Annotated in this window: 51 protein-coding genes and 1 pseudogene (1 of these 52 only partly in view); 32 read left to right on the top strand and 20 right to left on the bottom strand. The window is 75.0% G+C overall.

All coding sequences use genetic code 11. The annotated features are described in order from the left end of the window. The 3 genes in view from AB0G14_RS14135 to AB0G14_RS14125 are tightly spaced (each overlapping or abutting the next) and all read left to right on the top strand, a layout consistent with a single transcriptional unit that may run on beyond the window. A protein-coding gene (locus AB0G14_RS14135; RefSeq protein WP_357697223.1) for an SDR family NAD(P)-dependent oxidoreductase crosses the window boundary here: on the top strand, positions 1–1,953 show its final stretch. The gene continues 5,136 nt to the left of window position 1, outside the view; 1,953 of the gene's 7,089 nt are visible here — the last part of the coding sequence; its start codon lies beyond the left edge, outside the window; the stop codon is at positions 1,951–1,953. Next, complete coding sequence (locus AB0G14_RS14130; RefSeq protein ID WP_357697221.1) at positions 1,950–5,162, top strand: amino acid adenylation domain-containing protein; 3,213 nt, start codon at positions 1,950–1,952, stop codon at positions 5,160–5,162. The genes AB0G14_RS14135 and AB0G14_RS14130 overlap by 4 nt, the downstream gene beginning before the upstream one ends. Further along, a complete protein-coding gene (locus AB0G14_RS14125; protein WP_357697219.1) occupies positions 5,125–6,279 on the top strand; it encodes a hypothetical protein in 1,155 nt (384 codons plus the stop codon). Before AB0G14_RS14130 ends, AB0G14_RS14125 begins: the two co-directional genes overlap by 38 nt. 1 nt (position 6,280) lies before the next feature. Here the strand turns inward: AB0G14_RS14125 and AB0G14_RS14120 are convergent, their stop codons facing one another. Both AB0G14_RS14120 and AB0G14_RS14115 read right to left on the bottom strand, forming a co-directional pair. Further along, on the bottom strand, positions 6,281–7,006 hold the full coding sequence (locus AB0G14_RS14120; protein ID WP_357697216.1) for an ABC transporter permease: 726 nt from the start codon (positions 7,004–7,006) through the stop codon (positions 6,281–6,283). Then, positions 6,990–7,943, bottom strand: coding sequence for an ABC transporter ATP-binding protein (locus AB0G14_RS14115; RefSeq protein ID WP_357697214.1), 954 nt, complete (start codon positions 7,941–7,943; stop codon positions 6,990–6,992). The genes AB0G14_RS14120 and AB0G14_RS14115 overlap by 17 nt, the downstream gene beginning before the upstream one ends. A gap of 90 nt (positions 7,944–8,033) precedes the next feature. Between AB0G14_RS14115 and AB0G14_RS14110 the strand changes: the two genes are divergently transcribed. The 3 genes from AB0G14_RS14110 to AB0G14_RS14100 all read left to right on the top strand — a co-directional run bounded on the left by AB0G14_RS14110 (position 8,034) and on the right by AB0G14_RS14100 (position 9,883). After that, positions 8,034–8,657, top strand: a complete 624-nt coding sequence (locus AB0G14_RS14110; RefSeq protein ID WP_357697212.1) for a TetR/AcrR family transcriptional regulator — start codon at positions 8,034–8,036, stop codon at positions 8,655–8,657. Positions 8,658–8,819: 162 nt separating this feature from the next. Next, complete coding sequence (locus tag AB0G14_RS14105; protein WP_357697210.1) at positions 8,820–9,020, top strand: MbtH family NRPS accessory protein; 201 nt, start codon at positions 8,820–8,822, stop codon at positions 9,018–9,020. Positions 9,021–9,151: 131 nt separating this feature from the next. Beyond that, positions 9,152–9,883: a Clp protease N-terminal domain-containing protein gene (locus AB0G14_RS14100; RefSeq protein WP_357697208.1), complete on the top strand. Its 732-nt coding sequence runs from the start codon at positions 9,152–9,154 to the stop codon at positions 9,881–9,883. A gap of 118 nt (positions 9,884–10,001) precedes the next feature. On the opposite strand, the gene AB0G14_RS14095 is transcribed toward AB0G14_RS14100, so the two are convergent. After that, entirely contained in the window at positions 10,002–10,520 is a 519-nt protein-coding gene (locus tag AB0G14_RS14095) for a hypothetical protein (protein ID WP_357697205.1), read from the bottom strand. A gap of 121 nt (positions 10,521–10,641) precedes the next feature. After that, positions 10,642–10,839, bottom strand: coding sequence for a DNA repair protein (locus tag AB0G14_RS14090; protein ID WP_357697203.1), 198 nt, complete (start codon positions 10,837–10,839; stop codon positions 10,642–10,644). A 356-nt stretch (positions 10,840–11,195) separates the two neighbouring features. On the opposite strand from AB0G14_RS14090, the gene AB0G14_RS14085 reads away from it, so the two are divergent. Then, positions 11,196–11,858 (top strand): GNAT family N-acetyltransferase, encoded by a 663-nt coding sequence (locus AB0G14_RS14085; protein ID WP_357697201.1) that lies wholly within the window; start codon positions 11,196–11,198, stop codon positions 11,856–11,858. Between the two features lie 225 nt (positions 11,859–12,083). Here AB0G14_RS14085 and AB0G14_RS14080 read toward each other — a convergent pair whose 3' ends face one another. The 4 genes from AB0G14_RS14080 to AB0G14_RS14065 all read right to left on the bottom strand — a co-directional run bounded on the left by AB0G14_RS14080 (position 12,084) and on the right by AB0G14_RS14065 (position 15,450). Continuing rightward, positions 12,084–12,782 (bottom strand): TetR family transcriptional regulator, encoded by a 699-nt coding sequence (locus tag AB0G14_RS14080; protein ID WP_357697199.1) that lies wholly within the window; start codon positions 12,780–12,782, stop codon positions 12,084–12,086. Next, positions 12,745–13,239, bottom strand: coding sequence for a DCC1-like thiol-disulfide oxidoreductase family protein (locus AB0G14_RS14075; protein WP_357697196.1), 495 nt, complete (start codon positions 13,237–13,239; stop codon positions 12,745–12,747). Before AB0G14_RS14075 ends, AB0G14_RS14080 begins: the two co-directional genes overlap by 38 nt. Then, on the bottom strand, positions 13,236–13,829 hold the full coding sequence (locus AB0G14_RS14070; protein WP_357697194.1) for a hypothetical protein: 594 nt from the start codon (positions 13,827–13,829) through the stop codon (positions 13,236–13,238). Before AB0G14_RS14070 ends, AB0G14_RS14075 begins: the two co-directional genes overlap by 4 nt. Positions 13,830–13,998: 169 nt before the next feature. Further along, the gene (locus tag AB0G14_RS14065) at positions 13,999–15,450 is read right to left on the bottom strand and encodes a glycoside hydrolase family 3 N-terminal domain-containing protein (RefSeq protein ID WP_357697192.1); all 1,452 of its coding nucleotides are present in this window, start codon (positions 15,448–15,450) and stop codon (positions 13,999–14,001) included. Positions 15,451–15,617: 167 nt separating this feature from the next. Here AB0G14_RS14065 and AB0G14_RS14060 point away from each other — a divergent pair, with 167 nt between their 5' ends. After that, on the top strand, positions 15,618–16,793 hold the full coding sequence (locus AB0G14_RS14060) for an ROK family transcriptional regulator (protein ID WP_357697190.1): 1,176 nt from the start codon (positions 15,618–15,620) through the stop codon (positions 16,791–16,793). A gap of 192 nt (positions 16,794–16,985) precedes the next feature. On the opposite strand, the gene AB0G14_RS14055 is transcribed toward AB0G14_RS14060, so the two are convergent. Further along, complete coding sequence (locus AB0G14_RS14055; RefSeq protein WP_357697188.1) at positions 16,986–18,005, bottom strand: ABC transporter permease subunit; 1,020 nt, start codon at positions 18,003–18,005, stop codon at positions 16,986–16,988. Beyond that, positions 18,002–19,012: an ABC transporter ATP-binding protein gene (locus AB0G14_RS14050; RefSeq protein ID WP_357697186.1), complete on the bottom strand. Its 1,011-nt coding sequence runs from the start codon at positions 19,010–19,012 to the stop codon at positions 18,002–18,004. Before AB0G14_RS14050 ends, AB0G14_RS14055 begins: the two co-directional genes overlap by 4 nt. A 131-nt stretch (positions 19,013–19,143) precedes the next feature. On the opposite strand from AB0G14_RS14050, the gene AB0G14_RS14045 reads away from it, so the two are divergent. Next, positions 19,144–19,986, top strand: a complete 843-nt coding sequence (locus tag AB0G14_RS14045; protein WP_350704664.1) for an ABC transporter ATP-binding protein — start codon at positions 19,144–19,146, stop codon at positions 19,984–19,986. Between the two features lie 20 nt (positions 19,987–20,006). After that, entirely contained in the window at positions 20,007–20,903 is an 897-nt protein-coding gene (locus AB0G14_RS14040; protein WP_357697183.1) for a ribokinase, read from the top strand. An 85-nt stretch (positions 20,904–20,988) separates the two neighbouring features. Here the strand turns inward: AB0G14_RS14040 and AB0G14_RS14035 are convergent, their stop codons facing one another. Both AB0G14_RS14035 and AB0G14_RS14030 read right to left on the bottom strand, forming a co-directional pair. After that, complete coding sequence (locus AB0G14_RS14035) at positions 20,989–21,759, bottom strand: hypothetical protein (protein WP_357697181.1); 771 nt, start codon at positions 21,757–21,759, stop codon at positions 20,989–20,991. Between the two features lie 96 nt (positions 21,760–21,855). Further along, entirely contained in the window at positions 21,856–22,335 is a 480-nt protein-coding gene (locus tag AB0G14_RS14030; RefSeq protein ID WP_357697179.1) for a DUF6232 family protein, read from the bottom strand. A 282-nt stretch (positions 22,336–22,617) separates the two neighbouring features. On the opposite strand from AB0G14_RS14030, the gene AB0G14_RS14025 reads away from it, so the two are divergent. Further along, positions 22,618–22,989, top strand: a complete 372-nt coding sequence (locus AB0G14_RS14025) for a hypothetical protein (RefSeq protein ID WP_357697177.1) — start codon at positions 22,618–22,620, stop codon at positions 22,987–22,989. Here AB0G14_RS14025 and AB0G14_RS14020 read toward each other — a convergent pair. Continuing rightward, positions 22,929–23,405, bottom strand: a complete 477-nt coding sequence (locus AB0G14_RS14020; RefSeq protein ID WP_357697175.1) for a DUF6232 family protein — start codon at positions 23,403–23,405, stop codon at positions 22,929–22,931. The two genes, AB0G14_RS14025 and AB0G14_RS14020, sit on opposite strands and share 61 nt — an antisense overlap. A gap of 99 nt (positions 23,406–23,504) precedes the next feature. On the opposite strand from AB0G14_RS14020, the gene AB0G14_RS14015 reads away from it, so the two are divergent. From AB0G14_RS14015 to AB0G14_RS14000, 4 genes are all read left to right on the top strand, one after another. Beyond that, entirely contained in the window at positions 23,505–24,278 is a 774-nt protein-coding gene (locus tag AB0G14_RS14015; RefSeq protein WP_357697173.1) for an enoyl-CoA hydratase-related protein, read from the top strand. A gap of 163 nt (positions 24,279–24,441) precedes the next feature. Continuing rightward, on the top strand, positions 24,442–26,064 hold the full coding sequence (locus AB0G14_RS14010; protein WP_357697171.1) for an acetolactate synthase: 1,623 nt from the start codon (positions 24,442–24,444) through the stop codon (positions 26,062–26,064). Positions 26,065–26,234: 170 nt separating this feature from the next. Continuing rightward, complete coding sequence (locus AB0G14_RS14005; RefSeq protein WP_357697169.1) at positions 26,235–27,209, top strand: ATP-binding cassette domain-containing protein; 975 nt, start codon at positions 26,235–26,237, stop codon at positions 27,207–27,209. Beyond that, positions 27,206–28,015 carry an ABC transporter permease gene (locus AB0G14_RS14000; protein WP_350704681.1) on the top strand — a complete coding sequence of 270 codons (810 nt, stop codon included), beginning with the start codon at positions 27,206–27,208 and terminating at the stop codon, positions 28,013–28,015. The genes AB0G14_RS14005 and AB0G14_RS14000 overlap by 4 nt, the downstream gene beginning before the upstream one ends. Positions 28,016–28,034: 19 nt before the next feature. Here AB0G14_RS14000 and AB0G14_RS13995 read toward each other — a convergent pair whose 3' ends face one another. The 3 genes from AB0G14_RS13995 to AB0G14_RS13985 are packed head-to-tail and all read right to left on the bottom strand — an operon-like array spanning position 28,035 to position 29,218. Then, complete coding sequence (locus AB0G14_RS13995; protein WP_357453652.1) at positions 28,035–28,454, bottom strand: PLD nuclease N-terminal domain-containing protein; 420 nt, start codon at positions 28,452–28,454, stop codon at positions 28,035–28,037. 27 nt (positions 28,455–28,481) lie between these two features. Further along, complete coding sequence (locus tag AB0G14_RS13990) at positions 28,482–28,829, bottom strand: DUF202 domain-containing protein (RefSeq protein WP_357697166.1); 348 nt, start codon at positions 28,827–28,829, stop codon at positions 28,482–28,484. Then, the gene (locus AB0G14_RS13985; RefSeq protein ID WP_357697163.1) at positions 28,826–29,218 is read right to left on the bottom strand and encodes a DUF202 domain-containing protein; all 393 of its coding nucleotides are present in this window, start codon (positions 29,216–29,218) and stop codon (positions 28,826–28,828) included. Before AB0G14_RS13985 ends, AB0G14_RS13990 begins: the two co-directional genes overlap by 4 nt. A gap of 40 nt (positions 29,219–29,258) precedes the next feature. Between AB0G14_RS13985 and AB0G14_RS13980 the strand changes: the two genes are divergently transcribed. The 9 genes from AB0G14_RS13980 to AB0G14_RS13940 all read left to right on the top strand — a co-directional run bounded on the left by AB0G14_RS13980 (position 29,259) and on the right by AB0G14_RS13940 (position 38,086). After that, the gene (locus tag AB0G14_RS13980) at positions 29,259–30,056 is read left to right on the top strand and encodes a GNAT family N-acetyltransferase (protein ID WP_357697161.1); all 798 of its coding nucleotides are present in this window, start codon (positions 29,259–29,261) and stop codon (positions 30,054–30,056) included. Positions 30,057–30,058: 2 nt separating this feature from the next. Further along, on the top strand, positions 30,059–30,466 hold the full coding sequence (locus tag AB0G14_RS13975; RefSeq protein ID WP_357697159.1) for a hypothetical protein: 408 nt from the start codon (positions 30,059–30,061) through the stop codon (positions 30,464–30,466). Between the two features lie 391 nt (positions 30,467–30,857). Beyond that, complete coding sequence (locus AB0G14_RS13970) at positions 30,858–31,637, top strand: electron transfer flavoprotein subunit beta/FixA family protein (protein ID WP_357697157.1); 780 nt, start codon at positions 30,858–30,860, stop codon at positions 31,635–31,637. A gap of 11 nt (positions 31,638–31,648) precedes the next feature. Continuing rightward, positions 31,649–32,608, top strand: coding sequence for an electron transfer flavoprotein subunit alpha/FixB family protein (locus AB0G14_RS13965; RefSeq protein WP_357697154.1), 960 nt, complete (start codon positions 31,649–31,651; stop codon positions 32,606–32,608). A 463-nt stretch (positions 32,609–33,071) separates the two neighbouring features. Further along, positions 33,072–34,247: a cysteine desulfurase family protein gene (locus AB0G14_RS13960; RefSeq protein ID WP_357697151.1), complete on the top strand. Its 1,176-nt coding sequence runs from the start codon at positions 33,072–33,074 to the stop codon at positions 34,245–34,247. 243 nt (positions 34,248–34,490) lie between these two features. Beyond that, a complete protein-coding gene (gene mnmA / locus AB0G14_RS13955) occupies positions 34,491–35,564 on the top strand; it encodes a tRNA 2-thiouridine(34) synthase MnmA (protein ID WP_357697149.1) in 1,074 nt (357 codons plus the stop codon). 26 nt (positions 35,565–35,590) lie between these two features. After that, positions 35,591–36,595, top strand: coding sequence for a methionine synthase (locus AB0G14_RS13950; protein ID WP_357697147.1), 1,005 nt, complete (start codon positions 35,591–35,593; stop codon positions 36,593–36,595). Between the two features lie 36 nt (positions 36,596–36,631). After that, a complete protein-coding gene (locus tag AB0G14_RS13945) occupies positions 36,632–36,991 on the top strand; it encodes a VOC family protein (RefSeq protein ID WP_357697144.1) in 360 nt (119 codons plus the stop codon). 93 nt (positions 36,992–37,084) lie between these two features. After that, the gene (locus AB0G14_RS13940; protein ID WP_357697142.1) at positions 37,085–38,086 is read left to right on the top strand and encodes an ADP-ribosylglycohydrolase family protein; all 1,002 of its coding nucleotides are present in this window, start codon (positions 37,085–37,087) and stop codon (positions 38,084–38,086) included. Between the two features lie 113 nt (positions 38,087–38,199). Here the strand turns inward: AB0G14_RS13940 and AB0G14_RS13935 are convergent, their stop codons facing one another. Beyond that, on the bottom strand, positions 38,200–38,733 hold the full coding sequence (locus tag AB0G14_RS13935) for a type II toxin-antitoxin system PemK/MazF family toxin (RefSeq protein ID WP_357697140.1): 534 nt from the start codon (positions 38,731–38,733) through the stop codon (positions 38,200–38,202). A 188-nt stretch (positions 38,734–38,921) separates the two neighbouring features. On the opposite strand from AB0G14_RS13935, the gene ligA reads away from it, so the two are divergent. From ligA to AB0G14_RS13905, 6 genes are all read left to right on the top strand, one after another. Next, entirely contained in the window at positions 38,922–41,057 is a 2,136-nt protein-coding gene (gene ligA, locus AB0G14_RS13930) for an NAD-dependent DNA ligase LigA (RefSeq protein ID WP_357697137.1), read from the top strand. 256 nt (positions 41,058–41,313) lie between these two features. Then, positions 41,314–44,070, top strand: coding sequence for a bifunctional diguanylate cyclase/phosphodiesterase (locus tag AB0G14_RS13925; RefSeq protein ID WP_357697135.1), 2,757 nt, complete (start codon positions 41,314–41,316; stop codon positions 44,068–44,070). Positions 44,071–44,263: 193 nt separating this feature from the next. Continuing rightward, a complete protein-coding gene (gene gatC, locus AB0G14_RS13920) occupies positions 44,264–44,569 on the top strand; it encodes an Asp-tRNA(Asn)/Glu-tRNA(Gln) amidotransferase subunit GatC (RefSeq protein WP_350685712.1) in 306 nt (101 codons plus the stop codon). Between the two features lie 67 nt (positions 44,570–44,636). Next, on the top strand, positions 44,637–46,112 hold the full coding sequence (gatA, locus tag AB0G14_RS13915; RefSeq protein ID WP_357697132.1) for an Asp-tRNA(Asn)/Glu-tRNA(Gln) amidotransferase subunit GatA: 1,476 nt from the start codon (positions 44,637–44,639) through the stop codon (positions 46,110–46,112). 13 nt (positions 46,113–46,125) lie between these two features. After that, positions 46,126–47,619: an Asp-tRNA(Asn)/Glu-tRNA(Gln) amidotransferase subunit GatB gene (gatB, locus tag AB0G14_RS13910; protein ID WP_357697130.1), complete on the top strand. Its 1,494-nt coding sequence runs from the start codon at positions 46,126–46,128 to the stop codon at positions 47,617–47,619. A 205-nt stretch (positions 47,620–47,824) separates the two neighbouring features. Next, positions 47,825–50,182 (top strand): pyruvate dehydrogenase, encoded by a 2,358-nt coding sequence (locus tag AB0G14_RS13905; RefSeq protein ID WP_357697127.1) that lies wholly within the window; start codon positions 47,825–47,827, stop codon positions 50,180–50,182. 566 nt (positions 50,183–50,748) lie between these two features. Here AB0G14_RS13905 and AB0G14_RS13900 read toward each other — a convergent pair. Further along, on the bottom strand, positions 50,749–52,308 hold the full coding sequence (locus AB0G14_RS13900; RefSeq protein WP_357697125.1) for a metallophosphoesterase: 1,560 nt from the start codon (positions 52,306–52,308) through the stop codon (positions 50,749–50,751). 58 nt (positions 52,309–52,366) lie between these two features. Then, positions 52,367–53,542: a PQQ-dependent sugar dehydrogenase gene (locus AB0G14_RS13895; RefSeq protein WP_357697123.1), complete on the bottom strand. Its 1,176-nt coding sequence runs from the start codon at positions 53,540–53,542 to the stop codon at positions 52,367–52,369. Positions 53,543–53,654: 112 nt separating this feature from the next. Between AB0G14_RS13895 and AB0G14_RS13890 the strand changes: the two genes are divergently transcribed. After that, positions 53,655–54,581, top strand: coding sequence for a 2-hydroxyacid dehydrogenase (locus AB0G14_RS13890; RefSeq protein WP_357697121.1), 927 nt, complete (start codon positions 53,655–53,657; stop codon positions 54,579–54,581). A 19-nt stretch (positions 54,582–54,600) separates the two neighbouring features. On the opposite strand, the gene AB0G14_RS13885 is transcribed toward AB0G14_RS13890, so the two are convergent. Further along, positions 54,601–54,978, bottom strand: a complete 378-nt coding sequence (locus AB0G14_RS13885; protein WP_350704722.1) for a PH domain-containing protein — start codon at positions 54,976–54,978, stop codon at positions 54,601–54,603. Between the two features lie 205 nt (positions 54,979–55,183). On the opposite strand from AB0G14_RS13885, the pseudogene AB0G14_RS13880 reads away from it, so the two are divergent. Beyond that, a pseudogene (locus AB0G14_RS13880) lies at positions 55,184–56,262 on the top strand (GGDEF domain-containing protein); the annotation flags it as partial.

The following is a 56,262-nucleotide window of genomic DNA, read 5'->3' as shown; positions in this document are numbered from 1 at the left end:
CGCGGGGCCGAGAACGGCGACCGGCTGCGCCACCGGATCGACTGGCGTCCCGCCGACCCGGCCCCGGCACGCCCGACCGACACCACCGGCCGCTGGCTGCTCCTTGCCGACGGCGGGGGCGTCGCCGACCGGGTCGCGGCCGCCGTACGCGACGGCGGCGGGAGCTGCCGGTCGATCGGGCCGGCGACGGTCGCCGACCACCCCGGCGGGTTGCCCGCACTGCTGGCGGAGCCGGGACCGGAGCCGCTGCGCGGTGTCGCCCTGCTGTGGCCCCTCGACGACGGCCCCGGGGTGCCGGGCGGCGCCGGGTCGCTGGACGAGCGGCAGGCCCACGGCGCGCACGCCGCGCTGCACCTGCTGCACGCCCTGGCCGACCGGCACCCGACGGCCCGGCTGGTGCTCGTCACCTGCGGCTGCCAGCAGACCGACGACACCGGGCCGGTCGACCCCACCCACGCCGCCGTGTGGGGGCTGGGTCGGGTGGCGATGACCGAGCGGCCGGACGCCGACGTGGTCCTGGTCGACCTGGCGCCCGACGGCGACCCGGCCGCGGACGCCGCCGCCGTGCTCGCCGCGCTGACCGCCCCCGCCCCGCCGCCGCAGCAGGCCGTCCGTCCGACGGGGACGCTGGTGCCCCGACTCCTGCCGGCACCGGCGGACGGGCCGGAGACCCTGCCCGTGCACCCGGACGGCAGCTACCTCGTCACCGGCGGCACCGGTGGCCTCGGCCGCCGGGTCGCGGCCTGGCTGCTCGACCGGGGCGCGGGCCGGGTGTGGCTGCTGTCCCGGGGCGCCACGACCGTCGAGGGCGCGGAGCCCCTTCCGACCGGGGACGACCGGGTGCGGACCCTGGTCTGCGACGTCACCGACCCGGTCGCGCTGGACCTGGCGGTGGCCGAGGCGCGGCGCGCCGGCCCGCCGCTGCGGGGCGTGGTGCACGCCGCCGGCGGCCTCGACGACGCCCCGCTCGGCGTGCAGACGCCCGACCGCCTCGACGTCCCGCTCCGGCCGAAGCTGGCCGCCGCACACCTGCACCTCGCCACCCTCCACGACCAACTCGACTTCTTCGTGCTGTTCTCCTCGCTGGCCGGGGTGGTGGGCACCGCAGGCCAGGCCGGGTACGCCGCCGGCAACGCCTTCCTCGACGCCCTCGCCGGCCACCGGCGCGCCCTCGGCCTGCCGGCGGTCAGCATCGCCTGGGGCCCGTGGGCGGAGACCGGGATGGCGGCCCGGCTGGGCGCCCGCGAGCGGGACCGGCTGGCCGCGTTCGGCCTGCACCCCCTCGACCCGGCCGCCGGGCTGGACGTGCTGGCCCGGTCCGCGTCCGGGCCGCCGTGCCTGGTGGTCGCGGACGCCGACTGGTCCCGGCTCGCCGGGCACCTGCCGGAGCGGTGGCGGCCGGGCCTCTACGCCGAACTGGTCGACGCGGCCCCGACGACGACCCGGGCCGCCGGGCCGGGATCGGGCGGTCCCCACCGAATGCCGGAGAGCCCGCGCGAGCAGATCCTCGCCGAGATCTGGGCGGAGATCTTCCGGGTCGACCGGGTCGGTGTCACCGACAACTTCTTCGACCTCGGGGGCGACTCGATCCTCAGCCTCCGGCTGGTCGGGGCCGCCCGCCGCGCGGGCCTGCGCATCGCCGAGGCCGATGTCTTCGCCCACCCGACCGTCCGGGACCTCGCCGCCGTCGCCACCGACGACCGGGAAGCCGAGGAGCGGGAGGCCGGCGACCGGGGAGGCGGCGGGCGCGTGGACGCCGACGCCGCGCCGGGCGGGGAGCGGGCGCCGGCCGGGAAGGGCCGCCGCACCCCGGTCGACCTGGCCGCCTTCGCCGACGCCGAGCTGGACGCGAGCGACCTGACCGCGCTGGCCGCGCAACTGGCCGGGGCGAGCTCCGGCCGCCCGAACGGACGTCCCACCGCACCCGAGACGCTGAGGAAGGACAACCCGTGACCGTTCCCGGAGTCGACAACATCTACCGGTTGTCGTACATGCAGGAAGGGCTGCTGTCGCACAGCCTCGCCGACCCCCGGGCGGCCTTCTACGTGGACCAGGTCGAGTACCGGCTGCACGGGCCGGTCGACCCGGACCTGCTGCTCGCGGCGTGGCAGGCGCTCACCCAGCGGCACGCGGTGCTGCGCACGTCGTTCCACTGGGAGGACATCAAGCAGCCCGTCCAGGTGGTCCGGGACCACGTCGAGGTGCCCATGGAGACCCTCGACTGGCGGGACGTGCCGGCCGCGGACCTGCCGGCGCGGCTGGAGGAGCGGCTGCGCGCCGACCGGCTCCAGGGGTTCGACGTCCAGCAGCCGCCGCTGGTCCGGCTGACCCTGATCCGCACCGGCGAGGAGGACTACACGTTCGTCCTGCGCTACCACCACCTGCTGCTGGACGCGTGGTCGGCGCTGATGGTGCTCGACGAGGCGTTCGCCAACTACGACACCCTGGCCGGCGGGCGGCCCCTGGAGACCCGGCCGGCGACCTCCTTCCACGAGTACGTCGGCTGGGTGCGGGCCCAGGACCTCGACGCGGCCGGGCAGGCGTGGCGGGAGGCGCTGCGCGGCGTCACCGACTCGACCACCCCGGCGTGGATCCGCCCGCCGGACGGCAGCGCCCCGGAGCCGTCCGGTCGGGACAATCCGGAGCAGGTGCTGCACGTGCCGGCGGAGACCGTGGCGGCCCTGCGCGAGCTGGGCCGGCGCCGGGAGGTCACCCTCGGTTCGTTGCTGCAGACCTGCTGGGCGCTGGTCCTGCGGGCGCACAGCGGGCGCGACGACGTCGTGTTCGGGGGCACGCTGTCCAGCCGCCCGTCGGACGTGCCGGGGGTGGAGCAGACCGCCGGCCTGTTCATCAACACGCTGCCGGTGCGGGTCCGCTTCGACCCGGCCCGCTCCGTCCTCGCCACGGCCGTCGCCCTGCAACACGAACAGGCAACGTTGCGCCGGTACGACTTCAGCCCACTGGAGCAGGTGCAGCGGTGGAGCGAGGTGCCCCCGGGCCTGCCCCTGTTCGACACCATCATGACGGTGCTCAACCTGCCCGGGGTGGGCGTGCTGCACCGGCGCAGCGGCGCGGTCGAGATCCGCGACGGGCAGTACCGCTACCGGACCAACTATCCGCTGTCGGTGCTGGTGATCCCCGAGGGCGAGCGGCTGGCCGTCCGGGTCGGCTACGACCCCCGACGGGTCGGCCACGACGCCGTCGCGCGGCTGCTCGGTCACCTCGCGACGGTGGTCGACACCGTGGCGACGCGTCCGGACACGCCGGTCGGGGACGTCGACGTGCTGACCGACGCCGAACGCGCCACGGTGGCCGGCTGGAGCGGGGCGTCCGCGCCGTACCCGGACGGGACGACCGTGCACGGGCTCGTCGAGGAGCAGGCCGACCTGGGCGGCGAGCGGGTCGCGCTGCGCGCCGGCGGCGAGTCGGTCACCTACGGGGAACTGGACCGCCGGGCCAACCAGCTCGGCCAGCACCTGCGCGGCCTGGGCGTGCGCCCGGACACGCCGGTCGGGCTGTGCCTGGGGCGTACCCCGGAACTGGTCGTGGCGATGCTCGCCGTGCTCAAGGCGGGCGGCTACTTCGTCGCGCTGGACCCCGACCACCCGCCGGCCCGGCTGGCCGACATCCTCGCCGACGCCGGCGTCGCGGTGGTGGTCAGCGACCGGCACCACCGCGCCGGCCTGCCGCGCGCCGGGGTGGAGACCGTCCTGCTGGACGCGCACCGCAACCGGTACGCCGACCTGCCCGACGACCGGCTGCCCGCCTCGGCCGGTCCCGACGACCTGGCCTACTCCATCTACACCTCGGGGTCGACCGGCCGGCCCAAGGGCGTGCTCGTGCCGCACCGGGGGCTGTGCAACGTGATCGCGGCCCAGCGCGCGCTCTTCGGGCTGGGCCCGGACGACCGGGTGCTGCAGTGGGCGTCGCCGACGTTCGACGCGTCGGTCTTCGACGTGGCCATGGCCCTCGGCGCGGGCGCCACCCTGCACCTCGCCCCGGCCGAGCGGGTGGCGCCGGGGCCGGACCTGCGGGACCTGCTCGCCACCGAGCGGATCACCGCGCTGACCATCACCCCGTCGGCGCTGGCGGCCGTGCCGGTCGCGGCCCTGCCGGAGCTGCGCACCCTCGTCCTCGCCGGCGAGGCGCTGCCCGCGTCGCTGGTGCGGCAGTGGCGCACCCCGGGGCGCCGGGTCTTCAACGCGTACGGCCCGACGGAGGCGACGATCTGGGTCTCGGTGCACGAGTGCGGCCCCGAGGACGAGGCCCCGCCCATCGGCCGGCCGATCCCGAACGTCACGGTCCGGGTGCTGGACGCCTCGGGCCGCCCGGTCGGCGTCGGCATCCCCGGCGAGCTGCACGTGGGCGGCGCCGGACTGGCCCGGGGGTACGCCGGGCGCCCCGAGTTGACCACGCAGCGGTTCGTGCCGGACCCGTTCGGCCCGCCCGGTGCCCGCCTCTACCGCACCGGCGACCTGGTGCGTTGGACCGAGGACGGTGCGCTGCGCTTCCTCGGCCGCACCGACCAGCAGGTCAAGGTACGCGGCCTGCGGATCGAGACCGGCGAGGTGGAGGCGGTGCTGCGCCGGCACGACGACGTGGCCGAGTGCGCGGTGGTGGCCCGCGCCTCGGACGGCTCGGACGGCACGCCGGACACCCTGGTGGCGTACGTGGTGCCGGCCGGCGCGGCGCGGGTGGACGCGGAGAAGCTGCTCGCGCACTGCGCGCAGGTGCTCCCGGAGTACATGCTGCCCGGTGCCGTCGTGCCGCTCGACCGGCTGCCGCTGACCAGCAGCGGGAAGCTCGACGTGCGCGCCCTGCCGTCGCCGCGCGACCTGGCCGGGGAGCAGGGGGCACAGGCCGAGATGACGGTCACCGAGCAGGCCGTGGCGACGCTCTGGGGCCAGGTGCTCCAGGTGGAGGGCCTCGGCCCGGACGGTGACTTCTTCGCCCTCGGCGGGACCTCGATCAAGGCCACCCAGGTGGTGTCGCGGGCCCGCCGGGCGTGGCAGGTCGACCTGCCGATCCGCAGCGTGTTCGAGAACCGCACGGTGACGGCGTTCGCCGCCGCCGTGGAACAGGCACTGGCCGCCCAGATGGATGACGACGATCAGGAGGTGCAGGATGGCGACGACCAAGGCGTGGGTGCTGCATGCCACTGAGCCGGGGAGTGAGCTGACCCGGGGACAGCTGACGCTGGAGCAGATCCCGGTGCGCCGGCCCGAGGAGGGCGAGGTCCTCGTCGAGCCGCTGGTGGGCTGCTGGGAAGCCAACATGGAGCACGCGATCTCCCGGCACCCGGTGGACGTGGCGCGGCAGCGGGGCGACGACAAGATCGTCCTCGGCACCTGCGGCGTGGTCCGGGTGCTCGCGGCCGGGCCCGGCGTGCGGGGCCTGCGCGAGGGCCAGGAGTGCCTGTGGATCCCGTTCGGGGTGATCGACCGCAACGGCTACGCCGAGCGGATCTGCGCGTACGACGCCCCCGGCTCGCCGGGACTGCTGTGCGGGCGGTTCGTCACGGAGGCGCGGCTGCTGGTGCCCCTGCCGGAGCAGGGCCGCCACCCGATCGAGCGCTGGGCGCCGTTCGCCCGGTACTTCACCGCCTGGGACAACTGGCGGGTGGCCCGGCGCTGCTGGGAGGCGCAGGTCGACGACCACTGGGGCGAGCCGCCGCTGGTCCTCGGCTGGGGCGGCGGCGTGGTCTGGGCGCAGCTGGAGCTGGCCCGCCGGGACGGATTCCGCACGGCCATGGTGTCCGGCCGCGACACCCGGCTGGCCGCGATCGCCGCCTCCGGCGCCGCCCCGATCGACCGCCGCGAGTTCCCGGACCTGGACTACGACGTGGCGAAGGCCTCCGGCGACCCGGACGCGCTGGACCGGCACAAGGATTCCAAGCGGCGCTTCGTCGAGCGGGTGATGGAGCTCAGCGGCGGCCAGGGCGTCTCCATCTTCCTGGACAACATGGGCGGTGGGCTGCACCGGGTGACGTTGCAGTCGCTGGCCCGCGAGAGCGTGCTCGCCACCGTCGGTTGGAAGCACGGCATGCGGCTGTCGAACCTGCGGGCGGTGGAGTGCATCGGCCGGCACATCCATGTGCACACCCACGCCTGGCGGTTCCAGGACTGCGCGCGGATCCGGGACGTGCAGGAGAGCACCGGCTGGTTGCCCGAGATCAACGAGCCGGTGGCCTCCTTCGACGCCATCCCGCAGTTGGCCGACGCCTACTCCCGGGACGCCTTCGACAGCTACTTCCCGCTGTACGAGGTCGTCCCCCGGTGAGTCAGGGCCGCCGGACGATCAGCCGGTAGGTCACCACCAGCCCGACCAGGCACCACGCGCCCATCACGAGGTACGGGGTGCCGCTGATGCCGCCGACCAGCGCCTCGCGCACGCTCTGCGCCATGTACTGGAACGGGAGCACGACGTGCACGGCCTGCAACCAGCCCGGTAGCCGGTCGACGGGGAAGTTGACGGGGGAGAACATCAGCGTGACGAAGACGACGAGCTGGGTCACCAGGCCGACCGCGGCCGGCGGGAGGGCGTGGGCCAGTCCGTAGCCGAGCGTGGTGGCGGTCAGGGCGACGAGCAGGGCGGCGAGGATCACCAGCGGGCTCGGGTCCAGTCGCAGGTCGAAGCGGAACGCGGCGACCAGCAGCGACAGCACGAGCCCGGGCAGCGCGCCCAGGATCCACACGGTGACCCCGGCGGCGACCGAGGCCAGCGGTGGGACGGGCAGCGTCTGGTCGAACTCGAAGCTGCCCTGCAACTTGCTCTGCGCCACCATGTTCGGGGCCATCACCAGCCCGACGGTGATCAGCCCGATGGTGGGGCCGCCGGTGGCGAGGAACGCGGCGCTGGTCGCGTCGACGTCGGGCAGCAGGTACGCGAAGCCGACGATGATGCCGACGGAGAGCCCGGCGGAGACGATCGCGAAGAGGGGGAGCAGGAAGCGCAGCCGCAGCGCGTTCCAGCGCAGCAGCAGGGCGTAGCTACGGAGCCACGACATCGTCGACCTCCTCGTGGGTCGTCTGGTGCTCTTCGAGGGCGAGGTAGATGTCCTCGACCCGCATCGGGTACAGCGAGAAGTCCTCGATGGTGCCGGCGGCCTGCATGCGGGCCGCCCACTCGGTGGCGGCCACCGCGTCGGCGGTGTCCAGGGCGTACACGAGCCGCTGCCGGTCCCGGCGCGGGGGCTGCCCGGCGAACGGCGGGGGCGCGGGTTCGTCGCTGCCGGTCGACAGGCTCACGTCGAGCCGCAGCGCCGGGCCGGCGCCGGCCCGCAGGTCGGCGACGGTGCCCTCGGCGACCACGCGGCCGTGCGCCAGGACCGAGAGCCGGTCGAGGATCCGCTCGACCTCGGTGAGGTTGTGGGTGACCAGGAGGACGGCCGCCCCGTCGTCGGCCAGCGACCGGACCTGCTGCCACAGCAGCCGCCGGCGCACCGGGTCCACGTCGTTGCTGGGCTCGTCGAGCACGATCACCTGGCCCGGTCGCACGGCGGCCAGGCAGTACGCGGCGAGGCGGCGGACGCCGCCGGAGAGGCGCTCGGCCGGGGTGTCGGCCCACTCGGTGATGTCGAGGGCCTCGAGCAGCCGCTGGGTGGCGGCGGCCGCCTCGGCCCGGCCGGCCCCCCGGATCCGGGCCACCAGGGTGATGGCCTGGCGCGGCGTGACGCCCATCAGCGGCACCTGGGCCTGCGGCTGCACCGAGCAGACCCGGTGGGCGAACCCGGGGTCGGCGACCGGGTCGCCGTCGCCGATGCGGATCGTGCCGCTGGTCGGCTTGATCAGCCCGGCGACCTGGTTGACCAGTGTGGTCTTGCCGGCGCCGTTGTGGCCGAGCAGGCCGTACACCTGGCCGGCGTTCACCCGGATGCTGATGTCGTCGTTGGCCCGCACCCCTCCGCGATACTCCTTGCAGACATGGTCCACGCGCAGCACCATGACATCTCCGATACTGGTCGGTATTCAGATACCGCCGAGTATGCGGAATGCGGAGATTCTGGTCAAGCGGAACGACGGGAGAGTCGCCTGATGGAACGAATGGGGCGCCAGGAGCGGCAGCGGCACAACCGGAACCGCCTGCTCGACGCGGCGCAGCGGCTGCTCGCCGAGCGCGGGCCGGCCGCCTCCCTGGACGACATCGCCGCGGCGGCCGGGCTGACCAAGGGCGCGGTGTACTCCAGCTTCCGCAACAAGGAGGACATCATCCTCGCCCTGCTGGACCGGCAGCTGGACCTCATCGGCACCGACCTGACCCAGGTCGACGCCGGTGAGTCCGACATGGTGCAGGCGTTCGCCGCCCTCAGCTCGGCCAACTCGACCGGCGACCGGGCCGGGGAGAACGCCGACTTCGCGCTGCTGATGATGGAGTTCTGGATCGCCGCCATGCGTAATCCGCGGGTGCGTCCCCGCTACATCGAGGCGCTGCGCCGCACCCGCGCCGGGATCGCCGCCCACCTGGCCGCCCGGGCCGACGGGCCGGATCCCGCGCTGGTGGCCCGTACGGCGACCCTGCTCCTCGGTCTGGACATCGGGCTGAGCATCCAGCGCCTCGTCGACCCGGAGTCGGTGCCGGAGACGTGGTACGCCGAGGCGTTCGAGCTCCTCGTCCGGCCGCTGTCGGGCGACGCGCCGCACCCCGACGGCGGGAGCTGAACCGCTGCCGCCAGGGGCCGGGGCTGCCGCTGGTGCCGGGGGGCCGGGTCGCCCGGCACCGCGAGTCGAGTGAAGGTCGTCGTTGCCCCGGCCGCGGCGGCTGGATAGGGTCGTGCGGTACCAGTGATCTTCAGTGACCGGTTCGTGACGGGGAGACGCGGGATGAGTTTCGAAGCGGAGCAGTATGTCGTCGTCCGCAACGCCGAGGAGCAGTACTCGATCTGGGCGGCCGATCGACCGGTGCCGGACGGGTGGCAGGCGGTGGACTTCCGCGGCTCTCGGGAGGAGTGCCTGAGCCACATCGAGAGCGTCTGGACGGACATGCGCCCGGCCAGCCTGCGGACGGCCGGAAGCGCGGCCTGACCGACCGTCGCCGCACCGGCCCGCCGCCACCGGGCGGTGCCGGGGCGGCAGCGGTTCGCCGCAGCCCGTCGCCCGCGAGGTGTCGTCAACCCGGGGTTGACGACAAGGGTGCGTCAACCTATCGTTGACGCATGACCGAACACACGCAGATGAGCAACCCGGTCCGGCTCGACGACCTCATCCAGGCGATCAAGAAGGCGCACACCGACGCCCTCGACCAGCTCGCCGGCGCGGTCGTCGTCGCCGACCACCTCGGCGAGATCGCCGACCACCTGATCGGCCACTTCGTGGACCAGGCGCGGCGTTCCGGCGCCTCGTGGACCGACATCGGGCGGAGCATGGGCGTCAGCAAGCAGGCGGCGCAGAAGCGCTTCGTGCCCAAGGCCACCGAGGCGACGCTGGACCCGCAACAGGGCTTCAGCCGGTTCACCCCGCGCGCCCGCAACACCGTGATGGCCTCGCAGAACGAGGCGCGCGCGAGCGGGCACGCCGAGATCCGCCCCGAGCACGTGCTGCTGGGGCTGCTCAGCGAGCCGGACGCCCTCGCCGCGAGGGCGATCGTCGCGCAGGGCGTACCGCTGGAGCGGGTGCGCGAGGTCGCGACGGCCGCGCTGCCGCCGTCGTCGGCCGAGGTCCCCGACCTGATCCCGTACGACGCGCAGGCCAAGAAGGCGCTGGAGCTGACCTTCCGCGAGGCGCTGCGGCTGGGCCACAACTACATCGGCACCGAGCACATCCTGCTCGCCCTGCTGGAGCTGGAGAACGGCAGCGGGGTGCTCGCCGACCTCGGCGTCGACAAGGCCACCGCCGAGTCGACGCTCGTCGCGGCGGTCGAGGCCGCCGCGACGGGCGCCCAGGGCTGACGGGAGGGTCGACGCTCGTCGCGGCGGTCGGGTGCCGCCGCGACGAGCGTCCGGGGCGCCTCGGCGGCGACGTGCCGGGTCCGGGAGCGCGCCGGACGCCGGTTGCCGCCACGGCGACTCAGGAGGCGGTGGGAAAGCCGTACCGGGCGGCGTGCTCCGGGTCGGCGGGGTCGACCTGGCGGATCCCGGCGTCGGCGAGGCGCTTGTTGACCTCGTCGAGCTGCTCGCGCACCAGCCGGGCCTCCTCCTCGGTGACCCGGCCCCGGTGCGGCTTGCCGGCGTGCTCGATCGTGCCGTAGTCGACCTTCTCGGCGCTCTTGCGGGCCTTCGGCGGGCGGACCCGCTCGGCGGTCCGCAGCAGCTGCGCCATCGGCACGTCGGTGGCCATGGCGTCGAACTCGCTCGCCGTCAGCACCACCCGCCGGGGCTCGTCGCCGCCGTGCCGGTCGTGGATCTCGACCACCGCGACGTCGAGCGCGGCGTCGTCGATGCTCTCCACCTCGGCCGGGGTGGCGTCCAGTTGCACGGGCCCGGCCACCAGGTCAGGGTGTTCCAGGACGACGACGCGGACCACCTCGTCGTGGGGCTGGATGACCGTGCCGGTGAAGTCGGAGACGTGGATCGTCTTCTTGCCCATGCGCGGTGCTTCTCCTGTCGTGGGTCGGGGTTGCGGACCACAAGAAATTACCCGACAGGTGTGCGAAAGCCGCCGCTGGACCGCCCCGGGTGTGTCGTCGCGCCCGGCGGGGCGGTCCGGGTCAGCGCGGGTTGAGGTTGCGGCGGGTGGACGTGCCGGCCGGCAGCTTGTTCAGCTCTCCCCAGGAGAGCGCCTCGGTCCGGGTGGCGCCGCGGTTGCCCCGGTACGGCGGCTGTGCGGGGAACCGTCCGGCGGCCCCGGGCGCGCGCCAGAGCCGCTCGGTCTCCTGCTGGTACCGGTCATTCGGCTGATTCGGCATGACCATTACCGTCCCAAAAAAAGTTGTACATGTATGGAAATGAATATGACGCTCGATCGATGCCTCGGGTTCCCGCGACCGCGCCGGACCTCGGGGCGGCGTCCATCGGCGATGTCCTGCATCTGTACCCGCCCGCCGCGCGCTTGAACCGACGTCGGTGCGTCTGAGGCGCGAAGCCCGGCAATGAGGCCGGCGGGCCCATTGATCGGAACGGTGCGCCGAGCGGCAACCGTCCGGCGTACGGTGATCGGCGGACGGGCCGGGGCGCGGACCGCGCTCGGGCCGAGCGCGGCGAGCGACCCCGGCGGCGTCCGCGCGGGCGGCTGCCGTGGGCCGGCCGCGGGGAAGGTGACTCGATGCTCGACCGGCGGCTCCACCTGCACCTGGCGACCTGGCTGGGCCAGTGGCCGGCGGGCCCGGCGCTGCACGTGGTCGGGTCGCGCCGGCGGGCCCGGCCGGCCTGGGACGGTCGGCTTCGGCCGGCGATCGCGGTCGCGGCCGGGGCGAGCACCGTGCTCTCCGTACCGCCGGACCGGGTGGACGCGGTCCGCGAGCTGGTTCGCCGGCGGGCCGGGCGGTTCCTGCCCGAGTTGCCCGCGACGGTCGGCCAGCCCGGCTGGGCGGTCCACGACGACGTGTTCCGGTGGAGCGTGGCCCCGGCCCCGCTGCCCGACGTGGGGGAGTGGGTGTCCCCGGCCTCGCCGGGGTTGCCGTCCTGGCTCCGGCTCTTCGACCGGCCCGTGCTGGTGGTGCGCGACGAGCGTGGCCGGTACCTGTCCGGGGTGGGGGTGAAGCGACACGACGCGTACGGCCACGAGCTGGCGGTGGGGACGGTGCCGGCGGCGCGGGGGCGGGGGCTGGCCCGGCGGCTGGTCGCGCAGGCGGCCCGGCGGGTGCTCGACGAGGGGGCCGTCCCGACCTACCTGCACGACCGCGCCAACGCGGCCTCCGCGCGGGTCGCCGAGGCGGCCGGTTTCCCCGACCGGGGCTGGCGGTCGTTCGGGGTGTACCCGCCCTGACTCGACGGTGGGGGCGGGGCGCGGACCGTGGATCCCGGGCCGGATCCACGGCCCGCAGCCCTCCCCCAGGTCCCCGTGCCGGCGACGGGCATTGCGGGGCCGGTCGCCGTGTGTGCCGATTACGCTACGTATTGATGGGCTGTTCGGCAAGATGCCGGCGGGCGGTGGGAACTGTCCAGAAGTGGACTTGACCTGGGGCGGAACGTGCCAAGGCGGCGCGGCGGGTCAGTGACGCAGCGTGCGAATGAGGTCGAGCACCTGCCGGGTGACCGGGCGCAGCACCCGCAACCGGGACAGCCCCACCAGCCGGTCGACCAACGGCACCGCGCCGTCGATGAGCTGCCGGGTCTTGGCCTGCTGCGGGGACCGGTCGTGGACCCAGTAGAGGACCACCCCCATGTACGCGAGCCACAGCAGCTCGGGCAGGTGGGGGCGCAGCTCGGCGTCCACCTTCGCGGTCGAGCCGTCGAGGACCTCGGCGAAGAGGTCGACGGCCGCCTGCCTGGGCGCGGACGACTCGGCGGAGAACGGGCTGAGCGGGGACGTCGGCTCCGCCGCCGTCTTGAAGAAGCTCGCCGCGAAGTCGTGCGAGGGGGTGAGCACGTCGATGCCGGCGTGCAGCACCCCGGCGAGCCGGGCGGCGAAGTCGGACTCCCGGTCGAGCACCGGCTGCGCCGCCGCCCGGTGCTGGAGCTGGGCGCGGGCGTAGAACTCCTGGATCAGGTGGTCCTTGGAGCCGAAGTAGTAGTAGGCGTTGCCCACCGCCACCCCGGCCTCCTGGGCGATGGCGCGCATGGTGGTCCGGGCGTACCCCCGCTCCTGGAACAGCCGCATCGCCGTGTCCAGGATGAGCTGCCGCGTCTGCTCGCCCCGGGCGGTGGCCGGCTCACCCGCAGCGGTCGTCGGCGCAGTCTGCTCGGTCATCGGGGTCACCGTATCCCGCCGGGTCGTCGACCGGCTCCGCCCACGGGTCGCGGACGCGTTCGCGTACCGACGCGGCGGCGGCGACGAACCGGCGGGCGAGCGGCAGCAGGTGCGGGCGCGCCAGCCGCTCGGCGGCGCCCCGGTGGTCGGCCAGCGCCCACAGGCAGGCGAACCAGGCGCCGTCGCCCGCGTACACCTCGCCGGTGTCCGCGACCACGGTGAGGTCGCGCAGCGTCGCGTCGGGGTCCAGCTCGGGGAAGCGCCGCCGGGCCTCGGCGGAGCCGGCCGGCACGAACTCCAGGGGTACGAGCTGGGCGCGGGACGCCAGCCAGCGGCGGGCGGCGCGGCAGAGCGGGCAGTGCGCGTCGTAGAGGACGGTGAACCCCCGGATGCCACCGCCCCCGTGCGCGGTGGCATCCGGAACCCCGCCCGTTCCGTCGCCGGGCGGGACGGTCATCGGGCCGGCGGCGTGCCGGGGCCGGCCTCCGGCCCGGGGCCGGTCGGGCCGGCGGGCTGTTGGGTGCCGGTGGGCTGCTGCGTGCCGACGGGCTGGCGTGGGCCGCCGGGCTGCGGGTTGCCGGGGTGGAAGCTGCCGGGGTAGCCGACCGGCTGCGGGCCGGCCGCGGCGGCCGGGTGGGGGCCGCGGGGCGCGGGCTGCATCGGCAGCCGGCCGACCGGGGCGAGCGGCGGATGGGTGGCGAGCTGGCGCAGCCGGCCCCGGCGGTACCGGCCGAGCGCGAAGACGTTGAAGAAGTGCAGCGCGCCCAGCACCAGCAGCACCAGGCCGATCTTGAGGGAGAGCTCCTCCATGGCCTGGGCGGTGGACCCGACCGGGTCGGGGTGCTTCATCGCCACCGTGACGTAGCCGAGGTTGAGCAGGTAGAAGCCGACCACGAGCAGGCTGTTCACCGCCCGGGCCAGCCGCTCGTCGGCGAACACCTCCTCGAGGAAGACCAGCCCGTTGCGGGAGAGCGCCCGGGCCACCCACACGGTCAGCCCGATGCTGACCGCCAGGTAGACCAGGTACATCCAGACCTTGGTGTCCATCGCCGACGCCCTTCTTGAACGTGTTCAAGTTCGTTGCCATGAGCGTAGGGCACTCTTTGAACGCGTTCAAGAGTGGGTGGCGCGATGCCAGGGGTCGGTCATTCCGACGGCGCACCCCGGGCCCGCGCCGTCAAGCCGCCGGCCCGGGCCCGGGGTGCCGCCGCCCGCGTCAGCCGGCCAGGCCGAGCACCTCGGCCGCCGCCCGGCCGTTGGCGTGGCTCGCGCCGTACGTGGTGACGAACGCCCGTACGCCCGCCGGCCGCCACTGGGCCGGCCAGCCCATCTCGACCACGGTCACCGGGTGCGCGGCGGCCAGCGCGGCGATCAGCTCGGGGCCGCCCGGCAGGCGGTGCAGGTGGCGACCGACCAGCACGATCGGCCGGTCCCCGGCGAGCCGGCGCAGGGTCGCCGGCTCGGTCTCGGCCGCGACCACGCGCAGCTCCTCCACGCCGTCGAGGTGCGGGCCGAGGCCCCACGGCACCCGTCCCTCGGCGATGGTCGAGGCGGCGTGCAGCTGCACGACCAGCGGGCGGTCCAGGCCGGACAGCGCACCCTCCACCCGGACGGCCCGCCGTGCCGCGGCGTACCCGAGTTCGGTGGGCGCGGCCGAGGTCGCGCCGGTGGCCCGGGTCCACGCGGCGAGCGTCGCGACGTGGCCGGCCGCCTCCTCGACCCGGGCCCGGTCCAGCCGGCCGTCGGCGAGCGCGCCGACGATCTCCGTGACCACCCGCTCGACCAGCTCGGCGTCGACCTTGGCGCCGATGCAGAGCAGGTCGGCGCCCGCGGCGAGGGCCCGTACGGCGGCGGGGCCCACCCCGCCGGCGGCCACGGCCGCACCCTTCATCTCCAGCGCGTCGGTGATGACGGTGCCGGTGAAGCCGTACTCGCCGCGCAGCAGGTCGACCAGGACCGCCCGGCTGAACGTGGCGGGGCCGTCGCCGGTCAGCGCCGGCACCCGGATGTGCGCGGTCATCACGGCCTGCGCGCCGGCCGCCACGACCGCGGCGAAGGGCGGCAGGTCGCGCTCGCGGAGCACGTCGAGCGGCACGTCCACGGTGGGCAGTTCGTAGTGGGAGTCGGCGACCGTCGCGCCGTGCCCCGGGAAGTGCTTGGCGCAGGCGGCCACCCCGGCGGCCTGGAGACCGGCGACCGCCGCGGCGGAGTGCGCGGCGACCCGCACCGGGTCGGCGCCGAACGAGCGGGTGCCGATGACCGGGTTCTCGTCGGCGGTGTTGACGTCCACGGTCGGCGCGAGGTCGACGGTGATGCCGAGGCCCGCCAGCTCCGTGCCGATGGCCTCGTAGACCCGGCGGGTCAGCGCCACGTCGTCGATCGCGCCGAGTGCGGCGTTGCCCGGGTACGGGCTGCCGGTGGCGTGCGCCAGCCGGGTGACGTCACCGCCCTCCTCGTCGATCGCGATCAGCACGTCCGGCCGGCCCGCGCGCAGGGCGGCGGTGCTCGCCGCCAGCTGCCCCGGGTCGTGGACGTTGGTGCCGAACAGGGTGTGCCCGGCGAGCCCCTCGGCCACCAGGTCGACCGCCCAGTCCGGCGGGACCGGCCCCGGGTACGCGGCGAGCAGCGTGCCGAGCGCGAGCCGGCGCAGTCCTGGATCGAGCCCCACGTGATCTTCCCCTTTCGGTGCCCGAGGGCACGGATGTCGTACCGGCGGCGGTCGGCGACGTACCGGGTCGGCCGAGCGCCCCGGTCCCGGGCGGCCGATACGCTACGGCTACCCGTTTGCAGGTCCGTTTACAGTTAGCAAGGTTTAACAAAACTAGAGGACGTGGCATGAGTTCGACCCGGCTGCCCGGCACCCCCCGCCTGTTGCGGGCGCTCAACGACCGCGCCGCGCTGGAGCTGCTGCTGGAGCAGGGGCCGCTGACCCGGGCCCGGCTCGGCGAGCTGACCGGGTTGTCCAAGGTCACCGCCTCCCAGCTGGTCGAGCGGCTGGAGGAGCGGGGGCTGGTCACCCGGGTCGGCGAGCAGGCCGGCGGGCGGGGACCGAACGCCCAGCTCTATGCCGTGCGGCCGGGCAGCGCGCACGTGGTCGGCGTGGACGTCGGCGCCGACCGGGTGGTCGCGGCCTGCGCGGACATCACCGGCGCCGTGATCGGTCGCGTCGAGCAGTCGACCCGGGACACCGACGACCCGGTCGGGGTCGTGCACAACGCGGTGGTCCAGGCCGCGAGCAGCGCCGGGGCGCAGCTGTCGAGCGTACGGCGGATCGTGCTGGGCACCCCCGGCCTGGTCGACCCGGGCACCGGCGACATCACCTTCGCCTTCAACCTGCCACGCTGGCACAGCGGTCTGCTCGCCGCGCTCCGGGAGGACCTGCACACCCCGGTGGTCTTCGAGAACGACGTCAACCTGGCGGCGGTCGCCGAGGCGCAGTCGGGCGCGGCCCAGGGGCTGACGGACTTCGTCCTGGTCTGGGTCGGCGCGGGCGTCGGCCTGGCGATCGTGCTGGGCGGCCGGCTGCACCACGGCAGCAGCGGCGCCGCGGGCGAGATCGGTTACCTGCCGGTGCCCGGGGCGCCCATCCCGCGCGACGTCTCCCGCCGGGCGAAGCCCGCGTTCCAGCAGCTGATCGGCGCGGAGGCGGTCCGCGAGCTGGCCCGGGCGCACGGCTACCCGGACGACAGCGGCGCCTCCGCCGTGCGGGCCGCGGTCGCCGACGGCACGGCCGGCGGCCCGATGCTCGACGAGGTGGCCCGCCGGCTGGCGCTCGGCGTGGCGAGCACCTGCGTGGTGCTGGACCCGCCGCTGGTGGTGCTCGCCGGTGAGGTCGGCCAGGCCGGCGGGGCGGCGCTGGCGGAGCGGGTGCAGCACGAGGTCGCGGCGATCACCCTGGTCCGGCCCCGGGTGGTGCCCACCGGCCTGACCGAGGAGCCGATCCTGCGCGGCGCGCTGCGCACGGCGCTGGACGCGGTCCGCGACGAGGTCTTCGGCTCGACGATCGGCTGACCGCCGGCGACGGGGCGGCGCGGCGTCGGCCGGCCCGGGCGCGGCGTGCGGGCCACCGACCGGATGCTCGGCGGACCCCGCCGGGCCGGGCCGGCGGGGTCGGGGCCGGCCGCGCGTCATGTGAAGGAATATTTCATCACCAGCCCGGGTGCTGCAAGGTCTTGCCGCACCCGGGCGCGGTGTCGCCGCAGGTCACATCAGGTCGCGTCGACGGAACACGGTGAAGGCGGCCGCCGTCAACGCCCCGGTCAGCCCGAGCAGCAGGACGAGCGACGGCTGCCAGGTCAGCGTGTACAGGCCGGTGCAGGAATCGGAGAACCCGAACCCGGTGGCACACGCCTGGGCGTCCCAGAACTCGACCTTGCCGTTCAGCAAGGCGGCCACGTAGCTGGAGAGCATGTACAGGTCCACCTTGACGACGTCCAGGATCTCCATCACCAGCCGGGCCCCCAGCTCCCACACCACCAGGTAGCCGGCGACCGCGCCGAGCGCCGCGGACGTGTGCCGGCCCAGGGTGGCGATGGCGAACCCCATCGCGGTGACCAGCAGCACCAGCACCATGCCGCATCCCCAGGTCGCGCCCAGCGACCGCCAGAACTCCCCGTCGAGCCGCCCGGGGCGCCCGGCGAGCTGGGCGATCAGCCAGAACGCCCCGAGGTAGGCCACCGAGGCGACCAGCGACAGCAGCGCCGTCGCGCCGAGCAGCGTGCCCAGCTTGGCGCCGAGCACCGTCAGCCGCCGGGGCCGCCAGAGCAGCAGGTTGACCACCCCGCCGGAGTTCAGGTCGGCGCCGATGTAGGAGGCGCCGACCAGGAAGCCGAAGAGCACCAGGAAGGCGACGAGGAAGTAGAGCAGCGGCCGGGCCTCCTCGGCGAAGGTGAACACCCCCGTCAGGAAGTCGGCGGCCACCGGGGCCCGTTCCATCCGGGCCGGGTCGACCTCGCTGCAGTCGTCCGGGATGTACTCCTGCACCTCGTCCACCCGGATGGCGCCGCGCTGCCGGTCCAGGCAGAGCTGGTGGGTGCGCTCCAGCTCGCTGCGCGCCGCGGCGGCCTGCTGCTCGGCGTCGAGGATCTCCTGGGCGGTGGGCCGGTGGGAGCCGGCGAGGGTGGTCGCCGCGGTGACGCCGAACGCGAGCACCAGCAGGACGACCATGAGCTGCACGAAGCGCCGGGCACCCAGGCGCTCCAGCTCGGCACGGACCAGGTTCACGCGTCCACTCCGCTCGCGTCGAGGTCGATCACCGGTTCCCGGGGCCCCTGGTCGGGCAGCACCGAGTCGTCCACCTGACGGGGGACCGTCGGGTGCGCCGCCGTGCCGGTCAGTTCGAGGAAGACGCTCTCCAGGTCGGGCCGCAGCGGGGTCAGCTCGCGCACCCACAGGCCCGCCTCACCCAGCGTGCGGCTGACCGTGGCGGCGTCGTCCACGTCGCCCACCACCAGGTGGTCGTCGTGCCCGGTCACCGCCAGCCCCGCCGCCGTCAGCAGCTCGGCGGCCCGCTCCGGGTCGTCCACCCGCACCAGCAGCTCGTGCCGGTCGAAGCCGGCCAGCACCTCGTCGACCCGCCCGGCGGCTACCCGCCGGCCCCGCGAGATGATCGTCACGTGGTCGCAGATCAGCTGGATCTCGGCCAGGATGTGGCTGGAGACCAGCACGGTCACGCCGGCCTCGGCCAGCGAGCGCATCAGGTCGCGCATCTCCCGGATGCCGGCCGGGTCCAGCCCGTTCGCCGGCTCGTCGAGGATCAGCAGCTCCGGGTCCTTGAGCAGGGCCGAGGCCACCGCCAGGCGCTGCTTCATGCCCAGCGAGTAGCCCTTGACCCGCTCGTCGCCCCGGTCCCGCAGGCCCACCTGCTCCAGCACCTCGTCGACCCGGGCGACCGGCACGCCGCCGGCCCGGGCGAGCAGGCGCAGGGTGCGGTGCCCGGTGAAGTTGCCGAAGAACTGCGGGCTCTCCACGATCGCCCCGACCCGCCCGGCCACCTGGGGCAGCTGCTCCGGCGAGGTCCGTCCCAGCACCGTCATCCGGCCGGCGTCGGCGCGTACCAGCCCGAGCAGGGCGCGCAGCGTGGTGGTCTTGCCCGACCCGTTGGGGCCGAGGAAGCCGTGGATCTGGCCGGACTCCACCAGCAGGTCGAAACCGTCGACCGCCACCCGGCGCCCCTGCCGCAGGCTGCGGAAGGTCTTGCGCAGACCCTCGATCTCGATGACCGCGCTCACCAGCGCGGCTCCGTGTTCCGACCGGGCATGGACCGTCCTTCGAGTGTGGTGACCAACGACACGGCGCCTCACCCTACGACCGGGGCGCCGCCCGTGGGGGGCGCCGCGGCGCTGCGTGGTTGGATGGTCGGGTGACTGGTGACCTGATCCCCGGCGCCGGCGGCGCCGCAGCCGCGCCCGCGCCCGTGGACGCGGATCTGGTGGTCAGCCTCGACGGCGTCGGCGTACGCCGGTCCGGCACGGCGCTGTTGCACGACCTGGACTGGCGGGTCGAGCTGGACGAGCGCTGGGTGGTGCTCGGCCCGAACGGCGCCGGGAAGACGACACTGCTCAACCTCGCCGCCGGGCGGCTGCACCCGACCACCGGCACCGCCCACGTGCTCGGCGAGCGCATCGGCCGCACCGACGTCAACGAGCTGCGCACGCGCATCGGGCTCTCCACCGCCGCGCTCGCCGAGCGGGTGCCCGCCGACGAGCGGGTCAGCGACGTGGTCGTGACGGCCGCCTGGTCGGTGCTGGGGCGCTGGCGGGAGAGCTACGACAGCGGCGACGAGGCCCGCGCCCGCGCGCTGCTGAGCCAGCTCGGCATCGGCGGCCTCGCCGACCGCGCCTACGGCACGCTGTCCGAGGGGGAGCGCAAGCGGGTGCAGATCGCCCGCGCGCTGATGACGGACCCGGAGCTGCTGCTGCTCGACGAGCCCGCGGCCGGGCTCGACCTGGGCGGGCGGGAGGACCTGGTGGCCCGGCTGGCCGAGCTGGCGTACGACCCGGACGCCCCGGCGCTGGTGCTGGTCACCCACCACGTGGAGGAGATCCCGCCCGGCTTCACCCACGCGCTCCTGCTGCGCGACGGCCAGGTGGTGGCCCAGGGGCTGCTCGGTGACACCCTCACCGGGGACAACCTCTCCAAGACCTTCGGGCTGCCGCTGGTGGTCGAGCGCTCCGGCGACCGGTACACCGCCCGCGCCGCCTGAGGCGCCAGGAGGAGGTCGGCGTGCGGCAGACCAGGGTCGTCGTGGTGGGCAGCGCCAACATGGACCTGGTGGGCACCGCCCCCGCCCTGCCCCGGCCGGGGGAGACCCTGCTCGGCACCGGCTTCGTCATGGTGCCCGGCGGCAAGGGCGCCAACCAGGCCATCGCCGCGGCCCGCGCCGGCGCCTCCTGCGCCTTTCTCGGGGCGATCGGCTCCGACGCGTTCGGCGTCACCCTGCGGGCCCGGATCGCCGCCGCCGGCGTCGACACCGACCAGCTCCGCACGACGTACGGCACGTCGGGGGTGGCGCTGGTGATGGTCAACGCCGAGGGCGAGAACGCCATCCTCGTCACCCCGGGCGCGAACGCCTCGATGACCCACCTCACCGAGCCCGAGCTGGCGGCCGTACGCACTGCGGACGTGCTGCTCGCCCAGCTGGAGATCCCGGTCGGCACGGTGACCCGGGCGGCGGCCGTCGCCCGGGCGGCCGGCAGCCTGGTGGTGCTCAACGCCGCGCCGGCCGTGCCGGTGCCCCCGGAGCTGCTCGCGGCGACGGATCTGCTGGTGGTCAACGAGACCGAGGCGCAGGCGCTGACCGGGCGCGGTAGGGACGATCCGTCGGCCCTGCTCGACCTGGTGCCCCGGGCGGTGCTCACGCTCGGCGCGCAGGGCGCCTGGTACGGCGACCGGGACGGTACGGCGGTGCACGTGCCGGCGGTCAAGGTCGACGTGGTGGACTCCACGGCGACCGGGGACGCCTTCACCGCCGCCCTCGCGGTCGCCTGGGGCGAGGGCCGGGACCTCGTCGACGCGGTGCGTTGGGCGGCGGCGGCCGGGGCGGCCTGCGCCCGCCGGCTCGGCGCCTCCTCGGCCCTGCCCAGCCGGGCCGAGATCGAGGAGCTCTACACGCCCGCCTGATCTGGCCCGGGCGGATCGGCGCCGACCGGGCCCCGGTGAACGGGGCCGTGGCCGCCCCGCCCTGGGCCGAGCCGCTGACCGCCGCTCACGCCTCCGCGTCGTCGCTGAGCTTCTCGCCCCGGCGGCGGAGCATGCCCAACCCCGGGATGCCGGCGACGGCGAGCTTCAGGTCGCGGGTGACGTCGAGCAGGTCGTGCAGGTCCGGGCCGACCCGGTCCAGGGTGGCCAGGATCGGCAGGATGTCCGCCGTCAGGTGCTGCTTGAGCTTGGGCAGTTCGTCGACGAGCCGGATCGCGGCGGTCACCTCCTCGTGGCTGAGCTGCTCGACGAAGCGGTTCGCCATGGGCGCCGCCCGGCGCAACGCCGGCTCGTACGCCGTCAGCAGCTCGGCGGCCGTGGCGGCCGCCTCCGCCGCGGTGCCCACGGCGCCGGCCGCCCGACCGGCCACCGACTCGGCCTCCCTGACCACCACGGACGCGGCGGCGGTCACCTCGGTCGCCGTCCCGATGGCGGCGGTCGCGGCGGCGCTGATCACGGGCACCTCCCGCACCGCGGCGTCGGCGTCGGCGAGCACCTGGTCGGTCCGGTCGAGCGTCTGCTCGACCCGGTCCACCATGCCGTCGACCCGGCCCACCGTGGCGTCGACCCGGTCCACCATGCCGTCGACCCGCTCCACCATGCCGTCGATCCGGTCCACCACCCCGTTGATCCGGGTCAGCAGCGCCTCCACGGAGTCCAGCACGGCGAACGCGCGGGCCGGCACGGCGGCGAACGAGGCCGCCGAGCCGAGGGCCTGGTCGAGGGCGGAGCGGGTCAGACCGACGACCGCGGCGGGCCGGGGGAGGGGAATCACCATGGCACCAAGTGTGCGTCGCCCGCGCCCGAACCGCCGGGCGGCACAACGCGACCCCCGGGCGGCGCCCCAGGGCGAGCCTCCGGGCGGCGCCCCGGGTCAGGACTCCGTGTGCTGCTCGACCGCGCGCTGGACCGCCCGGTAGATCTGCCCGAACCGCAGCGCGTCCGGCGTGCGTAGCAGCAGCACCTCGCGGCCGTGGTGCTGCACCCAGAGTTCGTGCACCTTGCTGCCCCGCTCGTACGAGCGGTCGAGCCAGCCGAGCGGGATCTCCAGGAACGGGGCCAGGGCCAGCGCGCCGACCACGCACGCGGCGAGGATGACCAGTGCCAGCTGCCACTCGCCCCGGTCCTGCGCCGACCAGGCCAGCGCGAGCACGCAGACCACCGCGATCAGCGGGGGCAGCGAGAGGAGCAGGACCAGGACGCCGCGACCCAGCACCCGGCCGCGTACCGCCAGCGTCTTCGGCCCCTGCGCGTGCCAGACGTACGTCACGTCGGCGATCGCGACGGCGTGGCCTCCGGCCCGGATCGACTCCGAGGTCACCTGCACCGCGTCGTCCCGGTAATAGAGGGTCATCACTAAGCCTAACCGCTGCGCCGCGTCTGTGGCCGGCCGAAGTGGACGGTGCCCGGTGCGGCCGGGCTCCGGCGCGGGAGTGGTCGGGTCCACGCTGTCGAGCTGCCCCGCGGATAGGACCGCCTCCGGTCGTCCGCGACGGCTGCCCCCGCCCCATCCGTAGGGGCAGCTCGACAGCGGCGGCGAGGCGACGCCACCCCATCGACGCCATCCCGTCGACGTCACCCCGTCGACCGACGCCGCGCGCGTCCGTCACCAAGGAACCTGTCCGAGGTGCGCGCGGTGGCCGCCGAGGACGTGCAGATCCACGGCTCCGGCCAGCAGGTGCGGGGGCGGCACTTCGTCGAGCAGGCCGTCGCGTCGCCCGGGCTGACCGTGCTCGACCAACGGACCCACGCACTCTTCGCCGCCGGCCGCGTCGTGGTCTCGCTGGCGCAGACCTACCGGCGCGACGCCACCGGGGAGGCCGCGGTGCAGGGCGCCAGCAAGATGCGCCGGCTGGCGGAGGGGCGGATCGTGCAGCTCTGGGGCGAGCAGGATCTCCACGGGCTGGTGCGCGGCCTCGCCATGCTGCCGGCCGAGCCGATCGACTCTCAGCGACGGCGGGGCGTCACCGGCTGGCCGGCCTCCACCGCCCGCTGCACCGCCCGGTAGATCTGCCCGAAGCGCAGCGCGTCGCCGGTGCACAGCAGCCGCACCGGCTGGCCGCGCCAGCGGGCCCAGATCTCCAGTTGCCGGCTGCCCCGCGCGTACGAGCGGTCCAGGTGCTCGAAGAGGAAGTCGGCGACCGGCCCGACCGCGAGCCCGACGAGCACCGAGGCCCCGACGATGGCGACGGTGACGGTGAGGGAGCGGTCCAGCTTGAGCGCCAGCGCGATGCCGAGCGCGGCGGCCACCAGGGGGCCGGCCAGCGCCGCGCCGATCGCGCCCCGGCCGGCGAGCACCCGCCAGGACCGGCTGCCGCGCCGGTGCCAGACCATGCTGATGTCGGTCAGCCGGAACGTGCGGCCGTCCACGCGGACGGCGGTGGACGTGATCTGGACCGACCTGTCGTCGTAATACGTGATCATGGCGGTACTCCCGGTGGCGGGCCTGACACCACACTACTTTCCCCGACGGCCCGCGCCGTAAGGTTGGCTCGCGACTTCGACGAGGAAGTGAGGGCCAGCGTGGGCGAGTTCGTGCGGCTGGAGACCAAGGACGGCATCGGCACCATCCGGCTGGAGCGGCCGCCGATGAACGCGCTGAACACCCAGGTGCAGGAGGAGTTGCGCGCCGCGGCCGCGGCGGCCACCGCGGACCCGGGTGTCCGCGCCGTCATCGTGTACGGCGGGGAGAAGGTCTTCGCCGCCGGCGCGGACATCAAGGAGATGGCCGACATGTCCTACGTGGACATGGCGGAGCGGGCGGCCGACCTGTCCAGCGCGCTCGGCGCGATCGCCCGGATCCCGAAGCCGGTCGTCGCCGCGATCACCGGTTACGCGCTGGGCGGCGGCTGCGAGCTGGCGCTGGCGTGCGACTGGCGGGTCGTCGCCGAGGACGCGAAGCTCGGCCAGCCGGAGATCAAGCTCGGCATCATCCCCGGCGCGGGCGGTACCCAGCGGCTGGCCCGCCTGGTCGGCCCGGCCCGCGCCAAGGACCTGATCATGTCCGGCCGGATGGTGGACGCCCACGAGGCGCTGCGGATCGGGCTGGCCGACCGGGTGGCCCCGGCCGCCGAGGTCTACGACGCCGCGGTCGAGTTGGTGCGCCCGTACCTCACCGGCCCGGTGCAGGCCCTGCGCGCCGCGAAGCTCGCGGTCGACGGCGGCCTGGACATGGACCTCAACTCCGGCCTGGCGTGGGAGAGCCAGCTCTTCGCGGCGCTCTTCGCCACCGACGACCGGCGCGAGGGCATGGCGGCGTTCGTGGCCAAGCGCAAGCCGGACTTCACCGGCCGCTGACCGGCGCTGGGCCGGCGGTGCGCCCGCCGGCCCAGTGGCTCGCCGACCGTGAGGCGTCCACCACCGACGTGGACCCTTCACGCGCCGAGCCGAGGACGGTTCACATTCCGCCTACCGGTGAGTAGCGTGTGACTCCGGTCATGCGGACGAAGGGACAGCGGCGATGACGGAGCGGATCGAAGGTCACGGCGGGGAGCTCGCGCTCGCGGCGCTGCGCGCGTACGGGGTGCGGGAGATGTTCACCCTCTCCGGCGGGCACGTCTTCCCGCTCTACGACGCCGCGCACAAGACCGGCTTCCCCCTCTACGACGTCCGGCACGAGCAGTCGGCGGTCTTCGCCGCCGAGGCGGTGGCGAAGCTCCAGCGCCGCCCCGGCCTCGCCGTGCTCACCGCCGGCCCCGGCGTCACCAACGGCATCTCCGGGCTGACCAGCGCCTACTTCAACGCCTCGCCGGTGCTGGTGCTCGGTGGTCGCGCCCCGCAGTTCCGCTGGGGCTCCGGCAGTCTCCAGGAGATGGACCACCTGCCGCTGGTCGCCCCGGTCACCAAGCACGCCGAGACGGTGTTCAGCCCCGACGACATCCCGCGCGCGGTGACCGCGGCGCTGACCACCGCGCTCACCCCGCACCGGGGCCCGGTCTTCCTCGACTTCCCCCTGGAGGCGGTCTTCTCGGTCGCCGACGCCGAGCTGCCCGCCCTGCCGGGCATCGCGCCCGTCGAGCCCGACCCCGACGAGGTGGCGAAGGCGGCCACCCTGATCGCCGCCGCGAGCCGCCCGGTGATCATCGCCGGCTCCGACGTCTACGCCGGGGACGCGGTCGACGCCCTGCGGGCCGCCGCCGAGGCGCTCCAGGTGCCGGTCTTCACCAACGGGATGGGCCGGGGCGCGCTGCCGCCCGAGCACCCGCTCGCCTTCGCCAAGGCCCGCCGGGTGGCGCTCAAGGGCGCCGACGTGGTCGTGGTGATCGGCACCCCGCTGGACTTCCGGCTCGGCTTCGGCGACTTCGGCGACGCGAAGGTGGTGCACGTCGTCGACGCGCCCAGCCAGCGGGCCGGGCACGTCCAGCCGGCCGCCGCCCCCGCCGGCGACCTCCGGCTGGTCCTCACCGCCTTCGCCGACCACCCCGGCGACCGGGCCGACCACGCCGACTGGATCGCCGGGCTGCGCACCGCCGAGGACGCCGCGAAGGCCCGCGACGCCGAGGAGATGGCCGCCGAGACCGACCCGATCCGGCCCGCCCGGGTCTACGGCGAGCTGCGCCGGGTCCTGGCCCGCGACGCCATCACGATCGGCGACGGCGGCGACTTCGTCTCGTACGCCGGCCGCTACCTGGAGCCCGCGCAGCCCGGCACCTGGCTCGACCCGGGCCCGTACGGCTGCCTCGGCACCGGCATGGGCTACGCGATGGGGGCCCGGGTCAGCCACCCGGACCGGCAGATCTGCGTGCTGATGGGCGACGGCGCGGCCGGCTTCTCGCTGATGGACGTGGAGTCCCTCGCCCGGCAGAAGCTGCCCGTGGTGATCGTGGTCGGCAACAACGGCATCTGGGGCCTGGAGAAGCACCCCATGCGCGCCATGTACGGCTACGACGTCGCCGCCGACCTCCAGCCGGAGCTGCGCTACGACCAGGTGGTGAGCGCCCTCGGCGGCGCGGGCGAGACGGTGGCGAAGGCCGCCGACCTCGGGCCGGCCCTGCAGCGCGCCTTCGACGCCGGCGTGCCGTACCTGGTGAACGTGATCACCGACCCGGCCGACGCGTACCCCCGCTCGTCGAACCTGGCCTGAACCCCCGCCCGCCGCCGTCGCCGCACCCCGGCGACGGCGGCGGGCGCGTTTCACCACCAGCTAAATCAGGGGCACGGCAGCGCCTGTCGCCGTAACGTCAGCCCCGGGCCGGCGGAGTGTCAGGGACGCCGGTCATGGCGGTTCGACCAGCGGAAACGACAGGAGTTGCGATGGATCACGCGATCCGCGCGGAGGGGCTGGTGCGCCGGTTCGGCGACACCACCGCCCTCGCCGGTGTTGACCTGGCCGTCCCCACCGGCACGGTCTTCGGCCTGCTCGGTCCCAACGGGGCCGGCAAGACCACCACGGTCCGGGTGCTCGCCACCCTGCTGCGCGCCGACGAGGGGCGCGCCACGGTCGGCGGCTTCGACGTGGTGCGCGACGCCCACCGGGTGCGCCAGCTCATCGGCCTGACCGGCCAGTACGCCTCGGTCGACGAGACGCTCACCGGGGCGGAGAACCTGCTGCTCATCGGCCGGCTGCTCGGCTCCTCCCGGGCCGACGCCAGGGCCCGCGCCCGGCAGCTGCTCGCCGACTTCCACCTCAGCGACGCCGCCGACCGGCCGGCCAAGACCTACTCCGGCGGCATGCGCCGCCGGCTCGACCTCGCCGCCAGCCTGGTCGGCCGGCCGCAGGTGCTCTTCCTCGACGAGCCGACCACCGGCCTCGACCCGCGCAGCCGCAACGAGCTGTGGGACATCGTGCGCGGCCTGGTCTCCGACGGGGTGACGGTGCTGCTCACCACGCAGTACCTGGAGGAGGCCGACCAGCTCGCCGGCGAGATCGCCGTCGTCGACCACGGCCGGGTGATCGCGCAGGGCACGCCCGAGGAACTGAAGGCCAGGACCGGCGGTCAGGTGCTCGCCGTCCGGCCCGCGGACGCCGCCGACCTGCCGACCGTGGTGGCCATCGCCGGCGAGGTGGTCCACGCCACCCCGGAGGTGGCCCAGAGCACCGTCACCGTGCCGGTGAACGACCCGGCCGTGCTGCCCGCCGTGGTGGGCCGCCTCGACGCCGCCGGCATCGCGGTCGCCGAGCTGGCCCTGCGCGGCTCCAGCCTGGACGAGGTGTTCCTCCAGCTGACCGGGCACCGCGCCGACGCCGACGCCCCTTCCGGGGCCGACCTGGAGAGGACCCCGGCATGACCGCCGCCACCCTGACCGCACCGGTCGCGCCGGGGCGCCGGCTCGGCCCCGCCGCCGGGCTGCGGCACACCTTGACCCTGGCCTGGCGCAGCCTGGTGCAGATCAAGCACAACCCGATGGAGCTGCTCGACCTGAGCATCCAGCCGGTGATGTTCGTGCTGCTGTTCACGTACGTGTTCGGCGGGGCGATCTCCGGCTCGCCCGGGGACTACCTGACCTTCGCGCTGCCGGGCATCATCGTGCAGAACGCCTTCTTCGCCACCATGACCACCGGGTTCGGGCTGAACAACGACCTCACCAAGGGCGTGTTCGACCGGCTCCGCTCGCTGCCCATCGCCCGCTGGGCGCCGCTGGCCGGGCGGATCCTCGCCGACACGGTCAAGCAGGCCTGGTCGGTGTCGCTGCTCGTCGGCGTCGGCGTGATCCTCGGCTTCCGCCTGGGCAACGGCCTGCCCGGCCTGCTCGGGGCGTTCGCCCTGCTGCTCGCGTTCTCGCTGGCCGCGTCGTGGATCTCGGTGCTGGTCGGCGTGCTCGTCAACGAGCCGGAGAAGGTGCAGATCTTCGGCTTCATGGTGATCTTCCCGCTGACCTTCACCAGCAACGCGTTCGTGCCGACCGAGACCATGCCCGGCTGGCTCCAGTCCTGGGTCGAGGTCAACCCGGTCACCATCCTGGCCGACGCGCTGCGCGGCCTGCTGGTCGGCGGGCCGGTGGCCGTGCCGGTGGTGCAGTCGCTGCTCTGGGCGGCCGTCCTCGCGGCGATCTTCGCCCCGCTCGCCGTGCGCGGGCTCCGGCGCCGGGTGTGACCCGCGGGCCGGCCGACGGCTAGACCTCGGGTCGGTCCTCTTCACGTGGCGGCTCGCCCTCGCGTCGGCGCAGGTCGTCCTCGCGTCGGCGCAGGTCCTCCTCCCAGCGGGTGAACAGCTCCTGGTCCTCCCGCCGGGAGCGCTCGCCGAGCGAGCGGAGGAACTCGGGGTCGTCGTCCGGGGCGACCGGGCGGGGCCGCTCGCGGGCCGGCAGGATCCGGCCCGTCGACGGCGCCCCGCCGGGCCGGCCCGGGGTGCGCTCGCGCCCGGCGGCGAACCAGGCGAGGGAGCCGAGCAGCGGGAAGAACAGGATGATCAGCACCCAGGCGATCCGGGGCAGGGCCTTGATCTCGCCCTCCTCGGCGGAGAGGCAGCTGATCAGCGCGCAGACCGCGAGGACGATCTGCACCACGAAGAGGAGGACGTACAACCGGGCCATGTGTCAATGATGGCGCACCGGGTCCCGTCAACCCAGCCCGCGCGCCGCCAGGAGCGCGCCGAGCAGCGCGTAGCCGGCGGTGGCCAGGGCGACCAGGGGCAGCGCCCGCCCGTAGCGGGCGGCCGGGCCGACGCCGGTCGCCCGCCACCAGCAGACCGCCAGCGCCGCGCCCCAGCCGAGCACGGCCAGCCCGGCGACGAGCGCGCCGAGCGTCCCGCCGGCGGGCGGGCCGGTGAGCGCCAGCCGCACGGTCAGCACCATGACCACCGTGAGCGCCAGCGCCGTGCGCCGCCAGGCCAGCCGGGTCCGCTCGGGTTGCAGCCCGGGGTCGCGCGCCGGCCGGCCCGGCGGCGTCCGCTGCGCGCCGGCGCTCACCGGCCGCCGACCGCCCGGGCCAGCACCGCCACCACCAGCAGCAGCGCGCCGAGGCCGACGGCGAGGGCGAGCACCGCCGGGAAGCGGGAGGCCGGCAGTTCCTCGCCGAGCCGGATCGCCCGCTCCGTACGCGCCCAGTGGTCGACCGCCCGGACCGCCACCGTTCCGCCGAGCAGCAGCAGCGCGACGGCGATCACCTCACGCAGGTGCGCCAGCGGCAGCGGCGGCAGGAACTGGGCGGCGGCGAGCCCACCCGCGACCAGCGCCAGCCCCGTACGCAGCCAGGCCAGGAAGGTCCGCTCGTTGGCCAGCGAGAACCGGTAGTCGGGGGTGCTGCCGACCGAGCGCAGTTCGCGCGGGTCGAACCATCGCCTGATCGCCTGCCACACGTGCCGATTATCCGCTTCCGTCCGGTCGTAGCCTGGAGCAGTGACGGATCTTGACGCGACGACGCTGCGGAACGCGTACGACCACCAGTTGCGGGCGTCGGTGCCCGACCCGCTGCCGGCGGGGGTGACCGTGGACCGGGACGGCCCGCTGGTCCGCATCGTCGGCCTCGACCACGGCGGCTTCCTCACCTACCGCGATCTCGACGGGCTGACCGGCGCGGCGCTGGACGGGCTGATCGCCCGGCAGGTGGAGTTCTTCCGGGCGCGCGGCGAGTCGGTGGAGTGGAAGTGGCACGGCCACGACGAGCCGGCGGACCTGCCGGAGCGGTTGCGCGCCGCCGGGTTCGTGCCGGAGGAGCCGGAGACCGTCGTGATCGGCCCGGTCGCGCCGCTCGCGGCCGCGCTCCCGGTCGTCCCCGAGGGCGTACGCCTGCGCGAGGTGACCAGCCGCGCGGACCTGGACCGGATCGTGGCGATGGAGGAGGCGGTCTGGAACGCCGACCGCAGCCACCTGGCCACCGGGCTGGAGAAGGAGATCGCGGCGGACCCGCAGTCGATCACGGTGGTGGTGGCCGAGGCGGGCGACGAGGTGGTGAGCGCGGGTTGGGTGCGCTACGTGCCGGGAACCGGGTTCGCCACCCTGTGGGGCGGCTCGACCCTCGCCCCGTGGCGCCGCCGGGGCATCTACCGGGCGCTGGTCACCTACCGGGCCCGGCTCGCCGCCCAGCGCGACCGGACGCTGCTCCAGGTGGACGCCTCCGACGAGAGCCGGCCGATCCTCCAGCGGCTCGGCCTCGTCCCGGTCACGACGACCATCCCGTACGTCTACACTCCGTGATCATGGAGCAGCGGTTGACGGCCGAGGAGCGGCTGACCCTCAAGACGGGCGCGTTCGGGGCGGTGTTCCTGGTGGCCAACGCCGATCCGGGGATGCTCGCCCTGTTCCGGGAGAGCTTCGCCGCCTCCGCCGCGATGGCCGACACGAGTGGGATCGTGAAGGAGGCGCTGACCACCGGGCCGCTGCCGAAGCTGCCCCGGGACTCGGCGCTGGAGATCGAGGCGGTGGTGCTGCCGGCGCTGGGCCGCTCCGTCGAGGTCCTGCGCGAGAAGTCGCCGCAGGACGTGGCGGTCTACCGCGAGGTGGTGCTGTCCGCCGCCGAGCGGGTGGCCGGGGCGCACCGGGGGGTGGCTCCGGCCGAGGCGGCGGTCATCGAGCGGATCAGGGGCGCGCTGGCTCAGTCGGCGTGAGCCGGTCCGCCGGCGCGGGCGTGCGCCGGCCCGGCGACCAGAGCGCCCGGACGGTGGCGCGTACGCACCGGTCGCGGACCCGGCCGCAGGCGCAGCGGTACGCCTCGGGGCGCGCCCGGCGACAGGGGCGCCGCGGCGGGTCGTGCGGCGTGGCGCTGGAAGATTCTGACATTTCGCGACACCTCCCGATTTGCCAGATTACCCGCCCGGCGGCCTGCCGTGAGCTGTGTCACCCTGAGGTCGCCGGAGCTCGATGCTACTGGCAGGTAACATTGCGCCGTGGGCAACTGCACAGCAGCCCGTGGTTGACCGATCGTTAAGTCACGCGGGAGGCTGCGCCCGTGACCGGGCGAGTGATCGCTACACCAAACAGGAGGGTCGTCGAAGCGCGATGAACATCGTCGTACTCGTCAAGCAGGTGCCCGATTCGGGCGCGGACCGCAACCTGCGCACTGACGACAACACCGTCGACCGCGGTTCGGCGAACAACGTCATCAACGAGATGGACGAGTACGCCATCGAAGAGGCGTTGAAGATCAAGGAGGCCCACGGCGGCGAGGTCACCGTCCTGACCATGGGTCCGGAGCGGGCGACCGAGTCGATCCGCAAGGCGCTCTCCATGGGCCCCGACAAGGCCGTGCACGTCGTGGACGAGGCCCTGCACGGGTCCTGCGCCGTGGCCACCTCGAAGGTGCTCGCCGCCGCGCTCGGCCAGCTGAACGCCGACCTGGTGCTCTGCGGCGCCGAGTCGACCGACGGCCGGGTGCAGGTGATGCCGCACATGATCGCCGAGCGGCTGGGCGTCGCGGCGCTGACCGGCGCCCGCAAGCTCACCGTCGACGGCGCCACCCTGACCGTCGAGCGGCAGACCGAGGAGGGCTACGAGGTGGTCACCGCCGCCACCCCCGCCGTGGTCTCCGTCTGGGACACCATCAACGAGCCGCGCTACCCGTCCTTCAAGGGCATCATGGCCGCGAAGAAGAAGCCGGTGCAGACGCTCTCCCTGGGTGACCTCGGCGTCGCCCCGGCCGAGGTGGGCTTCGAGGGCGCGACCAGCGCCGTGCTGGAGCACACCAAGCGCCCGCCGCGCTCCGGCGGCGCGAAGATCACCGACGAGGGCGACGGCGGCGTCAAGCTGGTCGAGTTCCTCGCCACCGAGAAGTTCGTGTGAGAGGTCTGGACATGTCTGAGGTTCTCGTCGTCGTCGAAGCCACCCGGGAATTCGGCGTCAAGAAGGTCACCCTGGAGATGCTCACCCTCGCCCGCGAGCTGGGCACGGCGAGCGCGGTCGTGCTCGGCGGCCCCGGCGCCGCCGAGGCGCTGAGCGCCAAGCTGGGCGAGTACGGCGCGGAGAAGATCTACGCCGCCGAGGGTGACGACATCGACGGCTACCTGGTGGCCCCCAAGGCCACCGTCGTGGCCGAGCTGGTCAAGCGGGTGCAGCCCGCGGCCGTGCTGCTCGCCTCGTCCCAGGAGGGCAAGGAGATCGCCGCCCGCCTGGCCGTCAAGCTGGACAACGGCATCCTGACCGACGTGGTCGACCTGGCCGCCGACGGCACCGCCACCCAGGTGGCCTTCGCCGGCTCGACCATCGTCAAGTCCAAGGTCACCCGCGGCCTGCCGCTGGTCACCGTCCGGCCGAACTCGGTCAACCCGACCCCGGCGGCCGCCACCCCGGCCGTCGAGCAGCTCACCGTGTCGGTCACCGACGCCGACAAGCTGGCCAGGGTCGTCGACCGCGTCGCCGAGCAGAAGGGCTCCCGCCCCGAGCTCACCGAGGCCGGCGTCGTCGTCTCCGGCGGTCGCGGCGTCGGCAACGCCGACAACTTCAAGCTGGTCGAGGAACTGGCCGACCTGCTCGGCGGCGCCGTCGGCGCGTCCCGCGCGGCCGTCGACTCCGGCTTCTACCCGCACCAGTTCCAGGTGGGCCAGACCGGCAAGACCGTCTCCCCGCAGCTCTACGTCGCGCTCGGCATCTCCGGTGCCATCCAGCACCGGGCCGGCATGCAGACCTCGAAGACCATCGTCGCGGTCAACAAGGACGGCGAGGCGCCGATCTTCGAGCTGGCCGACTTCGGCGTGGTGGGCGACCTGTTCAAGGTCGTCCCGCAGGCCGCGGAGGAGATCCGCAAGCGCAGGTGAGCTGACGCCCGCCCGCACCCGGGCCGGGAACCGCGCGGCGGTTCCCGGCCCGTCGCTGTCCGGCCCCGACCGGGAAGGATCGGGACCGACGACGCCATCGGGCACGGCCTGACCGCGGGTGGGGAGCTGATCGGCGGGCCGGGGAGCTGAGCCGGCCCGCCGATCAGCCCGTCAGGGGCCCTCGGCACGCTCTCGCGGGGGCCGTGGGCTGTCGGACGCCTCGGCGGAAACGTCGACAACCGAGTATGCCTGACGGTCGACGTCCGGTGGCAACAGCAGCCGCTCGTCCGACCCGTCGCCGAGCACCCCGACCGGGAACATCCGTGTGTCGCGCGGGCCGGTAGTACCCCGCGACGTCCGAGAGATTCGTGACGTGCGGGTACGGGGTCCCACCGCCCCCGTGGGTTGGACGGCGTACTCCGGCCTCCGTCCGGTCCGGGGCCGGTCGTTAGGCTGAGCCGTGATGGCATACCTGGATCACGCGGCGACGACTCCGATGCTCGACGAGGCACTGGAGGCGTACGTCGCCACCGCCCGCGAGGTCGGCAACGCGTCCTCGCTGCACGCGTCGGGCCGCCGTGCCCGGCGGCGGGTGGAGGAGTCGCGGGAGCGGGTGGCCGCCGCGCTGGGCGCCCGCCCCTCCGAGGTCGTCTTCACCGGCGGCGGGACCGAGAGTGACAACCTCGCGGTCAAGGGCATCTTCTGGGCACGGCGGGGGGCCGACACCCGGCGGGACCGGGTGGTCTCCAGCGCGGTCGAGCACCACGCGGTGCTCGACGCGGTGGACTGGCTGGCCGACCACGAGGGAGCCCGGGTGGGCTGGCTCTCCGTGGACGCCAGCGGCCGGCTCAGCCCCGACGAGCTGCGCGCCGAGCTGGCCGAGCACGGTCAACGGGTCGCGGTGGTGACCGCGATGTGGGCCAACAACGAGGTGGGCACCGTGCAGCCGGTCGCCGACCTGGCCGCGGTCGCCGCCGAGCACGGGGTGCCGTTCCACACCGACGCGATCCAGGCGGTCGGGCAGGTGCCGGTGGACTTCGCCGCCAGCGGGGTCGCCGCGCTGACCGTGACCGGGCACAAGCTCGGCGGGCCGACCGGGGTGGGCGCCCTCGTGCTCGCCCGCGACGTACCGGCCACCCCGCTGCTGCACGGCGGCGGCCAGGAGCGCGACGTGCGCTCCGGCACCCTCGACACCGCCGGCATCGTCGCCTTCGCCGTCGCCGTGGAGGCGGCGGTCAAGGGCCAGCAGGAGTACGCGGCCCGGATCGCCGCGCTCCGCGACGACCTGGTCGAGCGGGTCCGGCAGGCGGTTCCCGAGGTGGTCTTCAACGGCGACCCCACGGGCCGGCTGCCGGGCAACGCGCACTTCTCCTTCCCCGGCTGCGAGGGAGACGCCCTGCTGCTCCTGCTGGACGCCCAGGGCATCGCCTGCTCGACCGGCTCGGCCTGCTCCGCCGGGGTAGCTCAGCCGTCCCACGTGTTGCTGGCCATGGGTGCCGACGACGACCGCGCGCGCTCCTCGCTGCGCTTCACCCTCGGCCACACCAGCACGCCCGCCGACGTCGACGCCCTCATCGCCGCGCTCCCGGCCACCGTCGAACGCGCCCGCCGCGCCGCCGCCCTCCGCACCCCCCGCTGACCCCCACCCTCACCCACCCCACCGCCCCACCGCCGCCCCACCGCCACCCCACCGCCACCCCACCGCCACCCCGCCCGGTCGCGCTCGCGATCTTGTACTTTCGGCCCCTTGATCGCGGTGTTCGCCCCGTTTGCCGGGGCGACAACTGCAAGATCGCGCGGCGGGGGGACGTTGGCGGCAGGGCGGGGAGGTCGGGCGGGGTGGGGGCGGAGATAGGCTCGGTGGGGTGAAGGGAGTGGGCCGGTGAGGGTGTTGGCGGCGATGTCCGGCGGGGTCGACTCGGCGGTCGCGGCGGCGCGGGCGGTGGAGGCGGGGCACGACGTGACCGGCGTGCACCTGGCGCTGGCGCGCAATCCGCAGACGTACCGCACCGGCGCGCGCGGCTGCTGCACGCTGGAGGACTCCCGCGACGCCCGGCGCGCCGCCGACGTGATCGGCATCCCGTTCTACGTCTGGGACATGGCCGACCGTTTCCATGAGGACGTGGTGGACGACTTCGTCGCCGAGTACGCGGCGGGCCGTACGCCGAACCCCTGCCTGCGCTGCAACGAGAAGATCAAGTTTGCGGCGGTGCTGGACCGGGCGGTGGCCCTGGGCTTCGACGCCGTGGTCACCGGCCACCACGCCCGGCTCGGGGCGGACGGGCTGCTGCGCCGCAGCGTCGACGTGGCCAAGGACCAGTCGTACGTCCTCGCGGTGCTCACCCGCGAGCAGCTCGACCGGTCGGTCTTCCCGCTCGGGGACTCGACGAAGGCGCAGGTCCGCGAGGAGGCCGCCCGGCGGGGGCTGGCGGTGGCCGACAAGCCCGACTCGCACGACATCTGCTTCATCGCCGACGGCGACACCCGCGGCTTCCTCGCGCAGCGCCTCGGCGAGGCGCCCGGCGACGTGGTGGACGCGACGACCGGCGCTGTGGTGGGCAGCCACGCCGGCGCGTACGCGTACACCGTCGGGCAGCGGCGCGGTCTGCACCTGGACCGGCCGGCGCCGGACGGCCGTCCCCGGTACGTGCTCTCCATCACGCCGAAGACCAACACGGTGACGGTCGGCCCGGCGGAGGCCCTCGAGGTCTCCCGGGTGCGCGCCGAGCGTCCGGTGTGGACGGGCGGGCCCCGCCCGGACGCCCCGCTGGAGTGCGAGGTGCAGTTGCGGGCGCACGGCGACGTGGTGCCGGCGACGGTCGAGGTGAGCGCCGACGGCCTCCGCGCCGAGCTGCGACGCCCGGTGCGCGGGGTCGCCGCCGGCCAGGCGATCGTCGCCTACCGGCCGGACCCGGCCGGCGACGTCGTGCTCGGCTCCGCCACCATCGCCGGCTGAGCGGTCCGACCGGATAGTCTTCGGCCGTGACAGATCAGGCGTGGCCCTGGCCGGCCGGTGCGGCGACCGGCATCGGTTCCCTCCCCGGCACCGACATCGCCGAGGCGCAGCGGATCGTCCTCGGCGAGCTTCCCGCGCTGCCGCACCTGCCGGAGCTGCCGGCCCGCGGTCCCGGCGCCGACCTGGTCGGCCGGACCGCCGGCCTGCTGGTCGAGCTGCCGGTCGAGCTGTACGCCGCGCGCTGGCGGATCGCGCCCCGCCCGGGGCGGGACCTGCGCCGCGCCCGCGACCTGATGGAACGCGATCTCGACCAGCTCGCCGAGCAGGCCGAGGAGTACGCGGGACCGGTGAAGATCCAGGCGGGTGGCCCGTTCACCCTGGCCGCGTCCCTGGAGCTGCCGATCGGGGGCCGGATGCTGCGGGATCCCGGCGCGGTCCGGGACCTCACGGGTTCGCTCGCGGAGGGGTTACGCGCGCACGTCGCGGCGGTCGTCCGCCGGCTGCCGCACGCCACCGTGCTGCTCCAGCTCGACGAGCCGTCGCTGCCGGCCGTGCTCGCCGGGCGGGTGCCCACCGAGAGCGGGTTCGGCGCGTACCGGGCCGTGGAGCCGGGCGTCGCCGGGTCGCTGCTGCGCACGGTCGTCGAGGCGGCCGGCGTGCCGGTCCTGGTGCACTGCTGCGCGCCGGACGTGCCGCTGGAGCTGATCCGCGCCACGGGCGCCGCCGGCGTGGCCCTCGACCTCGACCTCGTCACCGACCTGGACCCGCTGGGCGAGGCGATCGACGCCGGGTTCGGGCTGCTGGCCGGCGCCGCGCCGACCCGGCCGCCGGCCGCCGGTCGCGCGCCCACCTCGGCGCAGGTCGCCGACCGGGTACGCCAGCTCTGGGACCGCCTCGGCTTCCCGCGCCGGCGGCTCGCCGAGCAGGTCGTGGTCACCCCGGCGTGCGGCCTCGCCAACGCGACCCCGCAGTACGCCCGCGCGGTGCTCGCCGCCTGCCGGGACGCGGGACGGCGGCTCGCCGAGGACTGAGGTTTCCCGTCGTACGGGCGGGGCAGGATGCTCGGCATGATTGGAAAGTTGCGCACAGTGGTGATCGACTGCCCCGACCCCCGGGCCCTGGCCGACTTCTACTCCGAGCTGCTGGGTCTGCCGCTGGACGTCGACGCCAGCGACGACGGTTGGGTGGTGATCTCCGGCTCCGGGCACCGGCTCGCCTTCCAGAAGGCACCCGACCTGCGCCCGCCGACGTGGCCCGACCCAGAGCGCCCCCAGCAGTTCCACCTGGACGTCGAGGTGGACGACGTGGAGGCGGCCGAGAAGCGGGTGCTGGCGCTCGGCGCCCGGCGGCTGCCGGGGGAGGGCGACGACTTCCGGGTCTACGCCGACCCCGCCGGTCACCCGTTCTGCCTGGTCTTCTTCGACTGAGTCGTCCGCCGGCCGGACCCCGTCCGTCTGCCGCACGGGCTCGGCGGGCCGCGGCGGTGGTGCGGGTTGCGGCCGGGCGGCATGATCGCGGGAATGATCGACACCTCGCTCCGGCGGGCCGCCGGCTCGCTCTTCGGCCTCGCCTACGGTGACGCGCTGGGCAAGCCGACCGAGTTCCTCACCGTCGCCGAGATCGTCCGCCGCTACGGCCCGGCCGGCCCGCGCGAGCTCGCCGGCCACCCGGCACTGGTGACCGACGACACCCAGATGGCGCTGGCCGTCGGCTGGGCGCTGCACGACGCCCCGGCGCTGACGCCCGAGGCGGTCGAGCCGCTGCTGCGGCAGCGCTTCCTCGACTGGGCGGCGAGCCCGGAGAACAACCGGGCGCCGGGCATGACCTGCCTGCGCGCCTGCGCCGAACTCGGGCGAGGTGTGCGCTGGCAGGAGGCGACGGTCGCCGGCTCGAAGGGCTGCGGGGCGAACATGCGGGTCACCCCGGTCGGTCTGCTCGACGTCGACCTGGACACTCTCGCCGGGCTGTCCCAGCTCCAGGCGGGGCTGACCCACGGGCACCCGACCGGCCTGGCGGCCAGCGAGCTGACCGCGTACGCCGTGCGGCTGCTGCGCGCCGGCGCGGCGCCGGCGGACCTGCCGCGCCTGCTCGCCGACCGGGCCCGCGACCAGCGGCGCGTCTACCGCGCCGACTGGCTCGGCGACCTCTGGCAGCGCCCCGGCGTGGACACGCCGGAGGACTTCATCGCCCGCGGCTGGGACGAGTGCCTGGCGGTCCTCGGCCGCCTCGACGCCGCGCTCGCCGACCCCGACGACGGCGGCGACCCGTGCCGGCACACCGGCGAGGGCTGGATCGCCGAGGAGGCGCTGGCCACCGCGCTGTTCTGCGCGATCCGGCACGCCGACGACCCGGTTGCCGCGCTGGCCCGGGGCGCCACCACCGCCGGCGACTCCGACTCGATCGCCGCGCTGGCCGGCGCCTTCGTCGGCGCGGCCCTGGGCATGCCGGCCTGGCCCGACGCCTGGTCCGCCCGCATCGAGTACGCCGACCAGCTCCACACCCTCGCCCGCGCCTGGGACTGACCTGTCCCGCCGTCCGAGAGCCGGCTGGACGGCGCCTTCCGTCGGGCCATCCGAGAGCCGGCTGGACGGCGCCTCCCGTCGGGCCGTGCGAGCGCCGGCCGGGCGGCGCGAGGTCAGGCGCCGGGGAGGTGGGGCAGGCGGCGGATGCGGCGCCACAGGGCGGGGTCGCAGGCGCCGGCGTGGCGGGAGAAGTCGGCCAGCGGAACACGGGCGGGCTCGGCCAGGTCGACGAAGCTGTCGTGGTCGGCGCCGGGGTCCCACTCCCGGGTCGGGATGCGGACGTGGTCGTCCCGACCGCTCTTGTCCTGGCTGGTGATCTTCAGGACGTCGGCGCCCCGGGCGTCGGCGCGCAGCACCAGGCAGGGCCGCACCTTCGAGCCGGTGCCGTCGGCGTACGGGACGTCGGCCCACCAGATCTCGCCGGGGCGCGGCGCGCCGGCGGGCGCCCGTTCGGCGGTACGCGGCCGGGGTGGCGCGGTCGACCGGCCCGGCCCGCCCGGCGACGCGGTGCCGCGGCCGGGCCGGGTGCGCGCGCGTTCCCGTCGGCGCGGGGCGCCGTCACGGGCACCGCGCCGCCACTCGCTCCACGCCCAGCCGGCCGCCACGGCCAGCGCGACCGCCGCCGCCCAGAGCAGCCATTCCGGCATCCGTACCTCCGCCTCGACAGTTGGTGCGGCGCGGACGCCGCAGGTGGCGGGCCCCCTGGCGCAGCCCGCGGTCCGGCGATCCTCGCACGTCGGCGGCCCTGTCGCCGCTCGGGCGTGGCGGGTGGCCGGCGGATTGTCCCACCGGACCGATACGGTGCCGGGGTAGCGGAATCACGGGAGGTCGCACGGTGTCCGAGGAAGCCATCGCTCAGCAGGTCACTCCGGCGCAGGAGGCGGCGGCCGGCGCCGAGCCGACCCCGGAGGCCCGGGAGCGGCACGCCACGCTCAGCCAGGAGCTGACGGACCACCAGTACCGCTACTACGTGCTGGACGCGCCGACCATCTCCGACGCCGATTTCGACCGGCAGTTGCGGGAGCTGGCAGCGTTGGAGGAGCGGTTCCCGGCGCTGCGCACCCCCGAGTCGCCGACCCAGCGGGTCGGCGGCACCTTCTCCACCGACTTCACCCCGGTCGCCCACGCCGAGCGGATGCTCTCCCTCGACAACGCCTTCGCCGACGAGGAGCTGGCGGCCTGGGCCGAGCGGGTCGAGCGGGACGCGGGCGGGCCGGTGGCCTACCTGTGCGAGCTGAAGGTCGACGGGCTCGCCATCAACCTCACCTACGAGCGCGGGCGGCTGGTCCGGGCGGCGACCCGGGGCGACGGCCGCACGGGCGAGGATGTCACCGCCAACGTGCGCAGCATCGCCGACGTGCCGGGTCAGCTCAGCACGTCGGCCGAGTTCCCCGACATCCCGGAGTTCGTGGAGGTGCGGGGCGAGATCTACTTCCCGGTGGCCGCCTTCGCCGACCTCAACGCCGGGCTGGTCGAGCAGGGCAAGGCCCCGTTCGCCAACCCGCGCAACGCCGCCGCCGGCAGCCTGCGCCAGAAGGATCCGCGGATCACCGCCTCCCGGCCGCTGCGCCTGGTGGTGCACGGCTTCGGTGCCCGCCGTGGCTTCCAGCCGGTGACGCAGTCCGAGTCCTACGCGGCCCTGAAGGCGTGGGGGCTGCCGACCAGCGACCGCTGGCGGGTGGTGCCCGACCTGGCCGGCGTCGCGGAATACATCGCCCACTACGCCGCGCACCGGCACGACGTCGAGCACGAGATCGACGGCGTGGTGGTCAAGGTCGACCCGGTCTCCATCCAGGGCCGGCTCGGCTCGACCAGCCGGGCGCCGCGCTGGGCGATCGCCTTCAAGTACCCGCCGGAGGAGGTGAACACGAAGCTGCTCGACATCGACGTCGAGGTCGGACGCACCGGCCGGGTCACGCCGCGGGCCGTGCTCCAGCCCGTCAAGGTGGCCGGCTCCACCGTCGCGTACGCCACCCTGCACAACGCGCGGGAGGTCGAGCGCAAGGGCGTCCTGATCGGCGACACCGTGGTGCTGCGCAAGGCCGGCGACGTGATCCCCGAGGTGCTCGGCCCGGTGGTCGACCTGCGCCCCGCCGACGCCCGGCCGTTCGTCATGCCCACCACCTGCCCGGCCTGCGGCTCGCCACTGGCGCCCGCGAAGGAGGCGGACGTCGACATCCGGTGCCCCAACTCCCGCACCTGCCCCGGGCAGCTGCGGGAGCGGGTCTACCACCTCGCCGGCCGCAAGGTGTTCGACATCGAGGCGCTCGGTTACAAGGGTGCGGCGGCGCTGCTCGACGCGCACGTCATCACCGACGAGGGCGACCTGTTCTCCCTCGACGAGAAGCAGCTCGCCCAGTCGCCCTTCTTCGTCAACAAGGACGGCACCCTCGGCAGCAACGCCCACAAGCTGCTGGACAACCTGGCCGTGGCGAAGGAACGCGACCTGTGGCGGGTGCTGGTGGGCCTGTCCATCCGGCACGTCGGCCCCACCGCCGCGCAGGCGCTCGCCCGGCACTTCCGCTCCGTCGAGGCGATCGACCGGGCCACCGAGGACGAGCTCTCCTCGGTCGACGGCGTCGGGCCGACGATCGCCGCGAGCATCCGGGAGTGGTTCGCCGTCGACTGGCACCGCGAGGTCGTTCGCAAGTGGGCCGAGGCCGGCGTACGGATGGCCGAGGAGGCGGTCGACGAGGGGCCGCGTCCGCTGGAGGGGCTCACCGTCGTGGTGACCGGCACGCTGGCCGGATTCAGCCGTGACCAGGCGTCCGAGGCGATCCAGAGCCGGGGCGGCAAGGTGAGCGGGTCGGTCTCCAAGAAGACCTCCTTCGTGGTCGTGGGCGACAACCCGGGTTCCAAGGCGGACAAGGCGGCCAGCCTCAAGGTGCCCGTCCTCGACGAGGCGGGCTTCCAGGTGCTGTTGGACGAGGGCCCGGACGCGGCCCGGGAGGTCGCCCGCACCGAGGAGTGACGGCGGGCCGGCGGGAAGCCGCCGGGGCGTGGGGGCGGGGAAGCCGCCCGGGCGGGCGCGCGGGCGGACGGTCCGCGGTGTCGTCGGTGGGCGTCGCCGCGGGCGGCTTGCGGGGACTGGCCCGGATACCAACTTAATTACGACTACGACCGATTCGCGACTGTCGTGTCGGGCATTGCACCACCGAGGGCGTTTCATTGACGGCACGGCGTGCCAGCGGGTCACGCCTTGTGGATTGAGCCCCCCGGGAGGTGTGATGGAGGCCGCCGACCTGCGAAACTCCGTTCCGCCCGGCCGGGGACGCCCGTTCTTCGTCTTCGTCTGGTCGGTCGTCGCGCTGGCCGTGCTGCTCTGCGTACGCCCGCTGCTCGCCCTCCCGGAGGAGCTGCCGGAGCTGCCGGCGGCGTTCTGGGTGATGGCGGCCCTCGCCGTCGGCTGCGACGCGCGCCCGTTCGTGCCGCCCGGGCGCCGGCAGACCTCGGCGGTCTTCCCGTCCACCTGCTTCACCTTCGCGATCCTGCTCGGCTGGGGGTTCGGCCCGGCGGTCGCCGTGCAGGCGGTGGCCGTCGTCGTCTCCGGCTGGCGGATGGGGCACGCCCCCTGGCGGACGGCCTTCAACGCCGGCCAGTACGCCTGCGCCCTGGCCGCCGCGTACGTGGTCACCTGGCTCGGGCCCGGCGGCATCTTCGACGGCGGCCCGCTGCGCTGGACGGACGTGGCCGCCGTGGGCGGCGCGACGGTGGCCTGGTTCGCCGTCAACTACGCGCTGGTGAGCGCCGCCGTCCGGCTGCGCTTCGGCGACCGCTGGTGGCCCAGCCTGCGGCAGGGGGTGGGCTTCGAGCTGCTCTCCACCGGCTCGCTGCTGCTGCTCGCCCCGGTGCTGGTCGCCGCGGCCCGGGCCAGCGCGGCGCTGATCCCGCTGGTGCTGGTGCCGCTGTTCGCCGTCTACCGGATGGCCCGGCTCAGCGTGGAGCAGCAGCAACTGGCCTCACTGGACCCGCTCACCGGCCTGCCCAACCGCAAGGCGCTGCTGGCCGAGGTCGGCGAGCAGGTGCACCTGCACGCCGAACGGGCAACCCGCGGCGAGCCCGGTGCCCACCTGGCGCTGCTCCTGATCGACCTCGACCGGTTCAAGAACGTCAACGACGCCCTCGGGCACGCGGTGGGTGACCGGCTGCTGGTCGAGGTGAGCGCCCGGCTGACCGGTGTGGCCGGGGAGGACATGGTGGCCCGGCTGGGCGGGGACGAGTTCGCCATCGTGATGACCGGGCTGGCCGACGTCGGCGAGGCCCGGGACCTCGCCGACCGGGTGGTCCGCGCGCTGGCCGAGCCGGTTCCCCTGGACGGGCTGCCGCTCGACGTGGGCGGCTCCATCGGCATCGCGCTCTTCCCCGAACACGGCGAGGACTTCGCGACCCTGATGCGCCACGCCGACGTGGCGATGTACGACGCCAAGCACCGCAACGACACCGTGGCGGTCTACGCGGCCGAGTCGGACCACAACTCCGCCGAGCGGCTGGGCCTCCTCGCGGACCTGCGCCGGGTGCTGGAGTCCGGCCGCCCGGCCGGCGCGCCACCGGCGACGCGGGCCGGGCTCCCGCCTGAGGACGCCGCGCGGGCCGGGCTCCCGGCGGGGGAAGGCACGCCGGCCGGCCTACCGGCCGGGGAAGGCGCGCGGGCCGGGCTCCCGGGCGACGGCGACGGGCCGCAGGGGGCGGCCGACCGGACCGTGGCCGGTGGGGCCCGGGCCGAGGGGGGCGGTGACCTCGCCGGCGCCAATGGTGCCGCCGCGACGGCACCGGCCACGCCGACGATGGGCGCGCGGGGCGGGGACGGCGCGGAACTTCCGGCCGACGCGGCGGGTCTGCGCCCCGACGCCGGATCCGGCCGCTGGCGGTTGCGCCGCCGCCGGCAGCGGACCGAGCCGCCGCACACCGACGAGTTGATCAACCGGATCGTCACCGCCGCCGACCCGATCCGCCGTCGGGCGGCGGCATCGCCCGAGACCGGCCCGGACCGGGGCGACGGCCCCGGCCGCCGCGAGCACGCCGGTCGGCCCGGCGGCGAGACCGGCGTCGCCGTACGCCGGCAGGGCACGACCGGCGACGGCGGCCGGCGCGGCGACCGCGACCCGGCGGGCCGGCGGGGTGGCGGGCAGGACGCGGCCCGGCGGCGGGGCGCGGACCCCGGGCCGGCTCGGGGGCGGGACGCGGAGCTGGACCCGGCCGCCGACGCGGGCGAGATCACCATGTACTACCAGCCGCAGGTCGCGATCGCGACCGGTGAGGTGGTCGGCGTGGAGGCGCTGCTGCGCTGGCGGCACCCCCGCCGGGGGATGGTGGACCCGGAGGAGCTGATCCGGGTCGCCGAGCAGAGCGCGGTGATGCGGCTGCTGACCCGGCGGGTGGTGGACGACGTGGTGGAACAGCTCGCCAAGTGGTCGGCCGCCGGGATCGCCGTGCCGGCGGCGCTCAACGTCAGCGTGCGGGACCTGCACACCGGCGAGATCGCCGACCAGATCGCCGATCGGCTCGCCCGGTACGGCGTGCCGCCGCAGCGGCTGCAACTGGAGATCACCGAGGGGGCGCTGATGGCCGATCCCCGCCGGGTGCTGGCCACCATCTCCCGCCTGCACCGGATCGGGGTGGGCATCGCGTTGGACGATTTCGGCACCGGGTACTCGTCGTTGCAGCACCTGCGTCGGCTGCCGCTGTCCGAGGTGAAGGTGGACCGCTCCTTCGTGCTGGGGATGGCCGAGGACGCCGACGACGCGGCGATCGTGCGGTCGACGATCGAGCTGGCCAAGGCGCTCGGGCTGCGGGTGGTCGCCGAGGGCGTGGAGGACGAGCGCACCTGGCGCATGCTGCACGCCGCCGGCTGCGACGCCGCGCAGGGCTGGTTCTACGCCCGACCGATGCCGGCCGAGGAACTCGTCGCCTGGCTGGCCCGCTACCGCCCGGTCCGCCCGACCCCCAGCCCCGACGCGGAGATCCCCCGCCGGCACGCCCGCTGAGCCCACCGCCCGCCGAGCCCGCCGCCGGGATGCCTCCCACGGGGCGGCGGCCCGGCGCGCCGCGCCCATAGGGGGAGTCGGGGACGCGCCGCCGGGACGGAACAATAGACTCGCTCCGGTCACCGCGCGTCACGCACATCGCCGCGCGGCCGGCACCGGCCCGACCGGCAACACCGTCACGAAGGGGGCACCGATGGCCGCCATCTCCCGCGAGGAGGTCGCGCACCTGGCGCGACTGTCGCGGCTCGCCGTCACGGAGGAGGAGCTGGACACCTTCGCCGGCCAGCTCGACGTGATCCTCCAGGCGGTCGCGCAGGTCGGCGAGGTCACCGCGGCGGACATCCCGCCGACCTCGCACTCGGTGCCGCTGACCAACGTCCTGCGGGACGACGTCGTGGTGCCCGGGCTGACCCCGGAGGAGGCGCTGTCGGGCGCGCCCGACGCCGAGGAGCAGCGGTTCCGCGTACCGCGGATCCTGGACGAGGATGTGGCGTCATGAGCGAGCGGATCACCAGGCCCGGTGTGTCCGGCGCGCAGGACGCCGGTGAGCGAAGCGAGGCGGCGGCATGAGTGACCTGACCAGACTGACCGCGACGGAGATCGCGGGGCTCGTCGCCGCCGGCGAGACCTCCGCCGTCGAGGTCACGCGGGCGCACCTGGACCGGATCGCCGCCGTGGACGACCGGGTGCACGCGTTCCTGCACGTCGACAGCGAGGGCGCGCTCGCCGCCGCCCGCGAGGTGGACGCCCGCCGCGCCGCCGGCGAGGAGCTGGGCCCGCTGGCCGGCGTGCCGGTCGCGGTGAAGGACGTGCTGACCACCAAGGGCGTGCCGACCACCGTCGGGTCGAAGATCCTGGAGGGCTGGCGCCCGCCGTACGACTCGACGATCGTGCAGCGGCTGCGCGCCGCCGGCACGGTGATGCTCGGCAAGACCAACATGGACGAGTTCGCCATGGGCTCCTCCACCGAGTACTCGGCGTACGGCCCGACGCACAACCCGTGGGACCTGAGCCGCATCCCGGGCGGCTCCGGCGGCGGCAGCGCCGCGGCCCTCGCGGCGTACGAGGCGCCGCTGGCGATCGGCTCCGACACCGGCGGCTCGATCCGCCAGCCCGGCGCGGTCACCGGCACCGTCGGCGCGAAGCCGACCTACGGCGGCACCTCCCGCTACGGCCTGGTGGCGTTCTCCTCCTCGCTGGACACCCCCGGCCCGTGCGCCCGTACGGTGCTGGACGCCGCGCTGCTGCACGAGGTGATCGGCGGGCACGACCCGCGCGACTCCACCTCCATCCCGCAGCCGGTGCCGGACGTGGTGGCCGCCGCGAGGCAGGGCGCGACCGGTGACCTGACCGGTGTGAAGCTCGGCATCGTCACCCAGTTCACCGGCGAGGGCGCCGAGCCCGGCGTGCTGGCCGCGTTCCGCGAGTCGGTCGACGCGCTGACCAAGATGGGCGCCGAGATCGTCGAGGTCTCCTGCCCGAACTTCACGTACGCGCTGCCGGCGTACTACCTGATCGCCCCGAGCGAGTGCTCCTCCAACCTGGCCCGGTTCGACGGCGTCCGGTTCGGCCTGCGGGTCGGCGACGACGGCAACCGGTCGCTGGAGGAGGTCATGTCGCTGACCCGGGAGGCCGGCTTCGGCGCCGAGGTCAAGCGCCGGATCATGATCGGCACGTACGCGCTCTCGTCGGGCTACTACGACGCCTACTACGGGCAGGCGCAGAAGGTCCGGACCCTGATCACCCGGGACTTCACGGCCGCGTTCGAGCAGGTCGACGCGCTGATCTCGCCGACCACCCCGTTCGTGGCGTTCCCGATCGGGGCGCGCACCTCCGACCCGTACCAGATGTACCTGGCCGACCTGTTCACCATCCCGACCAACCTGTACGGCGGGCCGGGCATCTCGGTGCCGTGCGGGCTCTCCGACGGGCTGCCGGTCGGCTTCCAGATCATGGCCCCGACCATGGCCGACGACCGGATGTACCGGGTCGCCGCGGCGCTGGAGAGCGCGGTCGGCACGTTCACCCCACCGGCACTGTGAGGCAGGAGCTCAGATGACGACGACACTGCCCGCGTACGACGAGGTCGTCGCGCGCTACGAACCGGTGATCGGCCTGGAGACCCACGTCGAGCTGGGCACGAACACCAAGATGTTCTGCGGCTGCCCGACCGACTTCGGCGGCGCGCCGAACACCCGGGTCTGCCCGGTCTGCCTGGGTCTGCCCGGCTCGCTGCCGGTGGCCAACAGGGCCGCCATCGAGGCGACGATCCGGATCGGCCTGGCGCTGAACTGCTCGATCGCCGAGTGGTGCCGGTTCGCCCGGAAGAACTACTTCTACCCGGACATGCCGAAGGACTTCCAGATCAGCCAGTACGACGAGCCGCTGTGCTTCGAGGGCTACCTGGACGTCGAGGTGAACGGCGAGCTGGTGCGGATCGGCATCGAGCGGGTGCACCTGGAGGAGGACACCGGCAAGACGCTGCACGTCGGCGGCACCACCGGGCGAATCCACGGCGCCACCGAGTCGCTGGTCGACTACAACCGGGCCGGCATCCCGCTGGTGGAGATCGTCACCAAGCCGGTCCCCGGCACCGGCGCGTTGGCCCCCGAGGTGGCCCGCGCGTACGTCACCGAGCTGCGCGACGTGATCCGCTCGCTCGGCGTCTCCGACGTGCGGATGGAGGAGGGGTCGCTGCGCTGCGACGTCAACACCTCCCTCAACCTGCCAGGCGAGGAGTGGGGGACCCGGACGGAGACCAAGAACGTCAACTCGCTGCGGTCGGTCGAGCGGGCGGTCCGGTCGGAGATCATCCGCCAGGCGTCCGTGCTCGACGCGGGCGGCCGGATCACCCAGGAGACCCGGCACTTCCACGAGGACACCGGCGACACCACGCCCGGGCGGTCCAAGGAGACGGCGACCGACTACCGCTACTTCCCGGAGCCCGACCTGGTGCCGCTCGCGCCGGACACCGCCTGGGTCGCCGAGCTGAAGGCCGCCCTGCCCGAGCTGCCCCGGCTGCACCGCCGCCGGCTCCAGGAGCAGTGGGGCCTGTCGGACGCGGACATGCAGTCCGTGCTCAACGCCGGCGCGGTCGAGCTGATCGAGCAGACCGTCGCCGCCGGCGCGTCCCCGGCCGCGGCCCGCAAGTGGTGGCTGGGCGAGCTGTCCCGGCGCGCCAACGAGACCGGCCTTGAGCTGGCCGACGTCGGGGCCACCCCGGCGCAGGTCGCCGAGCTGCAGGGCCTGGTCGACGCCGGCAAGCTCAACGACAAGCTGGCCCGCAGCGTCCTGGAGGGCGTGGTGGCCGGCGAGGGCTCGCCGACCGAGATCATGACCAACCGGGGGCTGGAGGTCGTCTCCGACACCGGCGCGCTCACCGCCGCCGTGGACGAGGCGATCGCCGCCAACCCGGACATCGCCGAGAAGGTGCGCAGCGGCAAGGTCGCCGCGGCCGGCGCACTGGTCGGCGCGGTCATGAAGACCACCCGCGGCCAGGCCGACGCCAAGACCGTCCGCGAGCTGATCCTCTCCCGCCTCGGCGCCTGAGGTGTAAGGAAGGGCACCTTCCTAACGCATTTTGTATAGGAAGGGCCCCTTCCTTACACCCGAGCCGCCGCGTGCGTTCGTTGTGCGCGGCGGCTGCGTACCCGCGCAGTGCGGTTGAGTATCTGCGTAGTTCAGCTGCGTACCCGCGCAGTTCCCGCCCCCGACCGGCCGTCAACGGTGACGTGCCGGACCCCTGGAGCCGACCGTGAACCGAACCGACCTCGACGTCCTCGACGAGATCCAGCGGCGGGTGCTCTGGCTCGCCACCCGGATCGTCGACGCGGCCAACCACGACCGCGACACCGGCGACGGGGTGAAGGTGGGCGGGCACCAGGCGTCCAGCGCCTCGCTGGTCACCGCGATGACGGCGCTGTGGTTCGCGCACCTCGACGCCGAGGACCGGGTGGCGGTCAAGCCGCACGCCTCGCCGGTGTTCCACGCCATCCAGTACCTGCTCGGCAACCTAGACCGGTCGTACCTGACGAGGCTGCGGGCCCGGGGCGGGCTCCAGTCGTACCCGTCGCGCACCAAGGACCCGGACGAGGTGGACTTCTCCACCGGTTCCGTCGGGCTCGGCGCGGCGGCGCCGCTCTTCGCCGCCGCGACGCGGCGCTACGTCGACGCGCACTTCGGCGCCCGCCCGCACTCCCGGTTCGTCGCGCTGATCGGCGACGCCGAGCTGGACGAGGGGAACATCTGGGAGGCGGTCGCCGACCCGGCCACCACCGGCCTGGGCAACGTGATGTGGCTGGTCGACTTCAACCGGCAGTCGCTCGACCGGGTGGTGCCCGGGGTGCGGATCAACCAGTGGCGGGGCCAGTTCGAGGCCGCCGGCTGGCACGTGGTCGAGGTCAAGTACGGCCGCCGGCTCGCCGAGGCGTACGCCCGGCCGGGCGGGGAGCGGCTGCGCGACTGGATCGACGCGATGCCGAACGAGCAGTACCAGTCGCTGTTCGGGCTCGCCGGGCCGGCGCTGCGCAAGCAGTTCCTCGACGGCGCGCCGGACGGGATCGAGGCGTTCATCGCCGACATCGGCGACGACGAGCTGGGGCCGTTGGTCACCGACCTGGGCGGGCACGACATGGCGGCGATGCTCGACGCGTACGCCCAGTGTGACGCCGTCACCGACCGGCCCAGCGTGGTGTTCGCGTACACGGTGAAGGGGTGGGGGCTGCCGATCGCCGGCAATCCGCGCAACCACTCGGCGCTGCTCACCACAGAGCAGGTCGACGCGCTGCGCGCCGCGCACGGCCTGACGCCGGGGACCGAGTGGGATCGCCTCGACCCGGCGTCCCCGGCCGGCATCCGGGCCGGCGAGCGCCGGGAGGCGCTGTCCCGCGCGCCCCGCGAGCGGGCGCTGGGCGTCACCGTCCCGGAGACCACGCGGGTACGCGCCAACAAGCCCATCTCGACGCAGGAGGTCTTCGGCCGGGTGCTGGTCGAGTTGGCCCGCAACCCCGAGGTCGGCCGCTACCTGGTCACCACCGCGCCGGACGTGGCCACCTCCACGAACCTCGCCGGCTTCATCAACAAGACCGGCGTCTTCGCGCCCACCGAGCAGCGTTCCTGGACCGAGGACCGGATGCTGCGCTGGACGGAGAGCCCCGCCGGTCAGCACATCGAGCTGGGCATCTCGGAGATGAACCTGTTCCTGCTGCTCGGCCAGCTCGGCCTCGCCTGGGACCTGTCGGCCCAGCCGCTGCTGCCGGTCGGCACGGTCTACGACCCGTTCGTGCTGCGCGGGCTCGACGCGTTCCTCTACGGCACCTACTCCGGCTCCCGGTTCGTGGTCGCCGGCACCCCGTCGGGCATCACCCTCGCCCCCGAGGGCGGGGCGCACCAGTCGACCATCACCGCGTCGGTCGGCCTGGAGCTGCCGGGGGTGACGTTCCTCGAACCCGCGTACGCGGCCACGCTGGACTGGCTGCTCTGCGACGCGCTGGGCCAGATCGCCGGCGGGTCGGCCCCGCCGGCGACGGCCGCGCCGGCCGAGGACGGCGCGTACTACTTCCGGCTCAGCACCCGCCCGATCGACCAGGCGCCCTTCGAGGCGGCCCGGGCCCGGCTCGGCGACGCGGTGCTGCGCCGGCAGGCGGTCGCCGGGGCGTACCGGCTGGTGGACGCCCACCAGGCGTACCCGCACCTGGCCGACGCCCCGGTCGTGCAGCTCGCCGCCTCCGGCGCGGTGCTGCCGGAGGTGCTCGTCGCGGCGGCGGAGTTGGCCGAGGAGGGCATCGCCGCGCACGTCGTCGACGTCACCTCGCTGGACCGGCTCTACCGGGCCTGGCAGCGCACCCTGCGCCAGGGCGTCCGCACGGCGACCGTGCCGAGCGTGCCCGGCGCGCTTCGCTCGGCGTTCGTCGACCGGGTGCCGGTGGTGACCGTGCACGACGCCGCCTCGCACGCGATGGCGTGGCTCGGCTCGGCGGTCGGCGCCCCGGCGGTGCCGCTCGGGGTGGACGAGTTCGGCCAGTCCGGCAGCGTCCACGAGCTGTACGAGCTGCACGACCTGCTGCCCGGCAGCATCGTCAACGCCGCCCTCGCCGCCCTGTCCCTGCGCTGAGCCGCGACGGGCCGCCGTGGGGCGGTCGTGGGGCGTCGTGGGCCGTCGTGGGGCCGCGCGTGGGCCGGAGTGGGCCGGAGTGGGGCGGTCGTGGGCCGTCGTGGGGCCGCGCGTGGGGCGGTCCCGAGCCCTGCCGAGGTTGCCCAGAGTAATCAGCGTCCGAGGTGGCGGAGCGTAGCCGCCAGTGCGGGGCGACACGGCACCTGTGCGCGCCCTTTGCTCTGCAGCCATATCCGCGACACGGCCTCTGAGCAGCGATGACGTCCGGAGCTTCGATTGGCGAGCGGCAACGCTTTGGCTACGTCTGGTTATTGGCGCGTCGGTGGGTGCAGAGCAAAGCGTCGGAGGACGAGGTTGGCTGCGGCGCGGAGGTCGCTACTCTACGCAACGGACCTTGAGCGGGGATGCCACACGTCGGGGACCAGGGCAACCGAGCGGGGCCACCGACAGACGGCCGATCAGGGCGCGTCCGGGCAGGGCGTCCGGGCAGGGCGGCACGGGGGCAGGGCGGCGCGGAAGCAGGGCGGCGCGGGGGGCGGGGCGGCCGAGGGGCAGGGCGGTGTGGGTCAGCGGGTCGGGGTGGGGGTGACGGGGGCCGGGACGCCCGCCTTCGGGGCCTCCACGATGTGCCGCTCCAGGTTCACCTGCGCCTGGCCGGTGCCGCCCACGGTGATGTCGTCGTACGCCTGGAGCAGCTTGTCCTTGTCGAAGTAGAGGACGCTCATCGACAGCGGGGTGGGCTTCTCGCCCTCCAGCCCGCGCAGCCCGGCGCCGCCCGTGGAGCCCTGCACCAGCAGCTGGGTCGGCATCTGCCCGGGCACCTCCGGCAGCTTCGACACCTGCCGGCTGTGGGTGTGCCCGGCGAGCACCAGCGGGCAGGTGCCCGACAGCGGGCCGGCCGAGGCCGGGTCGTGCACCAGCGCGATGTTCACCGGCCGCGGCGAGCTGCGCACCGTGACGGCGAGCTGGTCGCCGGCGCCGATCACCTGGTCGGCGACCTGCTTGGTGAGGCCGCTGCCCGCCGGCGAGGTGTTCTTGTCGGGCGTGAAGCGCGGGTCGCCGATGCCGGCGATGGTCAGCCCGGCGACCGTGGTGGTGGTGTTGTTGAGCACGATCGCGTTCGGCTGGCGGGCCACCGCCGCCGCCGTCCGGCCCGAGTCGTGGTTGCCGCGGATGTAGACGTACGGCTTCTTGAGCAGGCCGATCGAGCCGACGAACGAGGCCTCCGGCTCGCTGCCCCAGTCGGTGATGTCACCGGTGTCGATCACCACGTCGATGCCGAACTGCTCCACGACGGTACGGATGAGCTGCCAGCCGGTCGGGTTGAGGTGCATGTCGGAGACGTGCAGCACCCGGGTAGTGCCGGGGGCCGGCTCGTAGACCGGCAGCGACGACACGGTGGTGTAGAGCTGGCTGACGTTGCCGACGATGTGCTGGAGTTGCTCGGCGTAGCGGGTGTAGTCGTTGGCGATCCGGCGGGCGTCGCCGACGATCGCGGGGGCGTTGACCAGCAGCCCCTCGTAGCGCGGCTCCTCGATGGCCTGCGGTCGCATGGTCGCCGCGGCGGTGCCGAGACCGCCAGCGGTGATCACCAGCGCCAGCCCGCCGGCCCAGGCCGCCCGGCGGGCGTCGCGGAAGACCAGCAGGGCCAGCAGCAGGGTCACCAGCACGGCCGACGCGAGCGTACGCAGACCGAGCCGCATCACCCCCTCGCGGACGTCGTCGACGGCGGTCTGGCTCGCCCGGTTGATGCTGGCCGGGTCGTCGATCAGCGCCTGGACGCGGCTCTGGTCCAGCGCGCCCAGCTCGACCGTCAGGTGCGTCGGCCCGTCGTGGCTGTCGAGCAGCAACGCGCCCAGCGGAGGGATGTCGACGGTGGTGCTGCCGCTGACCGCCGGGGCCACCGTGAGGTCCGCCTGGAACGGGCCGATGTCGGTGCTCACCCGGCCGCCGGCGAGCACGCCGACGACCACCCCGACCAGGGTGACGACCAGGACCGCCAGCGTCACCCCGGCCGCACGGAGCGCGCGCCGGCCGGCCCGGTCGGGGTCGCCCCGGCGGGCACCACCGGTCACCGGGGCGTCCTCGTCCCGGTGCTCGTGCTGCTCGTTCTCCTGCCCGTCCATGTTGAGATTCTGACCTGCCCAGTGAGGGATCTTGGTAAACCCGGCGGAGCCGGTCGGGTCAGCTCCGGCCGGCTCCGCCGTCGGCGAAGACCAGACGCAGCAGCCGGTCGTCCTCGGGCGCGGGGTCGCCCCGCCCGTCGTGGTTGGAGGTGCTCACCCAGATCGAGCCGTCGGGCGCGGCGGCCACGGCCCGCAGCCGCCCGAACCGCCCGCTCAGCAGCTCGCGCGGCTGGCCGAGCACCGTGCCGGTGTCGGTCAGCTCGACCAGCCACAGCCGCTCGCCGCGCAGGCACGCGGTTACCAGCAGCCGGTCCGCGGCGGTCAGCCCGGAGCAGGAGGCGTCGGACGTCGGCCACTGGGTGATCGGGTTGACGTAGCGCTTGTCGTCGTCGCGCCCCTCGACCTGCGGCCAGCCGTAGTTGCGCCCCTTGGTGACCTGGTTGATCTCGTCCCAGGTGTTCTGGCCGAATTCGACGGCGTACATCCGCTTGCCCGGGTCCCAGGCGAGCCCCTGGACGTTGCGGTGGCCGAGGGACCACACCGGGGAGTTCGGGAACGGGTTGCCGGGCGCGGGCTTGCCGTCCTTGGTGATCCGCAGGATCTTCCCGCCGAGGCGCTTGACGTCCTGCGCCTGCGGCCGGTCGCCGGCGTCGCCGGTGCTCGCGTAGAGCAGGCCGTCCGGGCCGAAGGCGAGGCCGCCACCGTTGTGGATGCCCGCCTTGGGGATGCCGGTGAGGATCGGGGTGGGCGTGCCGTCGAGCTCCAGCCGGGCGATCCGGTTGTCGCGCTGCGTCGTGTAGTAGACGAAGACCGACTTGTCGCGCTGGTAGTCGGGGGAGACGGCGATGCCCATCAGCCCGCCCTCGCCGGACGCGGCCACGTCGGGGACGGTCTGCACCGGGGTGACCTTCAGCCCGTCGGGCCCCGACTCGGGGCCGACCCGCAGGATCCGGCCGCTGTCCCGCTCGGTGACCAGCGCGGCGCCGTCGGGCAGGAAGGCGATGCCCCACGGCACCCGCAGGCCCTTGGCCAGCACGGTGGTGACCACCTCACTGCCGGCGCCGCCGGCGCTCGCCGTCGTCGAGGGGGTCGGGAAGGTCGGCGGCTCGCCGGCCGGGTCCGGCTCGGGCTCGCCGAAGCTGCAACCGGCGGTCGCGAGCAGCAGCGCCGCGCACGACGCCGCCAGGGCCGCCCGGAGGCGGCGGGTGCGAGGGTACGGGGGACGGGCGCTCACCCGGCCCAGGGTAGCCCGCCGGGGCGCCGTACCGGGGCCGACGGATCGGACCGGGTGCCGCGATCCGCCCCGCCCGGCCGGCGGCCCGGCCGGGGGCCTATCGTCGGCTGGCGTGAAGGTATGGATCCCGCACGAGTCCGGCCGCGCGCTCCTCGGGGAGCTGCCCCGGGGCGTCACCGTCGAGGTGGTCGAGGACCCCGCCCGGCTCCCCTCGGAGGCGGCCGGCGTCCGGTTCTGGGTGCCGCCGTTCCTGGCCGGCGGCGACGCCACCGCGCTGCTGGGCGAGCTGCCCGACCTGGCGGTGGTGCAGCTCCTCTCCGCCGGGGCGGACGCCTGGGCCGGCCGGATCCCGGCGGGGGTGACGCTCTGCGACGCCCGGGGCGTGCACGATCCGTCCACCGCCGAGTGGGTGGTCGCGGCGATCCTGTCCCAGCTGCGGGCCTTCCCGGCCCTGGCCCGGGCGCAGGCCCGGCGCGAGTGGGCCTACGGGGAGGTGGCCCCCACCGATGAGCTGGCCGGCAAGCGGGTGCTGATCGTCGGGGCCGGCTCGATCGGCGCGGCGGTGCGGGACCGGCTCGCGCCGTTCGAGGTGAGCTTCACCCTGGTGGCCCGGACCGCCCGCCCCGAGCAGGGGGTGCACGGCGTCGAGGAGCTGCCGGGCCTGCTGCCCGAGGCCGACGTGGTGGTGCTGCTGGTGCCGCTGACCGAGCAGACCCGGGGGCTGGTCGACGAGAAGTTCCTCGCGGCGATGCGGGACGGCGCGCTGCTGGTGAACGCCGCGCGCGGGCCGGTGGCCCGCACCGACGCGCTCGTCGCCGAACTGCGGACCGGCCGGATCTCGGCCGCCCTGGACGTCACCGACCCGGAGCCGCTGCCCGCCGACCACCCGCTGTGGGCGATGCCGAACGTGCTGCTCACCCCGCACGTGGCGGGCTCGGTGCGCGGCCTGCTGCCGCGGGCGTACCGGCTGGTCGGGGAGCAGGTCCGGCGGTTCGCGGCCGGCGAGCCGTTGGTCAACGCGGTCGTGGACGGCTACTGACCGGCGCCGGCGCGTCGGGTCAGCCGGCCACGTCGGGCAGGGTCTGGCCGGTGGCCTCGACCAGCCGCGGTAGGTCGGCGCCGCGGACGGCCGGCAGCAGCACCGCCTGACCGTCGTCGAGTCGGGCCACCGCCCGGCCCCGTGCGTCCGGGGCCAGCTCCACGACCCGGTCCCAGCTGATCCGGCGCTGCCCGACGAGCGCCCGCAGGCGCAGCTCGCGGGCGTCCACGTCGGTGCCGGCCCGCCACGCCCAGACCCCGACGGCGAGCGGGACGAGCAGCACCGGCAGCAGGTACCACCGGGCACCGGCCAGCGGCAGGGCGCCGATGAAGGCGATGATCGCGGCGGCCAGGATCGCCTGGTTGTGCCGGAAGCGGACGGTGCCGGAGCTGCTCACCCTTCGATGATCCCACCCCCGCCGCCCCCGGTACGCGCCGGGCGGCGCCGGGCTCCACCCGACGGCTGGCAGTGACGAGGGCCACTGTCGCCTCGGCGTCACCGCGTGCCTGCGCGCTCGTTGTCGATAGATGGGCAGCGGACCCACCTCGTTCCGGCGCCCCGCACCGCCGCACCGCCCGTGCCCCCTCACGAAGGCGACCGCCGTGCCCCTCGCGTACCCGTCCCACGCCCGCGCCCGCCGTCCGGCCGTGCCGGAGACCCTCGTCCTCGCCGCCGTCGCGCTGCTCCTGCTCGCCGGCGCGACCGGCCGGATGCCGGCACCGGCCGTCGTGGCGCTGGCGGGCGCCGCCGGCTCCGCGCTGGCCGGCGCGCGGCTGTCCCGGCTGGCCGTCGGCCCGCCCACGCCGGCGCCCAGCCGTTCCCGGGCGGCCCGCCGCCGCACGGCGCTGCCCCGTCGCGTCGCCGTGCTGCTCGACGCCGCCGTGGTGACGGCGGGGCTGGCCGCCGCCGTCCTCCCGCTCGCCGACCCCCGCCACCGGCCCGCCGTCGCCGTGGCGGGGCTGGTCGTCGCCGCCCCGCTCTTCGCCGCCGGGCTGCCTTCGCAGGCGCGGTGGCCGCACCCGGCCGCCCGGGTCCGGCTGCGGCGGGCCCTCGACGCGACCGCCGCCGGCCTCGGGCTGGTCCTCGCCGGTTGGCTGCTGCTGCCCCGCGACCGCCTCGACCCGCCGGCCCGGCTCGCGGCGGCGGTGGCCCTCGGCGGGCTCGCGATCGCGGTGCTCACGGCGCTGACCGGGCCGCACCGGCGCTCCGGCGCCGCCCGGTGCCGGGGCGGCGCGGCGCTCACCCTGCTCGGGTTGGTGGCGCTGGCCGCGCTTCCGGTCGGGACGTCGCCGGTCCGGGTGGCGCTGCTGGCCGTACCTCCGCTGGTGGGCGGGGTACTGCTGACCGCGGCGGGGGCGCGGCGGGCGGCCCGGCCGCAGCCCGACCCGTCGGCCCTGCCCACCCTCGTGTGGCCCCGGGCGGTGGTCCCGGCCGCCGCGGCCGTGGCGGCGACCGGCTGGGAGCTCCGCTCCGACGGGCCGCCGGACCTCACCGCCGTGCTGCTCGCGCTCGCGGTCGCGCCGCCGCTCGTGCTCCGCGACCTGCTCCGGGCAGGCGAACCGGCACCGCCGGCCCCCGCCGCCGCGCCGGCCCGTGCGGAGGCGCCGGCGCGCGCCGACGCCGCGGCGACCTGCGCCGAGGCGGCGCCGGCCCGCGTCGACACCATGCCGACCTGCGCCGA

The organism is Micromonospora sp. NPDC023814, from assembly GCF_040639595.1.
Taxonomy (GTDB): domain Bacteria; phylum Actinomycetota; class Actinomycetes; order Mycobacteriales; family Micromonosporaceae; genus Micromonospora.
Note: the sequence above shows the minus strand (reverse complement) of the source record. Positions and strands in the feature narration are given on the sequence as shown.

Excerpts from the sequence above, each read along its gene's own strand:
- AB0G14_RS14125 (WP_357697219.1), top strand. The coding sequence starts at position 5,125 with ATGGCGACGACCAAGGCGTGGGTGCTGCATGCCACTGAGCCGGGGAGT.
- AB0G14_RS14120 (WP_357697216.1), bottom strand. The coding sequence starts at position 7,006 with ATGTCGTGGCTCCGTAGCTACGCCCTGCTGCTGCGCTGGAACGCGCTG.
- AB0G14_RS14115 (WP_357697214.1), bottom strand. The coding sequence starts at position 7,943 with ATGGTGCTGCGCGTGGACCATGTCTGCAAGGAGTATCGCGGAGGGGTG.
- AB0G14_RS14110 (WP_357697212.1), top strand. The coding sequence starts at position 8,034 with ATGGAACGAATGGGGCGCCAGGAGCGGCAGCGGCACAACCGGAACCGC.
- AB0G14_RS14105 (WP_357697210.1), top strand. The coding sequence starts at position 8,820 with ATGAGTTTCGAAGCGGAGCAGTATGTCGTCGTCCGCAACGCCGAGGAG.
- AB0G14_RS14100 (WP_357697208.1), top strand. The coding sequence starts at position 9,152 with ATGACCGAACACACGCAGATGAGCAACCCGGTCCGGCTCGACGACCTC.
- AB0G14_RS14095 (WP_357697205.1), bottom strand. The coding sequence starts at position 10,520 with ATGGGCAAGAAGACGATCCACGTCTCCGACTTCACCGGCACGGTCATC.
- AB0G14_RS14090 (WP_357697203.1), bottom strand. The coding sequence starts at position 10,839 with ATGCCGAATCAGCCGAATGACCGGTACCAGCAGGAGACCGAGCGGCTC.
- AB0G14_RS14085 (WP_357697201.1), top strand. The coding sequence starts at position 11,196 with ATGCTCGACCGGCGGCTCCACCTGCACCTGGCGACCTGGCTGGGCCAG.
- AB0G14_RS14080 (WP_357697199.1), bottom strand. The coding sequence starts at position 12,782 with ATGACCGAGCAGACTGCGCCGACGACCGCTGCGGGTGAGCCGGCCACC.
- AB0G14_RS14075 (WP_357697196.1), bottom strand. The coding sequence starts at position 13,239 with ATGACCGTCCCGCCCGGCGACGGAACGGGCGGGGTTCCGGATGCCACC.
- AB0G14_RS14070 (WP_357697194.1), bottom strand. The coding sequence starts at position 13,829 with ATGGACACCAAGGTCTGGATGTACCTGGTCTACCTGGCGGTCAGCATC.
- AB0G14_RS14060 (WP_357697190.1), top strand. The coding sequence starts at position 15,618 with ATGAGTTCGACCCGGCTGCCCGGCACCCCCCGCCTGTTGCGGGCGCTC.
- AB0G14_RS14035 (WP_357697181.1), bottom strand. The coding sequence starts at position 21,759 with ATGGTGATTCCCCTCCCCCGGCCCGCCGCGGTCGTCGGTCTGACCCGC.
- AB0G14_RS14030 (WP_357697179.1), bottom strand. The coding sequence starts at position 22,335 with ATGACCCTCTATTACCGGGACGACGCGGTGCAGGTGACCTCGGAGTCG.
- AB0G14_RS14020 (WP_357697175.1), bottom strand. The coding sequence starts at position 23,405 with ATGATCACGTATTACGACGACAGGTCGGTCCAGATCACGTCCACCGCC.
- AB0G14_RS14010 (WP_357697171.1), top strand. The coding sequence starts at position 24,442 with ATGACGGAGCGGATCGAAGGTCACGGCGGGGAGCTCGCGCTCGCGGCG.
- AB0G14_RS14005 (WP_357697169.1), top strand. The coding sequence starts at position 26,235 with ATGGATCACGCGATCCGCGCGGAGGGGCTGGTGCGCCGGTTCGGCGAC.
- AB0G14_RS14000 (WP_350704681.1), top strand. The coding sequence starts at position 27,206 with ATGACCGCCGCCACCCTGACCGCACCGGTCGCGCCGGGGCGCCGGCTC.
- AB0G14_RS13995 (WP_357453652.1), bottom strand. The coding sequence starts at position 28,454 with ATGGCCCGGTTGTACGTCCTCCTCTTCGTGGTGCAGATCGTCCTCGCG.
- AB0G14_RS13975 (WP_357697159.1), top strand. The coding sequence starts at position 30,059 with ATGGAGCAGCGGTTGACGGCCGAGGAGCGGCTGACCCTCAAGACGGGC.
- AB0G14_RS13970 (WP_357697157.1), top strand. The coding sequence starts at position 30,858 with ATGAACATCGTCGTACTCGTCAAGCAGGTGCCCGATTCGGGCGCGGAC.
- AB0G14_RS13965 (WP_357697154.1), top strand. The coding sequence starts at position 31,649 with ATGTCTGAGGTTCTCGTCGTCGTCGAAGCCACCCGGGAATTCGGCGTC.
- AB0G14_RS13960 (WP_357697151.1), top strand. The coding sequence starts at position 33,072 with ATGGCATACCTGGATCACGCGGCGACGACTCCGATGCTCGACGAGGCA.
- AB0G14_RS13945 (WP_357697144.1), top strand. The coding sequence starts at position 36,632 with ATGATTGGAAAGTTGCGCACAGTGGTGATCGACTGCCCCGACCCCCGG.
- AB0G14_RS13940 (WP_357697142.1), top strand. The coding sequence starts at position 37,085 with ATGATCGACACCTCGCTCCGGCGGGCCGCCGGCTCGCTCTTCGGCCTC.
- AB0G14_RS13935 (WP_357697140.1), bottom strand. The coding sequence starts at position 38,733 with ATGCCGGAATGGCTGCTCTGGGCGGCGGCGGTCGCGCTGGCCGTGGCG.
- AB0G14_RS13925 (WP_357697135.1), top strand. The coding sequence starts at position 41,314 with ATGGAGGCCGCCGACCTGCGAAACTCCGTTCCGCCCGGCCGGGGACGC.
- gatC (WP_350685712.1), top strand. The coding sequence starts at position 44,264 with ATGGCCGCCATCTCCCGCGAGGAGGTCGCGCACCTGGCGCGACTGTCG.
- gatA (WP_357697132.1), top strand. The coding sequence starts at position 44,637 with ATGAGTGACCTGACCAGACTGACCGCGACGGAGATCGCGGGGCTCGTC.
- gatB (WP_357697130.1), top strand. The coding sequence starts at position 46,126 with ATGACGACGACACTGCCCGCGTACGACGAGGTCGTCGCGCGCTACGAA.
- AB0G14_RS13900 (WP_357697125.1), bottom strand. The coding sequence starts at position 52,308 with ATGGACGGGCAGGAGAACGAGCAGCACGAGCACCGGGACGAGGACGCC.